The organism is Ureibacillus xyleni, from assembly GCF_900217795.1.
Classification (GTDB): domain Bacteria; phylum Bacillota; class Bacilli; order Bacillales_A; family Planococcaceae; genus Ureibacillus; species Ureibacillus xyleni.
In genome coordinates, this window is sequence record NZ_OBMQ01000017.1 from 28,233 (window position 1) to 84,336 (window position 56,104).

A 56,104-nucleotide genomic window follows, 5' to 3' on the forward strand; every position below is an offset into this window, starting at 1 on the left:
TGTATCCACCCAAAAAAGTCGTTCCAACTCCCCTTCCCCCTTAAACCTTACCAACTCTTACTCTCCCAACACTTCAAGCCATTTTCCAATATTCTCCGCCTAAAAAAGTCGTTCCTGCATTTTCCCCATATTCATCTAATTTTTGTTCAGATTTTACAACCGTTTTGGACTAAAAAAGTCGTTCCAAAGTAGAGGCGTAGTAGAGTTAAGGGATTAGGTTTTAGGGTAAAAGAAAAAGGAATAAAGGCTCGAAAACCCTTATTCCTTCTGACTTTTTTCAATTTTATTCCCGTTCTTATAATTCCTATTTCTTCCTTAATCCTTGTTTCTACTCTCCCGACTTTTTTTGTCCTGAACCGAGTTTTTTTGGTCAGGAGCGAGTTTATTGGGTGAAGACATAATAGTGTTAAGTTATTAGTGAAGTTGCTATTATACCTAATTAACAGAATAATTTTTGATACAGTAGAACAATAGTAGGAATTAACTAACTTATTCAAGTATTCCTTGTTTATTCATATATTTTTTCAATTGTGAACATAAATAGTAATATTCGTAAACAGTGTTAGAAGTAGCTTCACCCTTCGCTTGGACAGGTCCTCTAAACCCCGAAAGATTCTTAATACTATTTAACATTTCATGATACTTTGACCTTTCTATCTGATCAAGTAACTCTAATAACTCAATTTCATATTCAAAAGGCATTTTTAAGATACTATTTATGTATTCTTCAACATTCTCAACATGATAGTAGAGATATTCACCAAAATTTGCATTTCTATTTGCATCAATAAAAAATAAATCACCTTGATCATTAATTAAATCAATTCGTTCTGTTATTTCCTTAAACTCTTCTGAAGACAAAGTATTAATATTCTTACTATCTTCTCCATACCTTTTTACAATATTCACTAATGGAGCTTCCATAAATGACACAATTCGATTTAGTGGCATTTTCACTCGAAAATTCACCCTTTTCCTCTTTTGTAATCCTGGAATCCATATATCAATTATATAAAAAATAAATGCTGATAAATATCCTATACTCAAATTAAACAGAACATTACCAATTTCCGCACCATACAACCAAAACTCTGGAACGCTATTCCAAATAAACTGAGTAAAGGCAATTATTAAGATAGACGTAATCCCAAGTAGAACCAACACAACTTTCACTTTCATCACTTCCTTGAAACAATATATCTCTAATAATACAAAAATAATAAAAGGAACGGTGCAAACCATTCCTTTTCTAAAAATCTATAAAAATTTTTAAACATTTTTATCTAATACGAACCCTTTGTTGAACTTCCATACGGATTTTGTTATAAATCTCAATTTCTTCTTTATGTTCAAACATAACAGACAAACAATAATTTTGTTGATAATTCTCATCTGTAATCCATTTATTTGAATTAGTAATCATTATTGATATTGGTGATTCTGGCATATTAGGAGGTTTTTGCTTAAATTCTTTTATGCCTTTTTGATGACAACCCATTTTTCTGGCATTTACTTTTGGAAACATATCATCCCATTCAAACTTCTTGAGTTTTTCAGGTGTTTCAATTTCAATAGCATGATTTACCTCTGCAAATTCCTTCTCAAGAATTTGTGGATTTATAGAATGAAAAACTTTGAACTCCATTCTGTTACCTAAATAACTGTCCCCTCTGGTTGCTCTTGTTTCTGGAGTAAACGTGAGAACCACAGAAATCCGCTTGTATCCTTTTATCTCAAAAAACTCTTTCGGTATGTTAACTGAGTATATTTTAATTTTATTTAATCCAATCGAACCTTCATCTAATAATATTACTCTATTATCAAATGAATGTATTGCCTTGTCCACATTCGGTAATCCATAGCCCTGAACTCTGAGAGAAGAATTTTTATTAGTTGTGTCGTTTCCAGTAAACACAGGCATATCTATATTATCTGCTGATTGTAACAATAAATTTTTCAAATAATCAGCATTTTTTTGCGGGAATTTGTTTGCTATTTGCCCCAAAATATTTGCTACAATTGGTGCTGAATAGCTTGTCCCATGGTCAAATGTAAAAGGATTTTCTAATGGTTTGTTTGATAAAACAGGAATATTACCCCCTAAATTTGTCCTAACTATACCACCATAATCCTTTTTAATTATATAGTTACCACCTATATGTACTACTTCTGGCTTTATCATGCTGTTTATACCTGGACCAACTCTGGTAAATGGAGATGGCTGTCCACTATCAGCAACTGGATGCCAAATTTCCTTCTCAACTACACTAAATCCATTATCTAAGTATTTTACATCATTAGCAATGGAACCGACAGTTATTGCTAATGATGCTGTAGCTGGGTTAATTAAGCGAAAACTTTCATCATTAGTTAGATAGTCAGGATAATTTTCAATTACATCATCTGAATCATAATCTTGGAGTAGAAAATCTCGATTTCCAGCAGAAACTACAAAAACACATTCACTGTATTCAAAAGCCAACTCATCAATTAAAGCCGCCAACGGAAATTGTCTGTTGCTCTCTTCATTTAATATTTCATCTGAATTTCCAAAAGAAATGTTAACAACTTTTACTTTGTATGAAGGATTATCTAAAAAATGCTGAATTGCTTCTTTAAATTGACTTTCTAAAAGTTTCTGAGGATCATATGTGCTTCCCATTACTTGACCATCGAAACCGTATTGTCCATACATTACTTTAGCTGAAAAAAGCCAATTTGATGAATAGAATTTCTTCTCAACGATTCTTTTGTCTAATTCTCCGTATACTGCAAATCCAGATACAGCAGTTCCATGTCCAGCTATGTCTTGAGTTTCACTTTCCCCTTCCTGAAAATTCTCCTCAGCACCAACCGTAGATTCTAAAAGGGGATGACCTGCTATAATACCAGAATCAACTACTAAAATTCCAACTGCATCGTCATCTGGCGGAACCACTTCCACATCAGTAATATCTATTCCTTTGTACTCTGAAAGTTTAAAAGTGGGTATAAAAGGTCTGTCAATTTTAGCAACTTCTTTAAATTTAATTATTTCATCTAATGTTTTTTTATTTGTTCGAATCCTGTATAAAGCAAAAGATTTTGTAATCAACTTATCGTAGATTTGAAAATCACTTTGACTATAATTAGTTTCTAACCCACTTATAAATTCTCTTAACTGATCATCGTCCATTCTCCACAATTCCATATTTAGATATTCTGGATCACTATCACTCATAGGATTTCTCTTTAAACTATTACCCAGCTTTTCTTCTTCGGGAATATCCTCCACACCATCTATAGCATTAAAAAATTCATATTTATGCCCATCTGGAACAATCCCCGAATATTGCGAAAGCTTACCCTGGAAGTCCTTAAAATGTTCATCTGTTGAAAAAACTACCCAATACCCTTTCTTATCTTCCGCAAATGATAATACTTTTAACTCTCCAAGAGAAAAGAGGATTTTTTCAAATGCTTCTACTCCCACACTTTGATTTACCTTTAGGCGGTAAATCAAGTTAGGATTTATTTTCCCACTAAATTTTTGCTTTATTTGTTGAAATGATCTTGATATTTCATCAATATTTGATTTCATCCCCGAATAATAATCCTTTTTATCTCTGGGAGCTGGCATATCGTATCTTGGAAAACCATTATTTCTTTTTTTCTTATTCAAATTACCATTAAATTCAGGTAGTCTAAGATGTTCGTAATAATTCATAAGAATTCCCCCCTTCCCCTAATTCTTATTCTCCTTGTTTTCTAACAGACATTCTCTCCTTATATCTTGAAAATGAATACTCCAAATCAGCCGTAGTTATAATGTCATTTCCATTAACAATTGCATGAACCATAGCTTCTTTACACATTCCTTTTATATCTGAGGGAGAAAAACCATTTGTTTTTTTACTCCAACCATCAATATTAATTTCCTTCTCTCTCTTCATGACTTTTAAATATTTAATAAATAATTCACGACGATTTATTTCATCTGGAAGTTCAAAGTTAATAACCTCATCGAATCTACGCCATATAGCTGGATCCAAAATATGAGGATGATTCGTTGCAGAAATAATCAAACTATCACCTTGAAACTGATCAATCATCTGCAAAAAGTTATTCACTACTCTTTTTATTTCGCCACTTTCATGCTCGTCATTTCTATTTTTCCCGATAATATCAACCTCATCAAATAAAACTACCCATCTGCCATTCTTAATAAAATCAAATACCTTTCTTAAATTTGTTGCTGTTTCACCCAAATAAGATGATATAATTGCATCAAATCTAATATATACAAGAGGTAATTGTAAAACTGAGCTTATAACTTGAGCAGTAAACGTCTTTCCAGTTCCAGGCTCACCGCTAAAAAGCAATTTATTTTTTGGCTTTAAATTATAAACTGCTAAGACTTCCGAAACTTTAATTTCTCTAATAAGTTGAGTTAGTACGTACTTATTATTTTCAGATAAAATGAGGTCATCGAAGTCTAAATAAAATTCTTGGATTTCAAGTAGTGGGAAACCACTGTCATTATCTCTTGGAATCGGTAAATTAGGCTTAAATCGCTTCGAAACATTTTGGTTAGAACTGTTACTATAGCTAAACAAAGCTTCCTTTAACTCTTTTGCTACAACGTTATGCTTTTTTCTTTTTTCAAGAGCAATTAACTCTTCGCCTAACCGATAGAACTCCTCTTCATCTTTTTTAGAAAAGGCTATAAATAATTTTTTTATTATCTCTGTTGAAGTCAATCTATACACCCCCTTCTAATAAATATTACACGCCATCATTGTACTTTTATCTATTATAACCTTGATCGAAAACCTTGGAAACAAAATTATCCATTATAACGCTTAACCCGAAAAATATCCACAATTTTATCTTGCTCTAATTCAAATTTATTCCCTGAATTTCATTCTTTAAGATTTGTTCAGCCATTTCACATGCTTTTTTATCAGAATTTTTTATTCCACTTTTTCTAATCACTTTCCACAAATCCAATTCCTCTCTTCTTATATTCATTTGATGTATAACATATTTAATCCTTCTTTTCTGAAACTGCTCAATTGTTTCAATTTTTTCATAAAGATAAGCTTTTAATTTGGGGAGTTTATTCAGTTTTTTCTCCAAAAGTGCTTTTTCCCCCATTAAGCTTCCTATTCTGCTAATTGTTATACGTATTGGTTTCTCTTCAGAATTTAATATTTCCTCTACGATTTTGATTGCTTTTAGCAGTAATTCCTCATCTCGTTTTTCCCAACCAACTTTTTTAGCAGAAAACCTTTTTACTGTTCTTGGGCTATTCTCTTCTAACCATTGTTTATCATTTCTATATAACTTCATATACAGAGGCTTATTTATTTCTCTCAGTTCCGTTTTTGACTTGTCGGGATGTTTTTCTTGTAAATTAAGCCAAGCTTTCCTGTCTATATATTTGCCACGATTCTCATTTAAAATCACTCGGTCATTCTCGACCGCTGTTAAATATCGCTTTATTGTATTTGGATCTGCCCCCATTATCCGAGACAATTCTCTTAAACCAAGCCCCATTCCTGCAAATTCCTGCAACTTTTCATTCCATACATGCCCATATTGCTTTACCCTTGTTTTACGGTAACGATCCCTCTCATTATTATCTGGTCCTCTTCTTGTGTAACTAAATCTACAACGAGGACAGGTGAATGTACCAATTGGTGCTTTTGTTTTTTCGCATAATGTAATGGTAACTTCCTCTATTACGGGTTGATGGTGATATTGACACACTGTATTCAGACAATACCAGTTCGGTTTACCAAATGGTTCTTCAATCTCTCGACTAAATACATCCTCTAACGACAAGCCCAGTGCCGACATCACTAATAAATGCCGTATAGGATGAAATGATTTTCTATTCTTCTGTACAATCATTGATAACCAATCACCCTCATTACTTAATGATGAAGAAAACAACTGAAGAACTTCTTTATAATAAAAAGAGGAAAAATACTCCCGCCATATTTTTTGTTTAACTCTGCCAGTGTAATATGCCATATTCATTTCCACTAACTTGCTACGATATTTTTGATCAAACCATTGCAATCCATGCTTCTGTAACGGATCATTCGTTATCTGCTGAATATACGGTGCTAACTGTTCAGCAGTATGCAAATAGGCTGATTTCGTTTCCTTCTTAACTCCATCAAATACACATGATTCCTTTGCTTCTATGCAATTTGTAGATGTTGGTATTTGAAATCGGTGTTTATTTTCTTGAACTGTTCTAACAGCACTATTGTACAAAGGAGATAAATGTTTCAAACAACAATGAATTCCAGGCAGTTGGTGAATACGATGCCAGTAATGTTCGCCATATTTCTCTTTATCTTCTTTCATACATTCTGGACAAAAACGTAAGTATTTATTTTGAGGTACACCACTTGCATTTATCCCTGCTCTTACATAAATGGCTTTACCATCGTCACTACACATAGATTGATATATTTGCTGACTTTTTTCTTCTGAAAGAAAAGCTGTAAAAAATAAAAACATAGTATGCTTATAAATTACTTTTTGCTCATTGAATGTTTTAATGTTATTTATACTCTTTACCAATGAACTAATGCCAGATGGTAAAAAAACCGAAGCTGTTAAGCTCCGATTTTCAAAAATATCATCTAAAGTTCTCTTGTAACTTATATTTCCGCTACGCACATGGTATCTGGCACAAACGCTATACAACAATTCATCTGGATAAGGAGTCGGAAAAAATATTAGCATCTAACTTGCCCCCTTAAACTCTTTAATAACTCCTGCTCTTTTTAGCGATTCATAATTTGTTAGTCCCTGTTCTTTTCCAGTGTTCACAATATTTCGTAAATCATCTTGGTCGTTTTTCAAATTATTATTCTCTCCACCAGTATTGACCTCTATTGATGCTTGAAATGCCTTTTTAACAATCTGTTGTATATTAGTAAGTTGGTTCTCTTCCATAACTTGGTTTACAGCCTTTTTAGCATTTTCTTTTGAAAGTCCGAGCAGGTTCAAGCGAAAAATTGCTTCTTCCTTTAATTGCTTGGTATCATTGCTTCTATTTATTTGTTTCACCGATTTAACAAGGGAGTTTTTTTCTAAATTAATTTGTTCTGCTTGAATTACTTCATCAAATGGTAAATAGATATCTTCATACTGTGCAATTGATTTCATATCGCCAGTTTTCAATGCGATTATCATTGGTTTTACCAACTTTAAATTTTCATCTGCAACTCTGCTAATCAATGTTGGAGATAATGTCTCTTTGCCAGTAGAAACCGCTCTTGTTTGGGACAAAGCAAATAATTTAAGTGCTATATCAATAACTCCCTGACTTTCTTCATACATTACACTTACAAATTCATCTGTTAATTCAACAGGTTTTCTTACCCACTGGTATTTCCAAATAGCCTCCAAGAAAACTCTCCAATATTCATCCTGCCGTAGTCGGTCATAAATCATATCACCTTGTCCACTTCCTCTACGAGCTTGCCTAAATTCACGTTGTAAAACATTCATTGCTTTTGGTGTTCCAATAAGGACTAAAGGTGTACCAATCACATTACTCAAAGTAACAAAGAAATTCAGCATTAAATTAGCTCCAGCACCCCGTAGACTTATGTTTTGAATTTCATCTATTACTAAGATGCCAAGACCAATGCTCCTACAGATTTGTGTCATGATAGGAATTAGAGTATTTACTGATAACTTATTTGCACGACCATATTTATTGAAATATGCAGTTCCGAGCAAACCATCCACTGCAATAAAAAATTGGTTAACCAATCCTTTAACTGATCCATCATGTGGACATTCTAATCGAAGCCAAACCAGTTGTGTGAAATTAAATTCTCGCTTTCTATATTCTGAATGCACAATCACTTGTGGCATTAACTCTAAGATTTTTGCTACTGCTGTACTTTTTCCTACACCAGATGGTCCAATAACAGTAAAGCTCCTTGGAATAGCTTGATTGAACCAAATATTATTTTTTGATAGAATCGCTTCATGCCCTTGAACCATTGTAGATGCATACATCGGATTTAATGGATTTCTGCCAATATATCCTTGTCTTATTAGTCTTGATATACGGCTTTCCATATCAATATGGGCGGGAAGAACTTGAAAAATATTAAAAAGCCTTTGAATAAGGTGGAGCCGATGTTGTCCATCCAACTCTCTTTCTTGTTTATCGAAAAATGGGTAAAAACTTAGTAGTTCTACAACATCTGACTTAGAATAAATTTGTGGGAGTGCTTCTATCAGCGGGTGATTTTGATATTCTTTAATAACCTGTTCACGATAAACTGCCTGATGAAAACTCTTATTCATCGCTCCGTTCTAATCCTTTCTTTTGATATTTTTTAATCAACAGTAAATCGGGATCATTGGAATTTTCTTTGTTACTATTCGTGGATTTCATCAATCTTTGTTCTTCTAACAATCGTTCTTTTTCATATTGACGATTCCTTTTTATCCCCTTCACTCTACTACTTTTACTTATATCGACAACTTCTTTCTTAGACTGCTTTTCAGCCTTTTTTATTATTTCTTCTACGTCACCCATTAGTTGAATTTTCCCTGCTAATTCTTGATGCTTTTGTTCACTCTTTTGGATCTTTTCATATTGATGGAGATATTCTACATCACTAATTGATTTCGACTTGTAACGAAATTGATGCTCTAATAACGAGCATTTCTCAAAACTATTTCTATGGATTCCTCTTAAATAAATAAAATTCATTTCTCTCGGATCATAAGTGATGTCGACCTTCCAACTCCCGTTTAAGCGTGCTTTAACAAACCATTGTTCTTTTAATGCTAAAGTGGAGCCATAATAAATATTTTTAAACTTTATCCCTTGCCCTGTTACGGTTGCTGTTGCTCTTGGCAATAAATGAAGCATCATTAATTCTTTCGAAATCGTTCTTAGTTTCCCAGCTCGGTTTTGAATCCCCCAATTCCATAGTTTAATAGGTACTGCCTCTATATCAGACTCTATCAAATCTTTTTCCCGCACGTATCGTTCAATAACATGATGATTGTTATAATAGAGGACACATTTAATCACGATTTGTGTAAATTCTTTAAGTGTTAACTTACCTGCTAAACGGTAGTCTTTAGTACCCCTTTTATTAAAATCTGAATAAACAGCTCCAGGTAACAATGGCTTAACTTGTATATTTAGTAATCTAAAATGCTGTTCTACAATAGATTTGAAATCGCCCCTATACGGTGCTGAATTTTCGATTTTAATATTTAGCTCTTCGGTTAAAATATTTGATGCGTTTGATAATAACTCCGCTCTATCAGCAACAATGCAAGTTGGTAAATGGGCTGTTGGCCAGTCTGATTCCTCAATCTCTATGTCATACCTTTTGCAAAAATCCTCTTTGTTCTCTACCATGTTCATTAATGCAATTCGTGCTTGCTCAAAATTAGGACCATCCAGAGAAACATGAATACCAACAATCATTCTTGACCAGACATCTTTACAAAAATATAAAATGGGTCTCCCAATAATCCAGTTTCTATTGAATTCACTCACTAAATACACATCCGCTACGGTAGAATCAATTTGAACTTTTTCTAAAGGAAATCGAACTTCGTTTGAAGCACTACTTAAAAGCGGTCGATAATTCAAATCGAAATGGCGTTTTCCTTTTCTATGGATTATTGTTTTACTTACATCTTGCTCTTTTCGAACCCAATAAACAAATTGCTTGTATGTGGGCAGTAATTCAGGAGATTCTTCTAATTCTGTTTTATAAAATTCTTTAATCATTTGTTCATACGCAAAACGCAAACTTATATTACTATCCTTTTCATAAAACCTTTCTTTAGCAATTCTAAATATCTTCTTAGTCTCTTCATCTATATTAATCCCCTGTGAATCATCCAATTCTCTTGGTCGCCCCCGCTTTACATTACTACTGGATTTATCTTTTCCTTTACCTCCGCAGTTTCGAAAGTCGGGCAGTAGAGCAGTCTTAGTCATTCCTCTTTTCCAATATCGTTTCAAATATTTCAAAATGGTTTTTCTCGATAATTCCATTTCTGTTGATAAATTGTTTATAATTTTATTTCTCCTTACACTTACCAACAGGTTTTCCACACCATTAGACAATAGTTTATTAATTACTATCCATGCTTGATTTTGTAATGATAACGATTTTTCACTTTTTTGCGATTCTCCATCGAGACATGCCCAAGGATCATTTTGTACTAATTCAATTTGATTATTTGCAAACAACTCCTCGATATCACTTATTAATTTTTTATTTGGCAATGTATCATCAAAAATGTTTACAAGGTAACACACTTGGTATTTTTCATCTATCCAAATTACTCTTTCTATATGGTTAGGGTTGTATTTATATTGAATCAACTGATTTAAGGAAATGACCACTATGATCACCGCCTTCATTTATAAGCACTTGATTTGCTGACATAGATAAATCCAGGGGTTCTAACATATCAACTAATAACCGTTTGTGAGCTATTAGATGTTTGAAAATCAAAAGACCTGTACCTTTGTCTGCATTTACTTCCTTGTCAAAATTCGTTAAAAGTTCATTTAATGGCATTTCTCCAGCCTGAACTAATAAATGAAACAAAATATCTTGATAAAGCTCCTGCTGTGATGATGTAATCCCATATTCAACAAGAAAATAAGATGAATGAATATACTCAATGTTCTTTGCCAATATTTTAGGTATTTCTTTATTTGTAACAATCCCATAATCAATACCTTTTTCTTCCCAATAACGTCTTTGTATCTCAAACCTTTCAATAACCTGATTGTTTTCTAATTGACGATAATCTTTTATTGATCTTGCATAGTAATTTGCTTCTCCGTCTTTCCCCTTTTTAGTCACAAGAAATGTAGTTGTTAATATTAATGGTTCACCTGTTTTTTGGTTAATTAAGCGTTTGAATAACTGATCGTCAAGTTGAGGAGTGATTTTATCTAAATCCTCCATCAAAGGATAATGCTCCCTTATATCTATCACTTCATCATCAAAATCTAACAAATAAAAAAATCGAGTTTCAGAATCAGATAAAAAATGGTGTACCCTTTGACTTTTCCAACCTTTAATTCTTGTCGCTCTTCCCTTTGTAGTTACTCGAAAGACATCAATAAATGGTTTATAATCTTTCCCTTCCCCTTGTCCGTATCCTTCCTCTATTAATTTATTAAGCCTTTTTAATGATTGATTCATTTTAACTACTGGCACTACACTCACTTCCTTTTTACTAAGATCCTCGAATTTAATTTGGGTAAACTAATTAGTTGCAATATTGGGTGGGCAAAAATAAAAAAGCCATTCCTTATAGTCAATTTCAACGATTTTTTTTAATCGCAAATGACTTATAAGGATTGACTTATTAGTTCTTTACTTCTTCAATTTCTTTTACTTTTCTATAGAAAGTGGCTCTTGAGATGTTAAGCTTTTTGGATATCGCTGTAACCGTAATTTGACCTCGTTTCCATTGACGGTACAGTTTTAAGAAGTGTTCATCAATATCAATTGTCGGTCGCCCGAATCGAATTCCCTTGGCTTGTGCAATTTTGATGCCTTCTGCTTGTCGCATTCTGATGTTATCTCGCTCAAGTTCGTATAAAGCACCAAACACCACTAACATAAATTTCCCAGCAGGGGTGGCTGTATCCAAGTTTTCTTTCAGACTAACTATTTCTACCTTTTTAGCATTTAACTCTTTGACAATGGTAAGGAAGTCCAATGTATTTCTTGCTAAACGTGAAATAGACTCGATATAAACAATATCACCTTCACGAACAAAACTTAACATTTCCTTCAGTTGTGGTCTTTCCATATTTTTGCCACTTATTTTTTCAGCAAAGATTTTTTCAACGCCAACCTCTTTTAATGCAACTAATTGTCTATCCAAATTTTGCGATTCCGAGGAACATCGAGAGTACCCGATTTTCATCAGAAATCCCTCCTTTTTGGATATTCTTAAGACATTATTATCTTTATTTGTAGCAAAAAGTCAAGCCCTATTTATATTACATGTTGCAATATTAAAATAGGGTTTTGCAACACACTTTTATTATAGATTTCAATGTTTCAAAATGTTTAGATTTTGAGTCACTTCTATACTATTGTTCTAATAACTGTTCAATCTGACTCTACCATTTTTAGCTACTCCTCTAATTAGATGTTCTTTCATTTTGTCTCAAATATAACTAAAATCATGATAGAATGTGGTAGAAGAAATTATAGGGGATAATTAGTTTTATATAAGGGGAGAGAGATGTTGTATAGCATATTGGACATTGATATGGATTTTTTCATAGATGATATAGCTCATTGGGTAACTGGGGACAATCGCTTAGATGAAAATGAGTATAATCCCTGGAGCGAAAAAGATTTTAGGTTCTTTCTCGAAGAAAAATGTTTATTAAGTAAAAGTCATCCGACTAAAGGGAAAATAGTTACAAATCATCATGAAGCATTTTTCTTTTGGGATGAGCTAATTAGTTCTCAAAAAGTAAAAACACCATTCAAAGTAACCCACATAGATGCTCACTCCGACACAGGTTTGGGGGACAGTGGTTATGTATATATAATGGGCGAGTTACTTAACCATCCAATTGTCGAAAGGCGAAATAATTTAGATACAAAAAAAGTTTTCATGAGTAATTACCTGTCCTATGCTTTAGCTTGTGGGTGGATAAGTAATGTTGATTTTGTATTACATGAAAAGTGGGATAATGATATTATTTCTGCACACTTGAAAAACTTCTCTGACAAAGAACAAGCGTTTCAATTTAAGGGATATCCTAAAGGCATAGATATTGGTATGTCATACGAGAGAATTGTTCAAGGGAAAATATCGCCTATACGGATTGATAAAGAAATACCATACACTTTGATTCCTTGGAAAAACTATCGTACAGAAAAGAAATTTGATTATGTGGTTTTCTGTCAATCACCAGGATATACTCCAAAAACTGCGGATTTTATGCTCGATATAATTAAAGAATATATTATTGAGATATGAAGTTAGCATTATAATTCGATTTTCAATTAACGTATCCAATTTTATTATTTTTACATCCTCAAATATGTAATGTGCTTTTCTTGCAGTCGCAAGCTGAAGCACATTATCCTTTTAAAATTTATTATACTAAAATGTTAGTTCAAGGAAGCGATTCATAATATTCATCATAGAATTCATCCAGTGCCTCTTCAAAGTCTTCAAATTCCATTATACATGCCAACTTAAACGCATCATACATAGCAATGCTTCTCTCACAATTCGAAAGTTCACTTTCAATCCTTTTTTCAACCCGATTGTAATCTTTACTTAAATATGCCAACGGAATTTTCCCCCAAGAAAGCTGTTCTTTTTCTATTCCTCCATAAATTAACCCTGTGAATATATCAAGATAACAGACAGCTCCTTGAATGCCATATTTCTGATAGCGTAAGAGTTTTCTTGCCACCTCCTCATAAGAAATACGATCAATAATATACAACGCAAGTTCTTTTTCTATAGCATCCTCATAAGAGTCAAAATCTCTTTGGTAATTGTTGGTTAAAAAATTTACACAAATTTGATAATCCATTGCATCACTATAACTATCAAAAATTACACCATAATCTTCTTGTCCTTCTACACCATCCCAACCATCGTTTCCCAAAATATCATAAATTTTATTGTAACGACTCTCATAATCTCTATCTTCAACAAAGTACATCTTTTTTAAGATAGCCCCTTCTTTAATTGCTTCCTGTACACTCGGTAAATCCTCCGTAACACTATTTTCAAAAATATCCACAATATAATGGCGATTTGTCCAAAACCAGCCTATCTTATCATAGTCATTCCTGATACAATCAAATTGCTTAGAATAGTAATCACAATTAAATTCATACACATCCGTAAGTTTTATTACTGTAACTTCTTTCATTCTGAGTCACTCCTTGATTTTATTTTTTTGAATTCAATTCCTTTTTTCTTATACTCTCCAAAGTGGAAATTCAATAGTTTCATTACTTGATCTGCATAGCAATCAATATTGAAGCCATTGAATTCATCTATCCTCTTTTTATCGCAAAGCTTGTATATCTGCTTTAAGAGCAATTCAAGCTCCAGTTTTGCTTCATTCAAACTTTTAAACTTCATCTTGATATTTTGCTGAACGATAGCATGGGTTATTTTTTTCGTTATTCGCACTGCTCGTTTCCGTAATTGTATTGCTTCGCTTTCCCTAATATTTCTACTATCTTCCTCTACAGTTCGGTACACTTCATGAGCTACGTCAAGAGATCGCTGATACAATGCATTTTTTCGGAAATCTGGAACCCACATCATGACATCTCCTCATTTAGAATCTTTTCTATTCTATTAGCCATTGCTATAAGCATTTTGAAAATTTCTTCTGCTTCCTTATCCAAACTCTTATAAGTTTCTTTGGTGATATATTTCTGCATAACGGACATGTCCAGGAAAGCCCGACATTCAGAAATGCTTCCAATACTGGTGTTCAGCCTGTCATATTCTTTTCGATAGTAATAATTTGCATTTCCTTCTGCGATGTTGCTGTATACACTGGAACTGGCTCTACGTAACTGGTCTACCACGTTATTCCGCTCAAAAGAAGGAAAGTTCTCAACAACTTTATATATTTTTTTACTAAAGAGCAGTGATTTTTTGTATACTTCTAAATCTCTAAAATCGCCAATAAATGTTTTCTTTTCTGCCATAGTTCTTCCTCCTTGTTTAGTTTTTTCATTTAAGCATCTTGGAAATAAAAAGGTGTTGGATGATAGGTGAGATGGGTAATTTGAGTTTTATAAGGGGATGTGTTACTTCGAATTATCAGTTTAATAACATACGGGTTAAGTGTTGAGTGAAGTGTTTTATTGGGAGACACATGATTACTAAAGAGTATGATGTTATCGACATTTGTTTCGATTTCTAATGTGGTTCTATATCCTGCCGTAATTCTTTCGAAGTCACCCTTAGCCAATGTTACATTCATAAAGATTGGTACTTCGTATTCTTTTGCTATTTTATTGATGGTTCTTAAATGAATTTGGTCCCTTATTCGGTAAATAGTACGCTGATAAATTGGCGGTTCTTCCTCATCTAAAAGAATAGCAACCTTTGGATTCGTTCTTTTAAAAGATTTAATCATATCCACCAACAAATCAGTATCAACACAATTGTTAGTTTCAACGTGAATATTAGTTAAGATTGGGTACAAGTTTGTTTGATATTCCTGAAGAGTACGGGAGGATGAAGAAATTTTGCTAATAATAGCGGAGAGAGAAGGAGCTTGTTCTCGGTGTAACTTATAATCATGCCTGACAAGTATCTTTTGTAAAATGCTATTTGCTGTGTCATGACTCGTATAATATAAAACTTTATATCCATTTAAAGCAAGATGCTCAGCCATAAATGACAAGAATGCATTTCGTTCATCACCCATTCTACCAATTAAAGCATATAGCTGATGTGAAAATCCTCCGCTTAGAGCAACATCTAAGTTTGATAATCCTGCAGAAACTTTTTGCTCATACTGGGTAGTTGCTTCATCAATAAAATCAGTTTCGAAGTAATGCCATAATCCATTCAATGTTTCCTTTAATTCTCTTGATTCAATTTCAACTTCCTTATTCATTAGAATCATTTTTTCTCACCTTTCCTTTTATCTATTGACATTAATTAGCAATAACATTTTTGCGAAATACAATATGCGAGATTTGTTTGGGAGAGAATGGCTCCCCAAGTGCAGTTATCCTACTTACATAAAATCTGATAATCAATTTTATTTTGCATAGTGCAGTCACTCCTTAACATTAAATTTTACAGATAATAGGTAATTATGAACCCTATAATCTGTATGTAAAAAATAGTCGGAATTAAATATGTTAATCTAAAATTGTGGGAGTAATTTAAGAAATGAGTAAATGTGGAATAAGGAGAAGTTTATAGCTTAATTTTATAAAACTATTAAATACTTGTCAATGCTTATATGCAATAATATTTAATTTATTTAATATAAACAATAAACGTATACCCTACAGAGAGCATACTTTTAAAAAGTCGTAAAGCTCATTTACTTGAATAATAGAAAGATATCAATAAGATTTTCTCTTATTTAAAAAGTCGTATTTTCTATATCTTATATATAAGGAAGAATACTTATTTTACGACTTTTTTGTATTAATGTACTGATATCATTGTTCGTTGCTACAATATCAATTGATTTGCGATTATTAGAGAAACCTACCTCAATTGCATATTCCCCATAATGATAATGCAAGAACCAGCAACACCTTGATAATTTGAACAATCCCCCATTGGTAATTGCTACTAAAAGAAATATCCCCTTTTAATGAATAAACAACTATTGGTTTATGAATCCACCAGAGAAGCCTCGTAGCTTTAGAATAATAACCAGTAAAAAATGCAACAATCTAATGTAAGTGTAAATAATAAAGAACTTTTAATTTATGCAAAACAGATAATAGAAACTGTGCAGTTATACTAAGTACATGTTTAAATCTACTAATCTGTTTTCATAGTTCATTAAAACCTGTAAACATATTAAGAAAATGCACTACTCCTTGATATCTTAGCAAAAATGCAATGAACTGATTAAAAGTCATGCAAATAGAAGTTTTACAGCAAATTACTTAAAGGTAATAGCAGTTACTCTTCTATTTGCACATATAACTACTGATTAAACTTGATATAATTGCATTACATACAACAATGCTTGGCAATGATTAAAAGGTCATTTCCATTCCAAAAAGGAGAGAGCATTAACCTCCTATAAGATGGAGATATTTAATCTTCACAATGGATATTGTAAATAAATTCACTGTTAATATTAGCATTGTCTTTTGTTATGCAGAATATCAATGCATTTCATCACCCTTGAAATGGTTATTTACCAACTAAGATTTTATCGTATAATGTCTTTTATCGAATAATCTACTTCTTTAATTTAATCAAAATAAATGTGCTTTACGACTTTTGGATATAGAAAAACCGCAGAGATTCTCTACGGTCAAGTAAACTTATATTGCCATTTTCTCTTCTGTTTCTTCCCCTTGTTCAATATAAACATGTTGCCCCTTTGCATACATCTGATTGCTTATCAAAAATGCTTCTATTGATTTTAGTAACTTCGCAAAGTTCTTTGCATCTTGATAATCAATTACATCCCTTATTTCTCGCTTGGCGACTTTTTCTTTTCCTTCTTGCTTGCAATTGTAAAGGAATTCCATTATTTTCTTTTGTCTTTTTTCTGTTTTCGTTTCTTCTTCAGTTTTTCTTGCTGTGTAATCGACGTTTAATTCATACTGATAATAATTAATGCCTGGCATCTGTTGTCGGACTATATCAATCGCATCTTCATTTGCTGTAAAAACAATATAGTGAGCATTTTTGCTGTTATCTCGATTTATTCGTTTCATTGCTTGATAAATTTCCCCCGCTATCATTGTTTTTCGAATTTGCTCAACCGTAGTATCTTTAAAAATTGGAATGTCCTCATTTAGATGCTTTAATGGTTTGTAATAGTCATGTTGAAGGACATAATCCACATAATCGAAGTTCGGTGTTTTCATTATCACGACTGTTTCATACTCCCGATAATCATTTACCCCGATGATATTCCCGAAGTATTCAATAGTTATAGTCTCTTCTATTTTTTGAATTTCCTTATCGGTCTTCCCAGTTAACACAAGATAATTTTGAATCTCCTTTTTCAAGGTATCCTCGTTATCTTTGTCAGTTACAAATAGGATTTTTTCTTTGAAAGAGAGGGAAAGTTTCTCGAGGGCTTTTTGGTAGAAGTTAATATTACGAGATAAGGCTTCCTTACTTGTTTTAACACAATAATGAGTCAAGGTTGAATTGGAGTAATCATAGAATTTATCTTGCGGATGAACAACGAAGAGGTTAGATAATTCGTAGCGATAATCGAAACCAGCATTGGCATCGAGAATAATATTGTTTTTAAGGAGTTTAGGCTCTATTTCACTATTAAATGTGTGTAAGTCATTATTACTGTATCGACAGCCATTATTTAAAATTTGTAGGATTCTCGATAGAACTTCAGTTTCTTTCAACTGCTGGTAGTTTTCTATTATCGTTGGGAGGGATTGTTTATAAGGATCAAAGTATTTCGAAGAAAAATCGAGGTATGGGAAATTTCGAACATTATGAGGGTTAGTTATTTCTTGAGTGACAATATTTTTTAAATCGGTAACAAGTTTTTCGATGAACTCTTTCTCTTTGAAACGATAGGCATTTTCCCACAACTTGGATAGATCTTTTAATGAAATCGTTACCCTTTCCAAAAAGTCTGGAAACTCATCTATTATAAGAATATGCCTTCCGTCTAATATTTCCTGATGTTTTCCGAAACACACTCGCATATACATGTTGTGAGTAATGGCTAACACTTTTGCGTTTAATTTTCTGTTTCGAATTTCATTCTTTATTTTACTATTTCTATCTTTATTGTCCTTACTGTCAATATACTCTGCTACCGAATAAACAGCATGGGAGTTGATGGTTTTTACAGTATCTATAAGTGCATCGCCACGTTTAAACTTTTGAACATACAGAACTTTATAATCTGTCCTTACTACCAATTCTGCAATTTCAGCCAGTGTAAATTGACTTTTCCCTGTTCCCGCTTCGTGATTAAACACATGAAAAATGTTACTATCCCATCGACTCTGATCTGTAATTTGCTTCTTGAGTTGCTCAAAGTAACTTGAATTCACTACTAAACTATTATTATGCTGATGTGTTGCCTTTAACTTTTCCATGTCAAAATCATCTCCTTTTACTAATATCTAAATAGATAATAAAAGGAGCGTTGTTTTTTGTCAATGCCTATATGCAATATTATTAACATTTGTTTCATATAAACAATATTTTGAATTTTGCTGACAGAGTAAATCCTCTATAAATCAATAATCTCTTTCTTTCTTGTTATGAAAGTAACTCTTTCCCCTTGTATTTGTGCAAGCCAACTTTCTCCGTTTAAATCTACAGTAATGCTACCATCCTTAATGTCTAAAAGCTTTGTCCCTTTTTTAGATACTATATCTTGAATTGCAACTATTGCTTTCTCCCTATCAAACGATCTATTTTGAGCTGACACTGCTTTTATATCCACAGTAAATGTAGTGTTCATAAATGGTACTTCAATACATTCAGTAGATTCACGCAAATGTATTTCCCTTAGTTTTTGTATTTCTTTTAACAAAGGAGAAAGTTGACCTAAATCAAGTTCCGCTTGCGAAAGTTCAAAAACAGTGTGGATTATTTTAATCAACGTTTCTTGCTCTTCATTGTTAATAATTCGATTATCCAGTGGGTTCTTTAGCTTATGTAAACGAATAAACTCATCTATTGAAAAGACAGCTTCTTCATCATAGTTAGTAATTAAATTTTCAAAACCAAATGCACGAAAAACCTCTCTAATATCCAATTTCAATGCTGATGTTAACAAGCAAACCACTTTAAAAGAAGGATTTTTCTGTTCTTTTTCTAAACGGTTAATATAAGAAGGATCTATCTCGTTATTTAGCAAACTCGATAGCTTCGCAAGTGATAAACCCTGCTTGTTTCGTTCTCTTTGTACAATAAGACCGAACGTGTTTTCCATCATTTAAAACCTCCATTTCATTGCATATATACAATACATTTTCATTATAGCAAACTTGTGTTAGCACGTTGTCAGACATAATCAAACAATTTTTTGACTATGTTACATTATAAATCCTCCTCTGTCGCATATAAGAAAGAAAATATATTTTAAGGAGGTATTTATCTTGCACAACAAATTTTTTATTGCCGTTGATACTGGTAAAAGTTATACAAAAGGAGTAATACGCACAGAAAATAGACTCATTGAAAGAGTCAAATTCAGAACAAAAGTAATGGAGGCAAGCGGATTTGATAATGATATATTAATGAAAAATACTAATGTAATTGAATATGAAGGAAAAAAGTTCCTTATCGGCGACTTAGTGAGTGAGGATTATGTTTCCTTTGACCTTACTAAGCAAACAACTGAACATCTTATTTCGATTTATTTAGCAATCACGAAACTCTTAGAACGGTCGCAAGACTATACCGCAATGGCAAAGATATACTTGGCGGTAAATATACCAATAAACCTTTACAAGAACGAACAGAAGCGAAGAGAATATGAAGCTTTTATTCAACAGAATGGCAAAGTGATTGGAATCGAGGTAAATGGTAAACCATTTTCTTTTACACTCGAAAAAGTGATTGCACTTCCAGAGGCGTTAGGACCCATCTATTATCAGAGAAATGATTTTCGTCAAAAGCGAGCATTAATATTCGACATTGGCTCATTAAATACAAGCGTTTTAGAATGCAATAGACTCATTCCAAACTTTGATAGGATGCTTGTTAGCAATCTGGGCATTAATATATTACGGTCTTCCATTGCTGAGCAACTTTCATCACGATATGCAATTTCTTTCACAAGTGACGACGCAGAACAAATCATTCGTGATAAACGAATTATAGTTGATGGAAATGAACAGGAAGAAGGAAATGAAATCATTAAAAGTGCCTTTGAACAACATGTAAAACAGATTATTAATTATGCGAAAAGCCGAAAAATAAGTTTTGCAAATACTGAATTAATTTTTATCGGGGGCGGGTCCATTTTGTTAAAGGAACAGTTTTTGAAACACTTTCCTAATGCCACTTTCACTCCCCAAGAAGATACCCAATTCTCCACCACCCTCTCATTCTTAATAATTCTTGAGGCGAAATACAATGAACAAAGAAAGGCTTAGATTAAGTATTTCATTTCGTGAAGAATACCGCCCTATCTATGAACACCTTCTAAAACAACCCAATCGAAGTGATTATATTTGTAGGATCCTTCAGAAAGAAATCGAGCATAACAAATGTCTTGAGGAAAAAATTGATAATCTATTAAGTATCTTTAATGATAATAGAACGCTTTCAAATCCTTTCTTACTTTCAAGCTCAACCACAAAAGGGGAACAAGAATTGCAAAACGAAGATATTGATTTGCTTAACACATTGTTTTAATTGAGTTATGACAATAACTAAAAAGGGTGGGATTTCTCCCAACCCTACATAACGCTTCATTTTATCTATTGTCCACCGATAGTAATCACTTTCACTTTCCTTAGTTCACATCTAAACTCATTTGCTCTAACTCGGTTAACTCCATCCAATCATAACTGTTCGAAGTAACCACTCGGTAACTTACACCAATCTTTTCAAAATACTTCATTGCACATAGAATTTTTCGCTTTTCTTGCGGGAATCGCAAATCTTCTAACTTTACTCCACCTTTTGTTTCTCTTACTAATTCCAGTTTTAACTTCCCATCATACTTTCTAACAATAGCCCAATCGGGATTATAGTTTCCGACAATCTTCGGCAACAAAATCTTGAACTTTGGTGGGAACTTAAAGTAAAGAATTGTATTATCTTTCTCAACATCTGGTTTAATTAGATTCTCGATAAAATCACGTTCGACATCTGAATCTACTTGGACCTTATCGTATAACCCCGCTTTTCCCGCTTCAATTAATTCTTTCTGAGGTTGCTTCACCATAATTGGGAAAAGTTCATCTAATTCATATACCTCTGTATTCTCGTCAATATCAAATTCAATATTATCAACAATATGGTCACTTAGAGTAATCCGAATTTCAGAAAGGAATGTTGAAACCCAGCCCTCTGGATTGTAGAAAATCTTCTCTTTTTGTTCTGTACTCATACGTTTAAAAATCTCTACAATTGTTTGCTTTGTTAAGTTCGTTTCATTAGCAGTTCGAGTAATAAAGTCTGGAATTGGATAGGTTGATTTTTCGGCTTGCTCAACTTGCTTTTTAGGCTTCTCTGCCTTTTCCGTTTGAAATTTGAAGGGTTCAAATTTCTTTACTATTATTTCATTTGTAAACTTTACATAAGGCTCTCCATACAACTCTCCCATATGCATAACTTTAAATCCACGTAAATGGTCGTCTTTTGTTTCTTTCTTAAGATCATCATTAACCATTATTAAAGGTTCAAAAAGCTTTTTGTTTCCTCTCGAATCTTGCATTTCAATTTTGAGTTTTGCACTCTCACCTTCAACTGAAACAAGAGAGATTTTGTACTCACACATGATAAAGCGACCTTTTGTTATTTCAATTAGAGGAGATGGGAATTTTGCTTGATTGAGTCTTTCAACACATTGTTCAATTAGTTTAGTATCATTCACCGTTACCTTGTAAGACATTTTCTTATTTAACTTTTTCCAAAACTCTGTAAACTCCCCCGATTTGTAAATTTCGTCTCTTCGACGCACTTCACTTGGCTCAGGCGGTTTAGGAGTTGGTGGTGCATCCACTCCGTCTTCAATGTATTCCTGCTGTAATCGGGAAACAAAAGATTCATACTGTTCATTAGCTACGACAGTTAAAATATTAATATCATGGTTTTCTGCTCTTTTTCCTTCCTGATCCACAGCTAAACGTAAGCCTCTACCAATCTCTTGGCGTTTTTTCATGGTAGAACTTGTTTGATTCAACGTACATATTTGGAATACATTGGGGTTATCCCAACCTTCTTTTAGTGCTGAATGGGCGAAAATAAATGAAACTGGTTCATCAAAGCTTAGTAGACGTTCTTTATCTTTCATTATCAGTTCAAACGCCTGTTTTTCCATTTCACGTTGCTTTTGATTTTTACCATCCGTATCAACTGCTTCTTCTTCTGGAGAATCTACTTTTGGTTTGGAAAAATAACCTTGGCGTACTTCATCTGCTGAAAGTTCCCTAAATTCGTCATAATGACGTTTTAATCGTTCAAAACTTTCATCAAATAACCTTTTTATCATTCCATCATTGGCAGTATAATTTTTTACCCTGTCAATGAAAAACAGGGAAAGAACTTTGATTCCTTGAGCCTTTAATGCTTGCTGTCGTTGCATGTGAACACTAATGGTTCTTTCAATTTGAGATCTAAAAATACTTTCCTTTGATAACATAGAATCACTTACTGATAACGTTATTCCGTTTTCAAATATAATTAACTGATCTTCTTCATTCTTACCATAACGTATTTCCTCAACAATGAATTGCTCATAATCAGAGTTTTTTGTTTTAGTAAAGAGATTTTCACCTTGTTTTAAGCTAATATCCCTTTCAACTAATTGCCCTTTATCTAATACTAATGCTCTCAATACAGCAGTCATTGGGTTACGTTTAATTTCTAATAGACGAAGAATACCTTCATTTAGATTACCTAATTCAGAAATTCCAATCACTTCAATCTGCTTAACGAGATTGTTTCTAAAGGCATCAATTGGCGTTAGACGGTACACTAAATTTGGCGTTTCCCGATGTGTTGCTGAATATCTTAGTACAAATAATGGTTTTAATGTTCGAATAGCTTCTTTTGCTTTATTTGTTTCAAAGTTCTGGGCTTCATCCAAGATAATAATCGGTCTTGTTGCCTGTATATACTCAAAGGGTTTCCATTCACCTTGTAATTTTTCTGTATGCTTGTAGATGTTGTTACTCGCTTTGTTGAAAGAATCTATTGTCATTACCATTACAGTTAAATCGTTACTGTTTGCGAAAGTATTCAACTCACCTAATTTCGTACTATCGTATTCAATAACAGCAACATCTTGATTATCATACAACTGACGAAAATGGTTTCTCATAGTTTTAAGAGACTTAATAACCCCTTGATAAATGGCGACGCTTGGAACAACTACTATGAATTTTGTAAACCCATAATTTTTCTTCAATTCATACATTGTGCGAATATAGACATAAGTTTTTCCAGTTCCTGTCTCCATTTCAACAGTAAAGTGTGGGACACGAATCGAATCGTTCCCAGCCACTTCAAGTACCATTCCATCGTCTACATACAAGTCATCAGAAAACTCCAGTTCACTTCCACGACTTTCATCGTTATTTCTTTCTTGGACTCTTTGGAGATTGTCAAACAACAAAATCTCATCTAAGAATTCATCAGGCGGAAAGTTTGGAGTTACATCATTCATTGTCCCAACTGGTAATTCAATCTGCTCCTGATAAGGTACTCCTTCAAACAAATCAACCACACTGGAAATGGCATCTAACTGGAACTGTTGGTCAGCATTATATTGTAAAGTAAGTTTTTTAGCCAATTAGTCCACCCCCACTAAATTGTTTTCACGTTCATTGATTCACTAAGGAGAATCTTTTGTTCATTCGACAAGGCATTATCAAGGCAAATAAATGTACCTTTTCCATATTCATCATTTAAGAATCTACCTGTTTCTACCTGTAGCTTTCCGTCCAGACAGACAACTAAAGGAAACGGAACATCTTCATGTTGAGCAATCCAAAGCGAATTAGATGATTTCTCAATTACCTTTACACTGCTATCAAGTGGGAAACCTTGGGATAGCATTAATTCAGTTACAACATCTATATCATTAGCTTCCTCAATAATAGAAGTTGAAGTAAATAAATCCAAATTCTGGTTAAGTACATTCAAATTTTCTCCTTCGTACCCTTCCCATTTTCTGATATTCGTTTTATCAAGTTCATAAACTACAAAGCCTTCATCTAAAATTACCTTTTGGTCATCTTCCCTTGATAAATGCTCAATGCTTTTTTTAATTCTCTCTTTAGTAATATCTGCTATTGTATTGTACTTCTCTAAGTTGGTTTTTACAGGGAGTTGCACCAACATAAATCTTCTTTTACCTAAATCCTCACGATTAAGTTCTAAAACCGCTTGTGCAGTTGTACCTGAGCCTGCGAAGAAATCTAAAACATACTCATTGTCCTTTAAAATTAACCTCAAAAGAAATTTCATTAATGCTATAGGCTTTGGAAAGTCAAAGACATCATTCTCTCCAAACAAGTCCATTAAAGTTTGCGACCCAGATTTAGTTGACCCTACATCTTTTATGATACTCGGAGGATTTACCACACTTCTTTCCTTTTTATACTTTAAAACCCCGCTACTATTAAAGTAAAATTCCAATACTTTTTGCCCTTTTGAATCAAAAGTCTCTTTACCAGAAAACCATTGTTCCATTTGACCTTTCATAGCCCAACCCGCTTCGAGAGTTACCGATTCTTTTAGTACACCATTTTCAGCAATCATTCTTCCAGAAATAAGAAAAGTCTTTTCAGAACCTCCCCATTCACCTTTTAATTCCGTACCATCGACTGCTTCAAATCTTGTTCCCTTTGGAAACGTAAAATGACTTGAGGGATTCTTTTTACTAATTTTCTTTAAAGCACTGTGTTCAATTGTCCCCTCTCCGCCTGAGAAATTAGGTAACTTATCTTTATTTTTAGCATAAACAAGAATATATTCATGAGCCCTTACAAAATGCCCTGCCTGAGTTCCTGTACCTAAATCCCAAATTAATTCAGATAGTAAGTTTTCCTCACCAAAAATTTCATCCATTATACGTCTTAAATTAGCCATTTCATTATGGTCTATTGAAACAAAAATTACTCCATCTTCTTTAAGAAGATTTTTAGCTACTTTTAATCTGGGGTAAATCATATTTAACCAATTTGCATGAAACCTTCCGCTATCTTTGGGGTTACTTGTTAAAAGTCCCTCTTCATCCATCTGTCCAGTTTTTTGTAAGTATTTCTCCACAGGATCTTTATAATCATCCTTATAAATTAAATCTTCTCCTCTATTATATGGAGGGTCTATATAGATAACTTTTATTCTATTGGCATAACTTTTTTGGAGTATGCGGAGTATTTCTAAATTATCACCCTCAAAAAACAAGTTTTTGGTATCACTTTCATTTATACCATCACCTTTTTTATACTTTAATGTCCCTTGTGGTGGTAAGAGTGCCAACTTTCTTGCTTCTTTTTTCCCTACCCATTGTAATCCATAATATTCTTCTGTGTTATCCTCAATTAAATTTACATTTAAACCTTCAATTTCATCTTTTAGAATTTCAATATTTAACTTTCCGTCTCCAAACGCCTCTGGAAAAAGCTCTTTCAGCTTCGCAATTCTATCTTCATCAATCCGATCAGGTCTTTTTAATTCTTCTATTGGCATTCCTTACACCTCTTCTTCCTCTAAATTTGCTTCAATTACTTCAACTCTTTCATGTTCCGTTCCATAGTCATCATAGAAGGCTAAGAAATTACTTTTAGCCCGACTGGAGGAAAAGGCATAAGCCTTAAATGATTCGCACGAGAAACGGACATCACAGTTTCGGCATACGTGTACTGCAAAAGTCTTATTGTCTTGGACTTTAGAAAGTAACTTTTCAACAGGGGGTGGGCTGAATTCAAATCCTTCAATCATATCAACCACTTCACCAAAGGATTCTAAATATGCATCTACCTGTTCCATCTCTAATTCAATTGGCACTTCTGGATTCCATTCTGTAAGGGCTTCTTCTAATATTTGTTCATTATTAGCTTGTGATGCTCTTTGCTTCGCTTTCCTTAATTCTTCTGTTTCACCAATTGCAATAATAGAAGTACCATCTAAATGTTGTCCACGTACTGATTGCCAAATATGAGCATAAATATTGAGTTGTCCTTCATAGTCTTTCTTATTGCATCGAACAAAATCAACATCATGCGTTTTAATGTCATACATAACAGTTCTATCGTCTTCTTTCACAACATCTACTACACCTTGTATTGTATAATACTTTCCTGATGGTGTTTTTTGCTGTGGAAGAGTAAGGCGTACCTCAGTATCGGAAACATTCTCAGCGAGGTTTCTAAGTTTTTTCCAATAGTGTTTTACTTGTTCTAAAGCCATTTTTTTAACGTGTGGGGATAATGAATGTCCACCTTCTAATCTCAATAGCTCGTAATTTTCTTCAAAAGCTTCCTCTATGAATTTTAACATTTCATCATTATTCATTTCTGTCACCTCGCAATGAAATGATTTGATTATGAATGTCTTCTATTGTTTGATGAACAAGCGATCCAAATAACATAGTTTGCGAACGAGAAGGAACAAATCCGTATTTTTTAAACACCATGTAATTTCTTGGGCATTTTAAATACATCAAATAATCACTTGTATATGAATAAACTTTAGGGATTTCATCTTCTTTTACTTCTACTTTAGGCATATCGGTTACGACCACATTCGGTATTTGAGGGTATTTCATTTCCTCTAATAATTGCTTAAAAGCTGGTTCAACGGTTTGTCCTTGACCTCTCAAGTTGCTGATAATCAGCATTTCTTCTGCTCTTGATAACGCAACATAGAATAATCTCATTGTATCAAATTCAGGAATCCTTGCTAACGGTTCATTATCGCCCTCAACTAACGGTCTTACAATCTCTTCTTCTCGTGGAACATTCTTATTTTTCTTTCCAGGATTCCCAAGAATAACGTATGGAAATTCAAGCCCTTTAGATTGATGAATTGTTAAAAACGGAACCCTACCTTTTGGGAATGGTGTTTCATCATTTTCAACTTCCGTTTCTCCAATCCTGAAGAGACCATAGACATACCGACCAAAGAAATCATTTGCAAGATGATCCTCAATCAATCTTGCACCAGTTATCACCGAACTTGACTGCTCCATGTATCGTGATAAATACTCTGAAATCATGGATAAATTGCAAATTGGTCCTTCATCTAAACCATCTTCCGCAAGTTTGAACATTTGTGAAAAATAAGGGAATCCGCACAATCGGTAAAATAAGTCCAAAACGTTCCAGTCTACTGATGTTGCACGATTAAGAATATATTGCAAACTGAATGGTTTTCCTTCTTTATTTCTTTGCTCAATAATCTTATCTAATCTATTTGAGCCTAATCCTCGTATTGTTTGTTGGGAGATTAACGGTGTTTTCGTTAAGATTCGTTTATGTGATTGCGGGACATAGTTATCTTTTAATGTCCATCCGTTATCGCTTACTGTTTTTAACAATCGGATATAGTCCTCTTTGCACCTTTTCAGTTCTTCAGTTTTTACAGCAACAAACCGTTCCATTCTTTCATCTTTTTGTATTAATTCTTTTGCTTCTCCCTCTATCACATCTAACCAATCATGAAAATCTTTATATGCACCCGAAAAGTCTTGTCTGGCAGGTCTTCCAATGATTTTTGTAAAGATACCTAACATTGCTTTTGCTTCCTCAACTTCTAAAAAACGCCCTGCCCTTGGTGCATAAACATTAATTCCTTCTTTTTCTAAAGCCCTCTTCATTCGTTTTACATGCTGATTATTTTTCAATGCAGGGAATAAAAATGCAATTTGATTTGGATCTTCAACCTTTTTTTCGTCAATCAACTTCCTGACAAATTGAGCAATTTCCTCAGCTACATCCTCAGATTTTGATGGAGTTGTAGTAATTACAGATATATCATTGTCTTGTTTAAATGCTTGGATATTCTTATCGTGTAATCGGTAATAGCCTTCACCGCTCTCCCTCACCCAACTCACCTTATCTATAAAGTTAGTATAAGTTGTAACTATCTGTTTTTTGGAACGGTAGTTTATATTTAATTTGATTTCTCGTGGTGGTGTTTGCAGATATAACTGACTACGTTGTGGAAACTGTACAAAGTTTTCAACAGTAGCACCTCGGAATCGGTATAAAGCTTGGTCATCATCACCAACCACACAAAGATTCTTATTTCCCTTCGCTAATCGAAAGAATAGTTGTTCTTGAATTCGATTTGTGTCCTGAAATTCGTCTATGACAACATGCTCAAATTCAAATATTACATGTTCACTTTCAAGCAACTGATGTAAAGCTCTTTGCTGAAGAAGTGAGAAATCTACCATGTTATCAGAATGGAGTTTTGCTTTGTACCATTCGTATAATTTTGCAATTTTTAGTAATGTATCATCTCTTTTGCTTTTTGCGTAATCATATATTTTTTCAACTGGAAGGTTTTCTTCAGAGAATCTATTAAATATTGAAATAATTGATAATGCTGTATCGTGACGTGATTCTGAACGTTTTCCAAAATATTGTTTCATATCAGAACGCCATATATCTTCTTTTACGTGAAGTAACTCCTCAGTTAATCGCCAAAATGAACTTGAATTTATAAAATAATACTGGTCTAATTCATCCATGAGAATTGGTGGTTTAACCCTTGAACGATTTTTAATAAAACGTCTATCACCTATTATTTTTTGACAAAGGGAGTGGACTGTTCCCACATACATTCTTGAAATATCATAGGGAACACCAGTAATGTTTGTTACTGTTCCAAGTATCGTTTGCAATCCGTCTTTTAATTGCTTGGCGGCTTTTTCAGTAAATGTTGATAAAAATAGTCTTTCAGGTGGAACGTTATGAAATACTATTGCATTTACTGTTCTCCATAAAAGAACTCTTGTTTTACCAGAACCAGGACCCGCCATTAAAAATAAAGGTCCTTCTAACGACCTAATCGCATCTAATTGCCCTTCATTTGGAGTAAAGCCATGTATCTGAAATAAACTTTCTAAAGAAATAGAATTATTCATTTAGTCAAAACCTCCCCAACAGTTTCCTATAGTAATATTCTACCATTTCATACGTAGTATATGTTTAAAGGTTTCATGAAAATTAAAGAGCTTCACCCGCAAAAGGTAGAAGCTCTTTCAATAAAGTTATTTTGTTAACATTAACTCAGTTAATTCTTCCATCATAATTCGGTAACTATCTTCTGTTGGAAGTGGTTGTTCTGGTAACTCGATTGGAACTTGAACAAATCTATCGGTTGGAACTACCGAAGTTCTTTCTGGCAATTCCTTAACTTTATAAATGTAAGGAGAGAATCCATCTATCATTTTCTTAAAGATACTTGCAATCTCCTCAAAAGTTAGCTCATAACTTTCTTTCGGTTCAAAATAAACTCCGATTCGCCTTTTCTTAAAGCACAGGTCTTGGTGTATAGTATCAACAAGTTCACTTTCAATACTTTTAAATGCTTCATACCAATCCTCTTCTGCTTTGTCGAAGTATAACTCCACAAATGCAAGATTTCGAACATCTTTTGCTGAGCATCTATAAATTATCCCAGTTTTGCCCCCACCGCAACTAAGGATTCGATCATTTCGATTTGTCTTTTTATCGTAATGAAAATTAAGAAAATACGGTATCTTGCTACGCAACACTTGTAACATTGCTCGCTTTACATCTTCAGTTCGGTCAAAGTCAGGTGGCGATGGATTTGTATTAACCTGTCCGCAATGCGATGGATGCATTTGCAGATTCACTAATTCAACATTTAACAGGGGATTCAGTTCCCTTAACAGATAAAAGTTCTTATATATATCCAAACGGTACATTTCATTTAGTTTTTCCAATACAGCGATGGTATCTTCATGAAGTGCAATGGCATAAAAATCAACAAACTCTTTTTGATGCGACTCAAACCATTTTTTCAATTCTTCCATAATTCCTTCATCAAATGATTTGGCAATCCATACGATAACCGATTCATTATTTTTTTCAATCATCTCTATTACTCTGTTCAGATACTTCTTATTTGCTTTCGTGACCTGTACTTCGATAATAACAGGAATTCTTCTCTTAAAATCAACCCCACGAATATCTATGTGATTGTATGCAATACGTTGTTCAAGCGTAATATTATTGACCTGAAATCCAAGTGTATCTGAAAGCAATTGCGGGTTTTCCTTCAAGAATATAGAAAGTATATTCTCTTTCATCGAACCATTTTTACTCATGCCAATATATCCTTTCGATATTTAGTTATACCTTACTCATCAATTTTGGTAAAAAATAAATGCATGAAAAAAGCACCTACCAAATTCGTTAACAGATTCGGTAAGTGCTTTGCCTTTTATTTATATAATTATTCTTCAATGGATTCTTCAAAACCATCTTTTTCACCTCTTTTTTGCTATTTTCTGTGAATTTTAAAGAAGATGTTGGCTATAGTCAAGCATTTTAACAGGACTTTTAAACCGCTTGAAAACCATATGTATATCTTCTATATAATTTCATTATATGTTATGTAAAGTTCTATATGGCTGGTATCAGTAAAATCAATATTATATATGAAACTTATATTTATATTATATTAATATCCTATGTCTATTCTCTATGTAAACGGCAACAGAAATTCTGTTACCGCTGGAGAACTAAGTCTCCTTTAATTCGTTGATCAACTCCCCAATCTCGTACAATTCTTGCAAAAGACTTTCTTTTGACCAGTCCGCATTGAGGATTGCTTCAAGAATTTCAAGTAGTATTTCCTTGGTCTCTGCACTTAGTATTTCACCGTTATGTTGTATTTGGTGATTGAATAATAATTCTTTTAAATCCGTTGTCTCACCTTTATCCCAGCTCAAACTGGAACCAACCAGAGTCCATGGTTCTACATTTAATGCCTCTGCAAGTACCATTAGCTTGGGAAATCCTGGAGATTTCTTTTGTGACCGCTCCAATCGGCTTAGATATGAAGCTGAGATTCCTGTTAAACCTGCAAGCCTACCAAGTGACAAACCTCTTTCCTCTCTCAACTTTTTTAACATTTTTCCAAAATCATCACTCATCTGTTCCTTTTTCAATTTAGTCCTCTCCTCTTTTACATTTTCCAAAATGGAAATCCTGTTTTTTGATCGAATGATCTTTTTATCATAAGCAGGAAGAGGATTTTGATAACTTAAATTAGTAGAGAATTATTTCATTTTCTATTAAGTTATTTTGTGAACGAAATAAGGAAAGAGATTAATTGTGTTCAGGTTGTAACTGTTTCGCAATTTACACATTTAAAACAGCCAATCATTTTAAGTGTGAGTAACCGAGATGGATTAAGTAGTTTATTTTCCCTTTTGCTCATTTATAACTTTCCAGACATAATTCGTATAAGTCTTTAACTCCTTTGCAATCTCCACTTGTTTCATGCCCTTTTGATGAAGACGTAGTATTTGCTCTTTCTTCGTCATTTTCCCATGTAACATAGTAATCACCTCTCGCAAATATTTATTTGGATTATACCTTTTATCTAAAATTTCCGATAGTAAGCAGTAGCTGTGACTGAGGTATATGACTGTTGTGTACATTCTTTATGTCTTTAATCAAAATTAATAACCTTATACAATATAAATGACAAAATTCGGGATTTTTCCTATAATCTATTAAAATGATATTTTACTATATAACTTCATAATAAAATTCACTGGGGGTAAAGACTGTGAAAACCTTTGATTCCGTCACTGATTTTATTAATCACTATAACAATAGACAGACGATTTCCACTTCAGTTTCCATAACTCTTAATGGAAATGAACATACATTTCTAAGAACTTCCACTCACAGTAATGACAAGATTGCAAAACGTATGTTTGACAGCTATCAATTTGTTGAAGAGGAAAATTACGGTTTAGGAATTGAGCTTACTGTTAATTATTACCGTTACTTCGAAATGAAGATTATTTTGGAAGCCTACTTTAGCTTTTATCACGATAAAGAGACGTTTTTACTTAGTCCTTTTTATTTCTATGACAAATTTGTCAGTGATGAAGATTTTGAGCAATATAAAGATTCTATTTCAGATTCATTAGAAAAATGGACTGGATTAAAGTGGGTTAATATAAATCGGGTTCAAAACGCTTTTAATGATATTCGACTAAATACATATATGAAGGCACACAAGGATTTAGCATACGAGCTTCCATTTCATATTTACAAAGATGAGGAAAGTTCAATGGTTACCAATTTTATAGATTTAAAAAGAAAAGATAAATGGAAAATTGATGAGGAAGGTAAAAGTAGATACTTTACAGAACCACTCGTAGTCCCTGAATATTGGTAGCATAAATCACAGTCTTTCTTTAACACTTTTTAACAGGAGGAGTTTTTATGTTTATTGAAAAGATTGATCCACAATTATTGGAAGAAATTCGTGAAGCACTATATGAAGAACAGAATGAGCTTCAAGCAAATTGGGATGGAGTATTAATAGACCTTAAGAACGAAGATTTTGAAGATCTATTACGTTCGCAAATCTTTAGTGATTATCTTAATATCCCACTACATATGTTATCTGAAATGATTAGTCAGCACTTCCCGTTTATAAAAGAAAAGGATATTTTTCCTGACCCATACTCGGATGTTATTATTTCTGAAAATGGAGAAAGTAAAGTGGTTTGTTTGCGTGTATATGCAGATCATTTTGGTCTCGACAGATCAATGCTAAGCGAAATCGAATTAAAACAATTGGATAAGTTATTTGAAGAGTTAACCCAACTATATGAAGATTTGGAAGTTGACACAACATTATATATTGCTCCTGTTCCTTTAGAGGAAGTTCCGAACGACTATCTCGATGAGGAAGATGAACAAGAGTTTGTTCGGCTTGAATTTTAAATTGTATTAAAATATTTCAAGAAGTAGGATAATAACGTTAAAATTATCCTACTTCTTTTTCTTTGAAAATAATTTCCCCTTCTGATTTGGCAGTTCCTCCTTGAGCATTAAAAAGAATTACTCCAAGCCTGGCAAGAAGAGGAGTTCCTCATGATAAATAATATTATTAGGAACTGAATCATCAAAAATTGAGTTTGTGGTTAAGAAAAGTGGTTCTGGCAATTAAAATATGTAGGTTTATAGTATTATGCCTAAAACACTTTGATTTTTTTAGGATAAATTGCAAAGAGCAAATATTTACATATTTGTTATGCTGTGCTAACTGGGCAGGTTAGTGGAACAAGTGACTATTTGGTAATTAGTTAAGTTACGGGAAAGACTGATTTCTCAATTTTAACACTGAGAAATTGGTCTTTCCGTACTGAATTTTTTAATGTTGTAAATCCTTATTTTCCTGTGATTTATTTCGGCTTAATTCTAACAAAATATTTAATCCTACTTTTAATTCTTCAAATGACGCATAGGCATAGGAAAGACGAATATGATGTAAATCTCTTGTTTCATAAATATAACCTGGGTTGATCAAAACATTTTTGTTAATTAAATTTAAAAATAATGCCTTATTTACAATAGGTTCATGAAACCTGAGCCATATATAGAAACCACCCTCAGATTTTTTCCAAGTAGCGATTTCTTGGAATTGCCGTTCCAATATATCTTCTACAAGGGTAGCTCTTCTTTTCAATTGTTCACGAAGTTTAATTAAATGCCTTTCATATAGACCAGATGATATCCAGTGTGCAACGATTTCTTGAGAAAAGGCACTTGAACCATAATCTGTTTGCATTTTGATATCAGCTAATCGTCTGATTACAGGTGTAGGTGCAACAACCCAACCAATTCGTAATCCAGGACTTAGTGTTTTGGATACACTGCCGATATAAAGAACTTGCCCCAATGTATCAAAAGACTTTAAAGCAGGCGAAGAAGGTTCAAATAACAATTCGTGGTAAACATCATCCTCAATAATCGGAATTTGAAGTTCTTTACACACATTGTAAAACTTTATCCTTTCTTCTACTGACCAATTATCTCCTGTTGGATTATGTAATGTTGGTACACAGTAGAATAAAGATTGTCTTTTTCTTTTATGTGTTCGTAAGGAATCTGCTAAATGTACATCCCGTAAAACTGAAATCATTCGCATTCCAGAAGATTGAAAGGGGTGGACAGAATTCAAATACGAAGGTTGTTCTTGAAAGACGATTGAACCTTCTTCTAATAATCCAATTGCAATTAATTGAAGTGCTTGCAATGCACCTGAAACAATTAAAATATTCTCTGGATCTGTTTGAATACCTCGATTCGTTAAATAATTGCATAAAATTCTCCTTAGTTTTTCACTTCCTTGTGGCGATGAATAGCCAATTTCTTTTGAATCCAGGGATATCTCCTTCAATGACTGTTCAATTTGCTTTGTTGGTAGTAATTCTGGTGATAATTCTCCTGTTCCAAGACGGATAATATGATCCATTTGCTCATATTCATTGATGAGTTGAATTGTATGGTAGTTTGGTTTATGAATACTTGATTTAATGTGTTGTTGCCAATTCGGTTGAGCTCGGTTTAGAAGTACATTCCAAGAATTATTAGCTACAAAGACCCCTGACCCCATTTTTGATTCGAGAAAACCATCTGCCTTTAATTCATCTATAGCAAGTTGAACGGTGCTTCTATTTATATTAAACTCCATTGCGAGTTGGCGTTGCGTTGGAATCCTTGTGCCAACAGTCCAATCACCTCGTTCAATACGAGATTTTATCCAATCTACAAGTTGCTCTTGAATGGTCAAATGAGAATGACGATTTGGTTTCCACTGCATATAATCCCCCTTTAAAAAATTGGATGGATATAAAAACATCCAATTGGTTGTTTCCTTTTAGTTTTATCATAGTACGATAGTATTTGAAAGGGAGTTGACTATATGGAAGCCATTCTTCATGGAATAATCTTAGCATTCGGACTCATTTTACCTTTAGGAGTGCAGAACGTATTTATATTTTCACAGGGAGCCACACAGCCAAAACTAATTCGGGCACTTCCAGCTACTATTACAGCTTCACTTTGTGATACATTTTTAATCCTTTTAGCTATCTTCGGGCTATCTGTAATCGTCTTACAATTCGAATGGCTACGGGTTAGCCTAATGTTTGCGGGGATTTTATTTTTACTTTACATGGGTTATGCTATTTGGCGTTCTGAACCAACAACTAATACGAATAAAGCATTACCAACCCGTCAACAGATCATCTTTGCTTTATCCGTTTCTTTATTAAATCCTCATGCCATTTTAGATATAGTCGGTGTTATTGGGACAAGTGCCTTAAAATATGTAGGAACAGAACAAGTCTTATTTACAATTGCATGTATAACAGTATCTTGGATTTGGTTCTTTGGGCTAATGTTGGCGGGCTCAATTATGAAGAAATTAGACGGTACAGGAGGTTTAATGAGCATATTTAACAAATTCTCTGCCCTGTTTATCTGGGGAACTGCTATTTATCTTTTTATTGGACTAATATAACATACCATAATAGGGTGTTTGTGATAGACTGTACTTAAATTAACGAAGGCTTTACTTCAAGAAGGAAAATGCTCGTTTCTTATTGAAGTAAAGGGGCAGTTTACTTGAACAAGGATTGGTTACACTTTAAGTAGGGGGTGTAACCTACATTGCAATATTTAAAGTTTCTTTTTTACGAAATGATTTTATTTAGCCCGTTTTTTATTTTGAATTTTTATGAAAGTATTTACCCTAATTCACCATTTACTCAAGGTGGATTTTTAAATCTTACATTAACCTTGCTCATATATGCAGTTCTAATCGGTTTATTGATTAAATTATTTCTACGGTTTAATACTATTTCATTTAAAAGAAAGATTTTGCTCTCCATTCCCAACTTATTTCTTTCTGGATTAATTATAGGCATAATAATGTTTTTCGTTTTTGGTGCAGAGTGATATTTGTTATTCAACTTAAGCGGCTTGAGTTTAAGAAAGGGTTGTTGCTACAATCCTTTTTATACTGATAATTAAAGTATAAGGTGGTGAATGCTTTTCTTAACGGAATTATTCTTATCGGAATTGGTATTATCTTATTTTTCATTTCAAAATGGTTATGGAAAAAGGGAAACCCCGAAGAGACCTTTATGGAAGCATTAGGGGATTTAATATCAGATTTAGTAGGTTGGCAGTTCCCTGTGGTCTTTTCGGGAATCAAAGCGTGGTCTTTATTTATATGGTTTATCGGATTAGTGTCAGTATTATTTGGAGTATTTTTGATAATATTCTAATAGCAACTAACGGTGGAGGTTTGTATAAGAAAGATTGATTAAGAAACCCTATTTGATGGGGAGTGATAAAATGGGAAGATATATTATCGGCATTGTAATGATTATTGCAGGTATTGTACTTTTAATGATTACTCAGGATAGGGACTTTAAAGAAGTAGAAGAGTCTATTGTCATAGCATATTCATTTCTAATTTTCGGGATTATATATATCGTATATAAATTAATCCGTAAGCGAAATCAGTAGATACAATCTTGTTGAAAGAAATTAGTCTTAAAGGAAGAGTTGAATAATACCTTTGTTAATTCAATCGCTTGGTTTTGGTGTCTTATCTGGATTAGGAATGTTAATTGCAAATTATGATAAACAAAAACAGTTTCCAGTTTGATTTATCTAACTACTGCATACTATATTGAAGTCAGGGTAATTAAAGAGGCAAAAAACACTGGGGTTGGTTAGCATTGTTTGACTTTATATTTTATTTTTTAGGTTCATTCCTATACGGTAGTAATACAGGTTTAAATACAAGAAAAATTGACAAAAACATTGAACTATTAAAACAGCAAGGTTGGTTTAAAAGGATATATGAAGACGAAAAGTATCGTAGTTTGTTTTTCTCAAATAAATACGTAAGAGCTTATTTACAAAGCAATTATCGAGTAAAAAAAATTATTCGTAATGAAAGTGCTCAAAAAAGGTTATTGAATATACTTGATAAGCAATTGAATAGGTAATTACACTTCTTATTGAACTGTGAATTGTTTCACTTAAACTAACGAGGGCGTTAATGCAATATGAACAAAACTAAAGAGCCTAATATATACAAGGAACACTTCTTGTATATTTAGGCTCTTTTTTTCATAAAACATTTGACGTAAACTGCATTTTAAATTGCCGAAATAAAATATGGTTATTAAAGTCATTGTAAGAGTGATTTTTATTTAACTGCATTATATTCCTTTAATTTCTCTAAGAAATACTCATTCGAGCTAAAATCATAATCTAACTCGAAATCCAGCAATTGAAAACTTTCCTCATACTCTTGCTTTGAAGGAATGATTTCTTCAAAGTTGAGAGGATGTTCTGGAAATGCTTCCTCATACCCTTCTTTAAAGCGTGCAACATTGTCATCGTAGGTTTCAATAATCTCTTTTTTAATTTGCTCGTATTCTTTTTTATAAACCGTATTAAGTTTTTTCAAAAATTCATTACGCTGATTTGAAAGCATAAAAACATGAATAAAACTTTTCCCCGTCATCTCTTCATTCCATTCTAATTCATAACTATCCCAATCCGAGCCCCAAACAGGGCATATAGATGAATTTTTATATTCGTTGTATAATCGTTGTTCAAATTCTACCAGTATCTCTCTTTGATTTCTTGGGATAACATAAACAGTATGCTCAAAATAACCTTCCAAACCTTCAATTTCCTGTTCAACTTGAAATTCTAATGCTCTTCTTCCAATCGTCAAAGAAAATAGTATCGCCTTCGATTCCACTTTATTATCTTCCTTTCCTACTGTTTTCAAAAAAATAGAAAATTATGATTGGTTATGCCAATGTCTCCCATATTAGTTATAGTAAAGAACCATTTATACGTCAATAGCAGACTATTGAACTTACCTGCACTGAATCCTTTTTGTCCAATCTATTATTTTTATGCAATAACCATCCCCATATAACGACCATTCAGCAAATGAATCAGGGGATGGTGCTTATTTAGAATCTATCCTATGAATCTGTATAATCGTTTCCAATAGTAGTAAAATGTAGAACCTTTTTAATCATTGTAGATAAATACAATAATCGAAAGGTTCTCCCTTTTTACATACTACTAATGCTATTCAAAAATTTTTTGAAACAATAATTATATTTCTTCCATACTCAAAAGGTTCATTACAGCAAAATCCGCCTCAAAAATTGTTAACTTTTCCTTTTCATACGGAACGGCTATAGGGATACACCCTTCTGGGCTAATACTAAGCATTACAAGTGGTTGCATCTCGTTATCATAGGCAATATATTCCCCACTTACATGGTACGAAGCACCCCGATACAAGTGGATGTGTTCAACTCCATAATAAATAACTACATCTTTTAGCATAGTGACAACTTTCTTCTTAACAAATCCTTCAACTTGTCCAAAGTATTCATAATCCTCAAGCTTCCAATCCCAATGAAAAATACCTTCTTTGCAGACAATGAATTCATCTTCACCCCAAGGGTTGATCTCATCATCCTCAATCTCATCTCCATATTTATTAAATCCTTTCATTATGGCTTCCTCTTGCTCTTTTATTTCCCTTCTAAGGACCTCAATACTTGCTAACTCTTCTGTTCCAAAAAGCTTCAAAGTCCCAAACAATTCACCAGTATCATCGCCATACACGAATACTACTGGAATTATAGTTTTGATTGATTCACTTTGCATCATTAATAATTCTTCATTAGACTCTTTCCATTTTTCAAATTCAATTACATTGTTATTCATTAAAAATTACCTCCAATTTTAGTTAAGTTTCGTTTCTCTTTCAAAAAGCCAAATAATAAAAATTTTTAGTTTATCAATTACTCATGATAAATCACTCCTCTTCATTATTTCGTTGAAGTCCATCTAATTAGGGTGGAATTCAACTATGTAAAAGGACAAATAGGTAAATAGAAAGTTATTCAGTTTTCAAGGAACAAAAAAAGCTAATTTTACTTAGACATCAATGCAAACGCCTAACCTCTGTTCTGAAATGGGCATAATACCCCCCTCGGAAATAACAAAGTTAAACGTATGAAATTGAATAATCTAAGTAAAATTAGCTTTAAAAATATCAAAATATATAAAAAGTATTGCCTGTAGTCATAATATAACTGGTATATTTCAGATAGTCAATAGTTTTGAATAAAATTATCCAAAAATATCCATTGCAGTTAAAATCCTAACTCTATTGATGATGTTTTTGCACAAAAAAAGAACTACCCGAAGCCTGGTATGCGGGGTAGCTCTTACATGGATCTACTTTTGCGAACCGAACGCAAACAGTTCGGTTAGTGATAACGATACTCGCAATATCGTATCAACATAATTATAACCAAACTATTACATATGTAAAATAAACCACTTTCAAGTATTTCACTGCACAAAAACTAAATTTTTCGACCTTAAACCTTTTACCTTTAAAACCTGGAATATTCTACTTTACCGTTTATTACTCATAGTATTCCTTATTTGTTAATTTTCTTCTATATTTTTTGCTCTGTTAAAGGTAAATATTGATATTTGATAACTGTTCCAATTCTTGATATGATCAACACAAGAACAAGAGTTCGTATGAGGCTGTTAAAATTCAACGTGTAGTTCTTATTCAACAGGAGATTTGGAAGAAGAAAAATATAATGTATAATATTAGCGATATTAAAGTCGTTTATTGGAATAGGAGTTATCAAATATGAACTTGAAGATTAGGCAAGAGCAAGTAGATGATTACGATTTAACTGAAATGATTGTAAAGAATGCATTCGCCAATGCAGAACACAGCGACCAAAAAGAACATCTGTTAGTTTCCCGAATAAGAAAGTCCAAGGGGTTCATTCCAAAACTATCATTAGTGGCAACAAATGAAGATAATAACGAAATTTTGGGACATATTCTTTTGTCTAAGGTGAAAATTAGTAAAGGCGACAATGAATGGATAGAATCACTTTCCCTCGCACCTGTTTCTGTCTTACCAGAGTATCAAAACAAAGGAATAGGTGGACTTTTAATTACCGAAGCATTGAAAGAAGCAAAAGAACTTGGATACCACTCCGTTGTTGTTTTGGGACATCCAGAATATTATCCGAAGTTTGGCTTCAAAAAAGCATCCTTATGGGGAATAAAAGCACCTTTTGAAGTGCCAGATGAAACATTTATGGCAAAAGAACTAAGTGAAAATGCTCTCAATAATGCTTCAGGGGTTGTGGAATATCCAAGTGTATTTTTTGAATAAGCAATTAGAGGATGCGTTGAAATAGAGGAAACCCAAAAACTTTAATAGGGTTTCCCTTAATTTTTAATTATCAACATAGAGCCATTATTTTAATAATTAATCTCGAATTGTTATTATTTTTTATGTTAATAACCTTTTTACATCCTCCTCTATTTTCGAAGGGGAAGTTGTTGGTGCGTATCGTTTGATGACTTTTCCCTGTCTATCTATAAGAAATTTAGTAAAATTCCATTTAATATCCGCTGTTAACAAACCCTTTTTTTCCTTTGTTAAATACCTATACAGTGGATGAGCTTCTTCTCCCTTTACGTCAATCTTACTGAACAAAGGGAAGCTGACACCAAAATTTAATTGACAGCTCTCTGCAACCTCTTCATCTGATCCTGGTTCCTGACTCCCGAACTGGTTACATGGGAAGCCTAATACTATAAATTTATTATCCCTATATCTCTTATATAGTTCTTCCAATTCTCTCAGTTGAGGAGCAAATCCACATTTTGTTGCTGTGTTAACAATTAACAGTGCATGACCTTCATAGTCACTTAATGACCTCTCTTCTCCATTAATCAAACGAGCTGAAAATTCATAAATACTCATAATAATCCCTCTTCTCAATGCGATCACAATATTTTTACTAATATCCCATAAAGACATCCTTTTTTATATTTCTCTTTGAAATATCATGACCTTTTAAATAGACCGATACAGAATCAACCATTGTCTTTGTCCCTGCAATGTAATAAATTCCATTTTCTTTATGCATTGTTGTGAATCTATCTATCTCTTGATATAAGTTATCTCTTGAATCCAGATAGTTTACAATTATAGATGTATTTTTAGCTACTTCATCAAGTTCGTTCTTATAGATATATGATTTATTGCTATCTATATAGAGTAGTGTTATCGGATTTCTAATTTCACTCTTCGCTATTTCAATTTGCTTTAATATTGATCTGAATGGGGTAACTCCTATGCCCCCTGCGATTAGAAGTGATGGACTTTTATCATCTAAATAGAGAGGTCCAATTGGGCCACGCATACTGATTTTCATCCCAGGAGATAGTTCTAACATGGCTTTCTTAAACTCACTTGGTTGGTCACTAATCCCCATCGTAATTTTGAGGGTACTTTCTTCTGGAGCAGATGCAATACTAAACGGTCTTGTTGGCTTTTGAATTTTTTTGTGTATAATACTAAAAACTCCATGCTGTCCTGCGTTCCAGTTTAAACCCTTTTCTTTTTCAAAAATAAATGTATATACCCCATCAGATTCCTTATAACTTTCTAAAAATTCCAACTCCCACTTTTTGAATATTGGCGAAATATCTTGAATAAAGCCCATTCTTCCATCCCCTTTTTCCTTTATTGAAAACTATCTATATTTGCAATTGCAAACTCTTCAAAAGTACGTGGTTTCTTGCCAGTCAGCTTAATGAAATCATCTGTAACATCTTTTGCTGTCCCCATCCTTGTCATAAAATACAACGCCACAGTAACATTTACAAATGCTTTTTCCAATCCACGTTTTTTAATATAATGCCTTCTATACTTTAAAAACCCTGGTTTTGCATATTCAATTTTTCTTCCTGTAACTCTGCTCAAGATTTCTGCAACTTGAAAATAATCTAAAGCCTCTGCACCAGTAATGGTATGAGCTGTGTTTTTATATATTTCTGGATTGCGAAGTAAAGTTGCAACAGAAAGACCAATATCTTCTGCGTCTATGAAACTTGTTTTACTGTTTCCTGCTGGAATAAATATTTTATTCATTTCCCTTATTTCAGTGGAATGAACACCCGAAACGTTTTGCATAAAGAACCCTGGTCGAACGTGAGCAAATGGAATTTGTGAAGATTCGATATACTTTTCAATTTTATGATGCGGTGGGATTGTATTTTTCTCTATGCCCATTAAAGACAGGAATGAAACAAGCTTAATGTTGTAGTCTTTCATCGCATCAATAAAAGGATACAAATCCTCTGGTTTCCCAAGATGAGGTGGTCTAATTAGAAATACCCGATCCACATTTTCAAGTGCATTCTTAAAGGTCTTCTTTTTCGTAAAGTCAAAGTAAACTGGATCGACCTTATCTTGAAACAAATCTATTAATTTTTGAGTATTGGTTCCAGCAGTAACTACTCGTTCTCCCATTTTTAACAAATTCTCCGTAACATACCTGCCTACATTACCTGATGCACCTGTTACTAATACTTTCATCATAATCCTTCTCTCGAATTTTATTTATTCTCTATAATAAAAGCTGATAACAATAATTAGACCAGTCTATATATTAATTAACCAAAAGAAACCAGTCTCTACTATTTAAGAAGAACTGGTATCTGTTTTGCAACCATTCTTAATGGTTGACTATTTCCCATTGTGAAGGATAAAAGGAATGCTCCTTCAACCATTGAATTGATTGCAATGCCTAATTCTATTGCTCTATTTTCCTCTAAACCAGAGCTTATCAGCTTTTGTGTAAAAGCATCCTGAAAACTAAAATAAGCTAATTGACAAGCATTTCTTAACGGCTCACTAATTAAAGATGTTTCAAGTGCGATAGATGCAACAGGAACTCCACCTTTACATCCTTCTTTTTCAAAACGTTCAGCCATATCATTAATAAGATTCTGAATTGCCATTACAGGTTCAGATGATTTCTGTAATCCATCTACAATCTGATCTAAAACAAATTTAGCTGTCACTTGTAATGATTCCAAGGCAAGTTGTTCCTTTCCATCAGGGAAATAGTAATATAATGACCCTTTAGGCGAACCACTCTCTTTAATAATCTGATTAAGTCCTGTTGCGTGATAACCTTGCATTTGAAAGAGTCGGGATGCTGTTTTAATGATCTTATCCTTTGTACTTTCCTTCTCGTTCATTTTATTACCTCATTCCAAAAATTATAACAACTGGTCTACATACATCATAAGAAAAAGTTTTATTTGTGTCAACAATATCAATTTACTAATCAAAAAAGAACCACCCAAAGCTGTTAAGCGGGGTGATTCCTCTCGCAAAAAATAACCTTTTTGTGAACCAAACCATTAAAGTTCAGTTACTGGATACGACACTCACAATATCGCATCAACCTAATTATAGGAAAATTCAATTATCTATTCAATCAATATTGGAGGTTTTAAAAAATGGATTTTAAAATTAAAGCATTTAGTTATCACAGCACTACTAAGAATGTTTTCGCTGTCAAAGTGTGTGACTGGGGAGAGTACAGCATCATAACTAAAAATGGTTTAATCGAATTGCTAAGTGATTCAGGACACTCACTCCTTATTGGATTAGATGAAGATGAGCAAACCAATTACTGTTTAACTTTATGTCATGATGATAAAGAAGTTCGTCTGTTGTTCAAATTACAGCCTAAATCTTTTTTTACATTATTTGATATGTATAACAAAAACAAATCACAGTTTTTCAAAGAAGTTCAGCTTATCAATCATGGCAGATTATTAATTGATAGGACGAATTTTATTAGACAGTCGGATACTTTACCACAGTCAACATCAACTATATGATACCTTTTACGAGCATAAAGATACCGAAGGTTTATCCTTAAGCTTTTCATTTTACCTTCGGTATCTTGATGTCCAAAATTTTTAATACGACCGAGATGCAAAAAACTTTTCATTAAAGCCGTTAGAAGTATCTACTCCTACTCTTCAAATGATAAATTGACAGGTTCCTCTAACAAATCAGAAGAAAAATCAATGTTAGTTGTTGGTGTTTGTTTATCAACTTCCTTAAATTTAAGTTCATCAATCCATACTTGCCCATTTCCCGATAGTAAAACACCAAAAGCAATGACCGCACTATTTTCAGGCACATCTAAAACAATATGATAATGATTCCACTCATTATTCCCTACAATTGGGCGATCACTCATGTTATCAAATTGCAATACATCTCCAAGTGAATCATCTACACGCATCCAAAATCCACAGAATCCATCAACATCTTTTGATTTAATAAAACCAGAAAGTTTTATCCTTTTGCCAAGATACTTTTCTGCCTTGAATTGTTGCATCATTGTTGCGAATTCACCTTGCGATTGGACAGTAACAGCTTTTAAAAATCCAGATGCTCTTCCCTTATGAACGTTTTCTCTATCAATTCCCATCTTATAATTAAACGGATGACTACCGCTTAAATTCCAACCTTTTAGTAATTGTTCATTTTTCAAATTGATTTCCTCCTTTTGTATGGTTAATTTACCCATGATTTTACGATATTGCCCTGGTGGTAATTGATAATATTTTTTAAATGAACGTGTAAATGATTCTTGTGTTTCAAAGCGATAATAGAAAGCAATCTCTATGATTTTTTCATCTGAATAAAGTAGCATGTTAGCTGAATTGGCAATTCTTCTATACCGAATATATTCAGATGCAGTCACGCCAACCTCCTTTTGGAAAATACGAAGAAAATGGTATTTTGAGAATCCTACGAACTGAGCAACGCTTTCTAAAGATAACTCTTCATGTAAGTTCATCTCTATATACTCAATCGTTTTTTGAATGATGGGGCTATAGCTCATTTCATGAACCTCCTTACAAATAATATAACAAAAGGAATAATTGTTTTTTTGACATATATTGCTTTGTTATTCGAAGCTCTTGAGGAACGCTTTTATTGTGTAAGAAGTGGTATTATTATGTTGAGACACTTGAATGCTCTTTTTAAATTTATGTTCATTATTTTGAAAGAAGCGGTATCATAAATTTTATTCATCCCTTTAATCCCTAAACCCTTACGCTCTACTATGTATCCACCCAAAAAAGTCGTTCCAACTCCCCTTCCCCCTTAAACCTTACCAACTCTTACTCTCCCAACACTTCAAGCCATTTTCCAATATTCTCCGCCTAAAAAAGTCGTTCCTGCATTTTCCCCATATTCATCTAATTTTTGTTCAGATTTTACAACCGTTTTGGACTAAAAAAGTCGTTCCAAAGTAGAGGCGTAGTAGAGTTAAGGGATTAGGTTTTAGGGTAAAAGAAAAAGGAATAAAGGCTCGAAAACCCTTATTCCTTCTGACTTTTTTCAATTTTATTCCCGTTCTTATAATTCCTATTTCTTCCTTAATCCTTGTTTCTACTCTCCCGACTTTTTTTGTCCTGAACCGAGTTTTTTTGGTCAGGAGCGAGTTTATTGGGTGAAGACAATGGCTTTTTTCAATCCTTTGAACAATTCGTTAGGTACGACTAAGTTGCATAAGGTAAAACTAAGTTGTGTCGGGTGCAACTTAGTTGTGCAAGGTACGATTGAGTTGTGTGCAGACATTCAAATAATATCTTATAAGTTTGATTACTCCACCGTTACCGACTTTGCTAAATTACGTGGTTTATCTACGTCACAGCGGCGGTGAAGAGCAGCGTAATAACTAATTAGTTGTAACGGCACGACTGCTACTAGTGGTGTTAAAAGTGTATGCACTTTTGGAATCACTAATCGGTCGCCTTCTTCGTTTAAGCCCTCCATCGAAATGATGCATGCGTTTGCTCCGCGCGCAACAACTTCTTTCACATTTCCACGGATATTTAAAGCCACTTGCTCTTGTGTTGCAAGTGCAAATACAGGTGTGCCTTCTTCAATTAGGGCGATTGTTCCGTGTTTTAACTCTCCACCTGCAAAACCTTCCGCTTGAATATAGGAGATTTCTTTTAGTTTTAATGCACCTTCTACACTTACACAGAAGTCTAGATTACGTCCAATAAAGAAAGCATTGCGTGCAATCTTTAGATAATCTTCTGCAATTTGCTCTAATTCGTCTTTAGAATCCACAATTGTTTGAATACCATTTGCGACAATCGCTAGCTCTTGTTTTAGATCAAGAACTACACCTTTTCCAAGGGATTTGCCTGTTACATAAGCAGCAATTGCTAATACCGCAACTTGAGCAACATAAGCTTTTGTAGAAGCAACGGCAATTTCAGGACCTGCATGTAACAACAATGTGTAATCTGCTTCACGAGAAAGTGTTGAACCAGGCACATTTGTAATTGTTAGTGCTGGATAGTTAAGCTCTTTCACTTTTACCAGTACTTGGCGGCTATCTGCTGTTTCACCAGATTGAGTAATAAAAATAAATAACGGCTTTTCTGATAAAAGTGGCATATTGTATCCAAATTCGCTTGAAATATGCACTTCAACTGGAATACCAGCAAGCTTTTCAAAGTACTGCTTTCCTACTAAACCTGCGTGATAGCTAGTACCTGCAGCAATAATGTATAAACGATCTGCTGCTTTAATAGCTTCTAAAATCTGGTCATCTATTGTCAATTCGCCAGCTTCATTGCTATATTCTTGAATAATTTTACGAACAACACCAGGTTGCTCATCCATCTCTTTTAGCATGTAGTGAGGATATGTGCCTTTTTCAATATCACTAGCATCAAGTTCAGCTGTAAAAGGTTTGCGTTCAACCGCACGTCCATCTAATGTTGTAATTTCAACTTTGTCTTTATGAACTAATACAACCTCTTTATCACGTAGTTCGATAAATTGGTCAGTAACTTGCAACATCGCCATCGCGTCTGATGCTACAACGTTAAAACCTTCACCAACACCTACTAAAAGAGGTGACTTATTTTTCGCTACATAAATTGTATCTTCATCTTCTTGGTCTAATAATGCTAGGGCATATGAACCGTGTAATAAAGATAATGTTTTACGGAATGCTTCAACTGTTGATAAGCCTTCTTTGGCGAATAGATCCACTAGCTGAACAATGACTTCTGTATCTGTATCAGATTGCATTTGAATGCCTTTTAAATAGGCTTTTTGTAATAGATGATAGTTTTCAATTACCCCATTGTGTACAAGTGTAAAGCGACCAGAAGTACTTTGATGAGGGTGTGCATTTAATTTGTTTGGTACTCCGTGAGTAGCCCAACGTGTATGACCAATTCCAATATCAGCCGATACGTTTAAATTTACAGATGCACGTAAATCAGCAATACGGCCTTTTTCTTTAAAAACAGTAACACCTTCTTCGTTACGAACTGCGATACCTGCTGAGTCATATCCACGGTATTCTAGTTTTTCTAATCCTTTTAATAATATTTCCTTTGCGTCTAATCCGCCATTATATCCTACGATTCCACACATTTTGTTTTCCTCCGAGTAAGCAATATCAATAAAAAAGACAATGCAAAATACGAAGCCACTGAAAAACTAAATACCGATAAAAATTTATAGTAATTATTTGCTTCTAAATAGAAGGTGGGATTCACTTCGCTTTCCACGGGCTTGGCTTCAGCCTCCTCGTCGCAAGCTCCTGCGGGGTCTTCAGCTCAAGCTGTTCCCGTAGGAGTCTTCGTGAATCCCACTTCCTAAAAGATCTGAGCGTATTTTTATTATAAAAATTTATTAAAATCGACTTTTTCAGTGCCCTACAAAATACAGCTTATATTTTAGGTAGGATTCTGTCTACTTACATCCTTTACCTAAAATAAGCATTGATTCATTAATATTGCTTTTTTATATTTGCCTTTTCGTTTTGCTGTCCAAAAAATTGCTTCTTTGTTTTAAAAACGAAAATAACAATCGGGCATGCGATCGGGAGGTATCCGCCGAAAGTTCGATACTCCTCCACCTCGTCAACTAAGGATTATGTTTCGTCCGATTTCCTTAGCTCAGGCGCTATCATTGTTTTCCTTTTACTTGTATAGCGCGATTTTACCCTCCTTTTGTGCGCTCGCTTGAAAAATTGGAATATGTTTGAAAGCCGTTTTTTCAAGCACCTTCATCATACAGAATATGCTCGGTTCCGTCAATCATTCACTCATTTTGACCATATTGAAAAAATATCCACTAGAGTATAACGCCCTAGTGGATTCGTGTTTGTTTGTTTCTTTCTTATAATCCCTTTTCTTTCAACAGGTTGACAATTTCACGGTTAAAAGCTGGAAGGTCTTTTGGTGTGCGGCTTGATACAAGTTGCTTTTGACAAACGAATACTTCTTCGTCATGATAGTTTGCACCAGCATTTTCTAAATCAACTCGAATTGATTTATAGCCAGTAATATCGCGCCCTTCTAATGAACGAGCTGTAATTAGTAGTTGTGGTCCATGGCAAATTGCAAATACAGGTTTCATATCACTCATGAACTTTTTGGCAAATGCCACTACACGATCATCATCACGCAATAAATCTGGCGAAAAGCCACCTGGAATAAATAGTGCGTCAAATTCACCTGGATTTACATCTTCAATCCCAAAATCAATTTCAACTCGTGCTTCTCCTTGCTTCCCTCTTACCGCTTTGTTTCCTTCTTTATCAATTGTTACTACTTCATGTCCAGCTTCTTCTAACGCTTCTTTTGGACTTGTATATTCAATATCCTCAAAAAGATCTGTAATTAACGTTGCTATTCGTGCCATTTTCAACACTCCTCTATACAGTTTATCAACATTACTATGTCCTTTTTGAATGTGAAATAAACGTTAAGAGGGGAAGTGAATTTAAAAATCCAGCTCACCTTTTTGGTTGCTGGATTTTATCATTAGTCTGTTAATCCCAATTGTTCACGTACGACATTGGCAATACGGTTAACGTAGCTTTCACATTCTTCTTCTGTTGCAGCTTCCACCATTACACGGACAAGTGGCTCAGTTCCAGAAGGGCGTACTAAAACGCGGCCATTGCCACCCATTGCATCTTCTACTTCTTTAATCGCTGCTGCAACTTTTTCATTTTGTGTTACAGCATTTTTATCTGTTACACGTACATTTACCAATTTTTGAGGGAAAATCGTCATTTCTGATGCAAGCTCAGATAGTCGTTTACCCGTTGCTTTCATGATGTTTACTAACTGGATTCCCGTTAATAAGCCATCACCCGTTGTATTAAAATCAAGGAATACGATATGTCCGGATTGTTCTCCGCCAAGATTGTAGTCGTTGGCACGCATCTCTTCCACAACATAACGGTCTCCAACTGCTGTTTTGACACTTGTCATCCCGTTATCTTCTAGTGCTTTGTAGAAACCGATGTTGCTCATGACAGTAGAAACAATCGTATTTTTCTTTAAGCGACCTTTACTATTTAAATATTTACCGATGATGAACATAATTTGATCACCATCTACAATTTTTCCTTTTTCATCTACAGCAATTAGTCGATCTCCATCACCATCAAAAGCTAGTCCAACATCGGCATCACGCTCTAGAACAAACGCTGAAAGTTTTTCTGGATGTGTTGAACCTACACCTTCATTAATATTTAAACCATCTGGAGAAGAACCCATTGATGAAATATCAGCTTCTAAATCTGCAAATAGGTGTGTAGCAAGTTGTGAAGTTGCACCATGAGCACAATCCAATGCTACGTGAATTCCTAAGAAGTCTTCTTCCACAGTTTGTTTTAAGTAAGAAAGATATTTTTGACCACCTTCGAAGTAATCACTAACACTTCCTAAGTCTCCACCAATTGGACGTGGTAAAGTATCATCTTCAACATCAATTAAATTTTCGATTTCTGCTTCTTGTGCATCCGTTAGTTTAAACCCATCTGGACCGAAAAATTTAATACCATTATCTGCTACTGGATTGTGGGATGCAGAAATCATAACACCTGCATCTGCGTTCATTACTCGTGTTAAATATGCAACACCAGGTGTGCTGATGATACCTAAACGCATTACTTCAACTCCAATGGAAAGTAAGCCAGCAACTAGTGCTCCTTCTAACATATGGCCAGAAATGCGTGTATCTCGTCCAATTATTACTTTTGGACGTTCTTTAGAATGTTTTGTCAGCACATAGCCACCGATTCGTCCAAGTTTAAATGCAAACTCTGGCGTTAACTCTGAATTTGCGACACCACGGACGCCATCAGTTCCGAAATATTTTCCCATAACCTATTCTCTCCTTCAATGCTAGACAATCCATGCTTCGATTATGATTACTCTGAACAACTCAAAACTTATTTACTGAGTTGTACTCTCTTCATCATTGGCTGGATTTTCTGTATCCGTTTCTTCTACGTTTTCCTCTACAGGTTGCTCTACAGGTTCGTTCGTTTCTGTATTATTATCTTTAGTTACATTGGCATTAATTTTTATCTTCTTAGTAGAGAGCTTAGTGGTTCCATTAGGTGCTACTAAATCGACTTCGTAACTACCTGAATTCTCTATGTCAGATATGTCAAATTCTACGGGTAGTTCAGATAGCGCGTCAATAATAGATTTTGGACCATAAACTCTTATCAGTTCTGTATCGGGCCTCAAGCTGTTTATTGTAATACCTTCTGGCGGTGTACCCCTTTGGCGAATTATAACTGGGACTTCCCGACTATACTCTCGGATATCGACTTTGACATTAACCGCTTCTGGCTCAATGGTTACTTCAAGTTTATTTAGACTACTATCCAAAACTTTCACAGCAGCCTCTTGTTCAAATGAAGCGTTAATTCCTTTTTCACCAGTAACGGTTGCTTTTACATAACTAATGTCCTCAATAACACTTTTCGCACCTGTAACAAATACCGTAGATGGCTCAGGATTCATACTTATTAATTCGTATCCCTCTGCAATTAATCCGTTATTCATTTCGGGATCAATACGTAACTCTTTCGTTACCTTTTCTTCGATTACTATATCAACAATTTTAGGATCAATGGTCACATCTACCTTTTCCGAGAAATTTTCATGTTGTATTGTTACTCGATGTCGACCAATCATCAGTGAGTTTAAGTCTACAAACACTTTAAAATCTCTTTTTAATTTTGTTTGTAGGACGATTGCCATTGGTCCTTCAATTGTGACATCAACTGTTTTAGGCAATCCTGAAACAATCAGATTTTCAGAATCATAATATACTTCAAGTGGAACAGCAGTAATAATATCCATTTGTGAATTTGCACTTGTTGCTTGCTCACTTGTATCCATCTGAGCCTTTACATAAAAGAAGAGTAAAACTGCTAATATTAAAGCTGTAACCCTTAGAACCCAATAACTATCAAATAGTTTATCCATTCTTTTTCCCCCTCCAATTCCACTTAGGGGCAATTTCTGAATCTTGTTCAGGTCCAAACCACATTTTTCTTAGTTGTGCCTCAAACTCATCAATTGTAAGGTTTCGATAAAGATTGCCATTCTTTGTTAAACTCACTGCTCCAGTTTCTTCAGAGACCACAATTGTAATTGCATCGGTTACCTCACTTAATCCAACAGCAGCACGATGTCTTGTACCTAGTTCTTTGGAAATGAAAGTACTTTCAGATAGAGGCAAGTAACAAGCAGCTGCAGAAATTTTATCTTTCTGTACAATTACGGCACCGTCATGTAGTGGAGTATTCGGAATAAAAATGTTGATTAATAACTCGCTTGTAATTTCTGCATTTAATTTGATTCCAGTTTCGATATATTCATTCAAGCCTGTTTCTTTCTCAAGGGAGATTAATGCACCAATTCGTCGTTTTGCCATATAACTTACGGCTTTTTTCATTGCTTCTACTAACCTTGTTTGTTCATCCTCTAATTGACCCGTGGAGCGTTGGAATATTTTCCCCCTGCCCAACTGTTCAAGAGCACGACGAATTTCAGGAGTGAAAATAATGATGATGGCTAAAAATCCCCAATCAATTACTTCTTGGAGTAGCCAGCCGAGGGTATCAAGTCCAAAAATAACTGTCGCAAATCTTGCAAAAATGATAACAAAGAGACCTTTTAATAATTGAACAGCTTTCGTCCCTTTAATGAGGGTTAATAATTTATATATTACGTACCATACAAGCAGTACATCCAAAAAACTAAATACAACATTTACAGGTGTTAAGTCTGTAAACTGCTCAATCATTTGCACGTGGCATCCCCCACTTTTTCCTTGCTAATTCATTTATATCTAATACAACTTCATGTTATTACGTAAAGTTCCTTCTCAAGGAGAATTAATTTTATAGAACCCTAAATTACATACATTTTACTAAAATTTAAAATCTTCATTAAGTAAAATTAGTATACCATATTTTGCACAATCTAGCCTTTTCCAAGAAAAAAGTCTACTCATTTGAGTAGACTAAGATTAATTTATTAATTTTATTCAAATAGTGACATAAAATCATTTGCCATTTCCTTCATTTCGTACCATAACCATTCAAATGTTTCATCTATTTCTTCAATTTGTCCAGTTACTACTGCTGTAGAAGCCATATATTGTCCATTAATGACCGTTACATTACCGTCAACTTCTCCTTCGATAACAATATCGCCATTTTTCACTACTATGTCACCTTTTACAACTTCACCCTCAGGCACAATCACCGTTTGACCATCGACAACTAGATTTGGTTGTTTCGTAACGGAGAATTCATCATTTGGATAATTGCTTAATAATGTAGCACTCATGAAGAATAAGAACACTGCTGCTGCTACAATGATTGGATGTCTTCTTAACCATTTTTGCACGCCTAACCGTTGTTTGGCTTTCGGCAGACGCTTCATTACTTGTTCCTCAAAATTTGGAGGTGCTGTAATATGCGCTGCACTCTTAACAAAAGCAATCGTGTCACTTAATTGGTGCATATGTTGTTGACAATCCGAGCAAGCTTGTAAATGTTTCTTAAGTTGTTGTTCATGATCACGACTAATATCGCCATCTAAATATTCATGCATATAGTCAACAATGTTTTGTGGACACGTACTCATATTCTTCCCTCCTATAGATTGTTTAATTGCTTTCTTAGAGCTTCACGACCTCTATGAATTCTCGTTTTTACAGTCCCCAAAGGCATATCTAAAATTTCGCTGATTTCTTGAAGAGGTAGCTCCTCTATATATTTTAATACAATAACTGATCGATACTTATCAGGCAATCTGCTTATTTCATATTGAATACGATCTTGAAGTTCCATTTGCTCTACCGCGTCTTCTGGCAATTGGTCTGTTGCAGCAATATGTGAATACATATCTAGTCCATCTGTTCCAGCAACCTCTGCATCTAAATAAAAGTCTGGTTTCTTTTTTCTAATCCGGTCAATACATAGGTTTGTTGCAATACGGTAAAGCCAAGTTGAAAATTTTCTTTTTTGATCGTAAGAATGTAAGTTTATGTATGCTCGAACAAAGGCTTCCTGAGCAATGTCTTCAGCCTCTTGTTTATTCCCCAGCATACGAAAACAGATTTGGTAAAGCTTGTGCTGGTAGAGAGTCACAACATCTGAAAATGCGTTTTGATCACCTTTTAGCACTTGCTTTATTCTTTTATTCACTAACGCATCCATTTGTGTTTCCTCTCCTACTTGGCTTACTATCTATTTACGTAACAAGTTTTAAAAAGTTTCGTTAATTTTTTTATTATATCAAAATTTTTTTGTTACTAATAATGGCTTTTTTAGTATATTTAGCCATTTAGATCATAAGCCAAATACACTATACTAACTTCTCACCTAGTAATGAGCCCATTAATGCAACGGCTACCTCTGCTGTTTTATTACGCTCGTCCAGTATTGGATTAACTTCCACAAATTCAGCTGAAGTAATGAACCCTGCTTCCTCCAACATTTCCATTGCTAAATGACTTTCTCGATAAGTAATCCCTCCTGGCACAGGCGTCCCTACTCCTGGTGTATACAGTGGGTCAATACCATCTAAGTCTAACGATAAGTGTACACCATCTATTTGTCTCATTTTAAAGTATTCAATAGATTCCTCAATTACTTTTGTCATACCCATTCGGTCAATTTCATGCATCGAATATACTTTAATCCCGTGCTTTTTAATTAACTCTCTCTCGCCAGGATCAACGGAACGTGCGCCGATAATAATTATGTTTTCCGGCTTAACCTTTGGTCCGTATCCACCGATATTAACCAACCGCTCATCCCCAAGGCCACAACTAATTGCTAAAGGCATACCATGGATATTTCCTGATGGAGAAGTTTCAGGTGTATTCAAATCTGCGTGCGCATCATACCAAATAACACCTAAGTTTTTGTACTTTGTTCCTAATCCTGTAAGAGTTCCGATAGCAATACTGTGATCCCCACCTAAAATAAGAGGAAACCTTCCTTTTGCCATAACATCTTGTACTTTATCTGAAAGTTGCGTACTAACCTCAATAACTTCATCTAGATTTTTCAACTGAGTATTTTGTGGTTTTTTAACTTTATCATGTTTAAGTAAAATATCTCCTTCGTCTAACACTTCATATCCAAGTCCCTCTAATCGTTCTACTACATCTGCATAGCGAATGGCACTTGGACCCATATCAACTCCACGGCGATGTTGCCCGTAATCTGATGGTACCCCAATAATTGAAATTTTGTTATTTTTCATGTTAACACCCTCCCTGTGTCATCTATTTTATATATAAAATTGAAAATTAGCCAACAGTTGACCATTCATGCAGTATAAAAAAATAAAAACTAAAAATCAAAAAAATCCTCTACTCTAATGAGTAAAGGATTGAGCTATTGTATGTATTAATTTTTAGATGGCTGGGGTACTAGGATTCGAACCTAGGCATGACGGAATCAAAATCCGTTGCCTTACCGCTTGGCTATACCCCAGCAATAAAATGGTGGAGGGGGACGGATTCGAACCGCCGAACCCGAAGGAGCGGATTTACAGTCCGCCGCGTTTAGCCACTTCGCTACCCCTCCGTAATAACACTATGGTGGAGGATGACGGGCTCGAACCGCCGACCCCCTGCTTGTAAGGCAGGTGCTCTCCCAGCTGAGCTAATCCTCCATTATTATAGTAGAGTGTTATTATATTTGGTGACCCGTACGAGATTCGAACTCGTGTTACCGCCGTGAAAGGGCGGTGTCTTAACCACTTGACCAACGGGCCTAAATTGTTAATCTCTTAACCGACATGAATTATTATAACAGATTTAATAATGAAGCACAACACTTTTTTATCAAATGAAATTTTTTCGAAAAAAAATGGCTCCGAAGGTAGGATTCGAACCTACGACCAACCGGTTAACAGCCGGTTGCTCTACCACTGAGCTACTTCGGAACGTTAATAATAATTTATTTGGTTAAGTACATTTATTATTATATCCAGAATTTTTATTTTTACAAGTACTTTTTACTAAATTATTTATTTTTTTGCAATATTCCTAAGAGTTATAAAAAAAGCCACTACTGAGCTAATCAGCAACGACTTTTTGAGCCTAGCAACGTCCTACTCTCACAGGGGGAAGCCCCCAACTACCATCGGCGCTAAAGAGCTTAACTTCCGTGTTCGGTATGGGAACGGGTGTGACCTCTTTGCCATTATCACTAGACTACATATTTAGTTGAAAGAAGCTTGTTCTCTCAAAACTGGATAAAGACATTGACTTACAAACTTCAAGCTAAAATTGGTTAAGTCCTCGATCGATTAGTATTCGTCAGCTCCATGTGTCACCACACTTCCACCTCGAACCTATCTACCTC

Annotated in this window: 48 protein-coding genes, 5 tRNA genes and 1 rRNA gene; 10 read left to right on the forward strand and 44 right to left on the reverse strand. The window is 34.0% G+C overall.

From position 1 onward, the window contains the following. Positions 1 to 489: 489 nt before the first annotated feature. From CRO00_RS18000 to CRO00_RS18035, 8 genes are all read right to left on the reverse strand, one after another. The gene (locus CRO00_RS18000; protein WP_097075059.1) at positions 490 to 1,173 is read right to left on the reverse strand and encodes a hypothetical protein; all 684 of its coding nucleotides are present in this window, start codon (positions 1,171 to 1,173) and stop codon (positions 490 to 492) included. Between the two features lie 106 nt (positions 1,174 to 1,279). Further along, complete coding sequence (locus CRO00_RS18005; protein WP_097075060.1) at positions 1,280 to 3,706, reverse strand: S8 family peptidase; 2,427 nt, start codon at positions 3,704 to 3,706, stop codon at positions 1,280 to 1,282. Between the two features lie 25 nt (positions 3,707 to 3,731). Then, positions 3,732 to 4,748, reverse strand: a complete 1,017-nt coding sequence (locus tag CRO00_RS18010; protein ID WP_097075061.1) for an AAA family ATPase — start codon at positions 4,746 to 4,748, stop codon at positions 3,732 to 3,734. A 127-nt stretch (positions 4,749 to 4,875) separates the two neighbouring features. Next, positions 4,876 to 6,744 (reverse strand): TnsD family Tn7-like transposition protein, encoded by a 1,869-nt coding sequence (locus tag CRO00_RS18015; RefSeq protein WP_097075062.1) that lies wholly within the window; start codon positions 6,742 to 6,744, stop codon positions 4,876 to 4,878. Then, on the reverse strand, positions 6,745 to 8,328 hold the full coding sequence (locus CRO00_RS18020; protein WP_097075063.1) for an ATP-binding protein: 1,584 nt from the start codon (positions 8,326 to 8,328) through the stop codon (positions 6,745 to 6,747). It abuts the gene before it with no gap. Then, a complete protein-coding gene (locus CRO00_RS18025; RefSeq protein WP_161946734.1) occupies positions 8,321 to 10,405 on the reverse strand; it encodes a Mu transposase C-terminal domain-containing protein in 2,085 nt (694 codons plus the stop codon). Before CRO00_RS18025 ends, CRO00_RS18020 begins: the two co-directional genes overlap by 8 nt. After that, positions 10,371 to 11,234: a TnsA endonuclease C-terminal domain-containing protein gene (locus tag CRO00_RS18030; protein WP_097075065.1), complete on the reverse strand. Its 864-nt coding sequence runs from the start codon at positions 11,232 to 11,234 to the stop codon at positions 10,371 to 10,373. The genes CRO00_RS18025 and CRO00_RS18030 overlap by 35 nt, the downstream gene beginning before the upstream one ends. Positions 11,235 to 11,385: 151 nt before the next feature. Then, positions 11,386 to 11,952, reverse strand: a complete 567-nt coding sequence (locus tag CRO00_RS18035; protein ID WP_097075066.1) for a recombinase family protein — start codon at positions 11,950 to 11,952, stop codon at positions 11,386 to 11,388. A gap of 327 nt (positions 11,953 to 12,279) precedes the next feature. Here CRO00_RS18035 and CRO00_RS18040 point away from each other — a divergent pair, with 327 nt between their 5' ends. Continuing rightward, a complete protein-coding gene (locus CRO00_RS18040) occupies positions 12,280 to 13,026 on the forward strand; it encodes a peptide arginase family protein (RefSeq protein WP_161946735.1) in 747 nt (248 codons plus the stop codon). Positions 13,027 to 13,165: 139 nt separating this feature from the next. Here the strand turns inward: CRO00_RS18040 and CRO00_RS18045 are convergent, their stop codons facing one another. The 7 genes from CRO00_RS18045 to CRO00_RS18070 all read right to left on the reverse strand — a co-directional run bounded on the left by CRO00_RS18045 (position 13,166) and on the right by CRO00_RS18070 (position 19,672). Further along, entirely contained in the window at positions 13,166 to 13,939 is a 774-nt protein-coding gene (locus CRO00_RS18045) for a hypothetical protein (RefSeq protein ID WP_097075068.1), read from the reverse strand. After that, entirely contained in the window at positions 13,936 to 14,340 is a 405-nt protein-coding gene (locus CRO00_RS18050; RefSeq protein ID WP_097075069.1) for a four helix bundle protein, read from the reverse strand. Before CRO00_RS18050 ends, CRO00_RS18045 begins: the two co-directional genes overlap by 4 nt. Then, entirely contained in the window at positions 14,340 to 14,735 is a 396-nt protein-coding gene (locus CRO00_RS18055; RefSeq protein WP_097075070.1) for a four helix bundle protein, read from the reverse strand. The genes CRO00_RS18050 and CRO00_RS18055 overlap by 1 nt, the downstream gene beginning before the upstream one ends. A gap of 29 nt (positions 14,736 to 14,764) precedes the next feature. Beyond that, the gene (locus CRO00_RS18060) at positions 14,765 to 15,664 is read right to left on the reverse strand and encodes a hypothetical protein (protein ID WP_097075071.1); all 900 of its coding nucleotides are present in this window, start codon (positions 15,662 to 15,664) and stop codon (positions 14,765 to 14,767) included. A gap of 495 nt (positions 15,665 to 16,159) precedes the next feature. Beyond that, the gene (locus tag CRO00_RS20215) at positions 16,160 to 16,300 is read right to left on the reverse strand and encodes a hypothetical protein (RefSeq protein ID WP_161946736.1); all 141 of its coding nucleotides are present in this window, start codon (positions 16,298 to 16,300) and stop codon (positions 16,160 to 16,162) included. 760 nt (positions 16,301 to 17,060) lie between these two features. Then, positions 17,061 to 18,824, reverse strand: coding sequence for a hypothetical protein (locus CRO00_RS18065; RefSeq protein ID WP_097075072.1), 1,764 nt, complete (start codon positions 18,822 to 18,824; stop codon positions 17,061 to 17,063). 137 nt (positions 18,825 to 18,961) lie between these two features. Next, positions 18,962 to 19,672 carry a helix-turn-helix domain-containing protein gene (locus CRO00_RS18070; protein ID WP_097075073.1) on the reverse strand — a complete coding sequence of 237 codons (711 nt, stop codon included), beginning with the start codon at positions 19,670 to 19,672 and terminating at the stop codon, positions 18,962 to 18,964. 163 nt (positions 19,673 to 19,835) lie between these two features. Between CRO00_RS18070 and CRO00_RS18075 the strand changes: the two genes are divergently transcribed. Both CRO00_RS18075 and CRO00_RS18080 read left to right on the forward strand, forming a co-directional pair. Then, entirely contained in the window at positions 19,836 to 20,837 is a 1,002-nt protein-coding gene (locus tag CRO00_RS18075; protein ID WP_097075074.1) for a ParM/StbA family protein, read from the forward strand. Beyond that, positions 20,818 to 21,099 (forward strand): hypothetical protein, encoded by a 282-nt coding sequence (locus tag CRO00_RS18080; protein ID WP_097075075.1) that lies wholly within the window; start codon positions 20,818 to 20,820, stop codon positions 21,097 to 21,099. Before CRO00_RS18075 ends, CRO00_RS18080 begins: the two co-directional genes overlap by 20 nt. Positions 21,100 to 21,199: 100 nt before the next feature. On the opposite strand, the gene CRO00_RS18085 is transcribed toward CRO00_RS18080, so the two are convergent. The 7 genes from CRO00_RS18085 to CRO00_RS20220 all read right to left on the reverse strand — a co-directional run bounded on the left by CRO00_RS18085 (position 21,200) and on the right by CRO00_RS20220 (position 31,960). Continuing rightward, positions 21,200 to 24,205, reverse strand: a complete 3,006-nt coding sequence (locus CRO00_RS18085; protein ID WP_097075076.1) for a restriction endonuclease — start codon at positions 24,203 to 24,205, stop codon at positions 21,200 to 21,202. A 14-nt stretch (positions 24,206 to 24,219) separates the two neighbouring features. Continuing rightward, the gene (locus CRO00_RS18090) at positions 24,220 to 26,109 is read right to left on the reverse strand and encodes a site-specific DNA-methyltransferase (protein WP_097075077.1); all 1,890 of its coding nucleotides are present in this window, start codon (positions 26,107 to 26,109) and stop codon (positions 24,220 to 24,222) included. Between the two features lie 3 nt (positions 26,110 to 26,112). Continuing rightward, positions 26,113 to 26,934 (reverse strand): PD-(D/E)XK nuclease family protein, encoded by an 822-nt coding sequence (locus CRO00_RS18095; RefSeq protein WP_097075078.1) that lies wholly within the window; start codon positions 26,932 to 26,934, stop codon positions 26,113 to 26,115. Next, positions 26,927 to 29,512, reverse strand: coding sequence for an ATP-dependent helicase (locus CRO00_RS18100; RefSeq protein WP_097075079.1), 2,586 nt, complete (start codon positions 29,510 to 29,512; stop codon positions 26,927 to 26,929). Before CRO00_RS18100 ends, CRO00_RS18095 begins: the two co-directional genes overlap by 8 nt. A 126-nt stretch (positions 29,513 to 29,638) precedes the next feature. Next, complete coding sequence (locus CRO00_RS18105; RefSeq protein WP_097075080.1) at positions 29,639 to 30,721, reverse strand: PDDEXK family nuclease; 1,083 nt, start codon at positions 30,719 to 30,721, stop codon at positions 29,639 to 29,641. 417 nt (positions 30,722 to 31,138) lie between these two features. After that, positions 31,139 to 31,567 (reverse strand): helix-turn-helix domain-containing protein, encoded by a 429-nt coding sequence (locus CRO00_RS18110; RefSeq protein ID WP_097075081.1) that lies wholly within the window; start codon positions 31,565 to 31,567, stop codon positions 31,139 to 31,141. A 252-nt stretch (positions 31,568 to 31,819) separates the two neighbouring features. After that, a complete protein-coding gene (locus CRO00_RS20220; protein ID WP_161946737.1) occupies positions 31,820 to 31,960 on the reverse strand; it encodes a hypothetical protein in 141 nt (46 codons plus the stop codon). Between the two features lie 233 nt (positions 31,961 to 32,193). Between CRO00_RS20220 and CRO00_RS18115 the strand changes: the two genes are divergently transcribed. Continuing rightward, positions 32,194 to 32,814 (forward strand): hypothetical protein, encoded by a 621-nt coding sequence (locus tag CRO00_RS18115; protein ID WP_097075082.1) that lies wholly within the window; start codon positions 32,194 to 32,196, stop codon positions 32,812 to 32,814. Positions 32,815 to 32,861: 47 nt separating this feature from the next. Beyond that, positions 32,862 to 33,368, forward strand: coding sequence for a hypothetical protein (locus tag CRO00_RS18120; protein WP_097075083.1), 507 nt, complete (start codon positions 32,862 to 32,864; stop codon positions 33,366 to 33,368). 430 nt (positions 33,369 to 33,798) lie between these two features. Here CRO00_RS18120 and CRO00_RS18125 read toward each other — a convergent pair whose 3' ends face one another. Further along, the gene (locus tag CRO00_RS18125; RefSeq protein WP_097075084.1) at positions 33,799 to 35,250 is read right to left on the reverse strand and encodes an aminotransferase-like domain-containing protein; all 1,452 of its coding nucleotides are present in this window, start codon (positions 35,248 to 35,250) and stop codon (positions 33,799 to 33,801) included. A gap of 102 nt (positions 35,251 to 35,352) precedes the next feature. Here CRO00_RS18125 and CRO00_RS18130 point away from each other — a divergent pair, with 102 nt between their 5' ends. The 3 genes from CRO00_RS18130 to CRO00_RS18145 all read left to right on the forward strand — a co-directional run bounded on the left by CRO00_RS18130 (position 35,353) and on the right by CRO00_RS18145 (position 37,453). After that, on the forward strand, positions 35,353 to 35,952 hold the full coding sequence (locus tag CRO00_RS18130; RefSeq protein ID WP_097075085.1) for a LysE/ArgO family amino acid transporter: 600 nt from the start codon (positions 35,353 to 35,355) through the stop codon (positions 35,950 to 35,952). A gap of 839 nt (positions 35,953 to 36,791) precedes the next feature. Beyond that, positions 36,792 to 36,965, forward strand: a complete 174-nt coding sequence (locus CRO00_RS20225) for a hypothetical protein (RefSeq protein ID WP_161946738.1) — start codon at positions 36,792 to 36,794, stop codon at positions 36,963 to 36,965. 215 nt (positions 36,966 to 37,180) lie between these two features. Continuing rightward, entirely contained in the window at positions 37,181 to 37,453 is a 273-nt protein-coding gene (locus tag CRO00_RS18145; protein WP_237658474.1) for a hypothetical protein, read from the forward strand. Between the two features lie 203 nt (positions 37,454 to 37,656). On the opposite strand, the gene CRO00_RS18150 is transcribed toward CRO00_RS18145, so the two are convergent. Together CRO00_RS18150 and CRO00_RS18155 are read right to left on the reverse strand one after the other, a co-directional pair. Next, positions 37,657 to 38,250, reverse strand: a complete 594-nt coding sequence (locus tag CRO00_RS18150; RefSeq protein WP_097075088.1) for a hypothetical protein — start codon at positions 38,248 to 38,250, stop codon at positions 37,657 to 37,659. 338 nt (positions 38,251 to 38,588) lie between these two features. Further along, a complete protein-coding gene (locus tag CRO00_RS18155; protein ID WP_097075089.1) occupies positions 38,589 to 39,212 on the reverse strand; it encodes a hypothetical protein in 624 nt (207 codons plus the stop codon). A 949-nt stretch (positions 39,213 to 40,161) separates the two neighbouring features. On the opposite strand from CRO00_RS18155, the gene CRO00_RS18160 reads away from it, so the two are divergent. Further along, positions 40,162 to 40,701, forward strand: a complete 540-nt coding sequence (locus CRO00_RS18160; RefSeq protein ID WP_097075090.1) for a GNAT family N-acetyltransferase — start codon at positions 40,162 to 40,164, stop codon at positions 40,699 to 40,701. 120 nt (positions 40,702 to 40,821) lie between these two features. On the opposite strand, the gene CRO00_RS18165 is transcribed toward CRO00_RS18160, so the two are convergent. From CRO00_RS18165 to CRO00_RS18180, 4 genes are all read right to left on the reverse strand, one after another. Next, the gene (locus CRO00_RS18165) at positions 40,822 to 41,298 is read right to left on the reverse strand and encodes a glutathione peroxidase (protein ID WP_097075091.1); all 477 of its coding nucleotides are present in this window, start codon (positions 41,296 to 41,298) and stop codon (positions 40,822 to 40,824) included. A 37-nt stretch (positions 41,299 to 41,335) separates the two neighbouring features. Beyond that, on the reverse strand, positions 41,336 to 42,043 hold the full coding sequence (locus CRO00_RS18170; RefSeq protein ID WP_097075092.1) for an FAD-dependent oxidoreductase: 708 nt from the start codon (positions 42,041 to 42,043) through the stop codon (positions 41,336 to 41,338). Positions 42,044 to 42,063: 20 nt separating this feature from the next. Beyond that, positions 42,064 to 42,921, reverse strand: a complete 858-nt coding sequence (locus tag CRO00_RS18175) for an SDR family oxidoreductase (RefSeq protein ID WP_097075093.1) — start codon at positions 42,919 to 42,921, stop codon at positions 42,064 to 42,066. A gap of 98 nt (positions 42,922 to 43,019) precedes the next feature. After that, positions 43,020 to 43,586, reverse strand: coding sequence for a TetR/AcrR family transcriptional regulator (locus tag CRO00_RS18180; protein ID WP_097075094.1), 567 nt, complete (start codon positions 43,584 to 43,586; stop codon positions 43,020 to 43,022). 264 nt (positions 43,587 to 43,850) lie between these two features. Between CRO00_RS18180 and CRO00_RS18185 the strand changes: the two genes are divergently transcribed. Next, positions 43,851 to 44,237: a hypothetical protein gene (locus tag CRO00_RS18185; protein ID WP_097075095.1), complete on the forward strand. Its 387-nt coding sequence runs from the start codon at positions 43,851 to 43,853 to the stop codon at positions 44,235 to 44,237. 137 nt (positions 44,238 to 44,374) lie between these two features. On the opposite strand, the gene CRO00_RS18190 is transcribed toward CRO00_RS18185, so the two are convergent. The 15 genes from CRO00_RS18190 to rrf form a co-directional block, all read right to left on the reverse strand. Further along, positions 44,375 to 45,256 carry a helix-turn-helix transcriptional regulator gene (locus CRO00_RS18190; protein ID WP_097075096.1) on the reverse strand — a complete coding sequence of 294 codons (882 nt, stop codon included), beginning with the start codon at positions 45,254 to 45,256 and terminating at the stop codon, positions 44,375 to 44,377. Positions 45,257 to 46,023: 767 nt separating this feature from the next. Then, positions 46,024 to 47,826 carry a glutamine--fructose-6-phosphate transaminase (isomerizing) gene (gene glmS / locus CRO00_RS18195; RefSeq protein WP_097075097.1) on the reverse strand — a complete coding sequence of 601 codons (1,803 nt, stop codon included), beginning with the start codon at positions 47,824 to 47,826 and terminating at the stop codon, positions 46,024 to 46,026. 750 nt (positions 47,827 to 48,576) lie between these two features. Beyond that, positions 48,577 to 49,101, reverse strand: coding sequence for a type 1 glutamine amidotransferase domain-containing protein (locus CRO00_RS18200; RefSeq protein WP_097075098.1), 525 nt, complete (start codon positions 49,099 to 49,101; stop codon positions 48,577 to 48,579). Positions 49,102 to 49,223: 122 nt separating this feature from the next. Then, positions 49,224 to 50,576 (reverse strand): phosphoglucosamine mutase, encoded by a 1,353-nt coding sequence (gene glmM / locus CRO00_RS18205; RefSeq protein ID WP_097075099.1) that lies wholly within the window; start codon positions 50,574 to 50,576, stop codon positions 49,224 to 49,226. Positions 50,577 to 50,648: 72 nt separating this feature from the next. Next, positions 50,649 to 51,695, reverse strand: a complete 1,047-nt coding sequence (locus CRO00_RS18210; RefSeq protein WP_097075100.1) for a CdaR family protein — start codon at positions 51,693 to 51,695, stop codon at positions 50,649 to 50,651. Next, entirely contained in the window at positions 51,688 to 52,524 is an 837-nt protein-coding gene (gene cdaA / locus CRO00_RS18215; RefSeq protein ID WP_097075101.1) for a diadenylate cyclase CdaA, read from the reverse strand. The genes CRO00_RS18210 and cdaA overlap by 8 nt, the downstream gene beginning before the upstream one ends. Before the next feature lie 233 nt (positions 52,525 to 52,757). Beyond that, positions 52,758 to 53,366 carry an anti-sigma factor family protein gene (locus tag CRO00_RS18220; RefSeq protein WP_097075102.1) on the reverse strand — a complete coding sequence of 203 codons (609 nt, stop codon included), beginning with the start codon at positions 53,364 to 53,366 and terminating at the stop codon, positions 52,758 to 52,760. Between the two features lie 11 nt (positions 53,367 to 53,377). Beyond that, positions 53,378 to 53,941, reverse strand: coding sequence for an RNA polymerase sigma factor SigW (gene sigW / locus CRO00_RS18225; RefSeq protein WP_097075103.1), 564 nt, complete (start codon positions 53,939 to 53,941; stop codon positions 53,378 to 53,380). Between the two features lie 148 nt (positions 53,942 to 54,089). Beyond that, on the reverse strand, positions 54,090 to 54,995 hold the full coding sequence (rocF, locus tag CRO00_RS18230; protein ID WP_097075104.1) for an arginase: 906 nt from the start codon (positions 54,993 to 54,995) through the stop codon (positions 54,090 to 54,092). A gap of 158 nt (positions 54,996 to 55,153) precedes the next feature. After that, positions 55,154 to 55,228 (reverse strand) — tRNA-Gln (locus tag CRO00_RS18235). A 9-nt stretch (positions 55,229 to 55,237) separates the two neighbouring features. After that, positions 55,238 to 55,321: transfer RNA gene (locus CRO00_RS18240), tRNA-Tyr, on the reverse strand. Positions 55,322 to 55,333: 12 nt separating this feature from the next. Further along, positions 55,334 to 55,409: transfer RNA gene (locus CRO00_RS18245), tRNA-Val, on the reverse strand. Between the two features lie 27 nt (positions 55,410 to 55,436). Then, a tRNA-Glu gene (locus tag CRO00_RS18250) sits at positions 55,437 to 55,511 on the reverse strand. A 96-nt stretch (positions 55,512 to 55,607) separates the two neighbouring features. After that, positions 55,608 to 55,682, reverse strand: a tRNA-Asn gene (locus CRO00_RS18255). 155 nt (positions 55,683 to 55,837) lie between these two features. After that, positions 55,838 to 55,953 (reverse strand): 5S ribosomal RNA (rrf, locus tag CRO00_RS18260). Positions 55,954 to 56,104 lie beyond the last annotated feature (151 nt).

Coding starts and splice junctions, on each gene's coding strand:
- CRO00_RS18005 (WP_097075060.1), bottom strand. CDS start 3,706: ATGAATTATTACGAACATCTTAGACTACCTGAATTTAATGGTAATTTG.
- CRO00_RS18015 (WP_097075062.1), bottom strand. CDS start 6,744: ATGCTAATATTTTTTCCGACTCCTTATCCAGATGAATTGTTGTATAGC.
- CRO00_RS18020 (WP_097075063.1), bottom strand. CDS start 8,328: ATGAATAAGAGTTTTCATCAGGCAGTTTATCGTGAACAGGTTATTAAA.
- CRO00_RS18035 (WP_097075066.1), bottom strand. CDS start 11,952: ATGAAAATCGGGTACTCTCGATGTTCCTCGGAATCGCAAAATTTGGAT.
- CRO00_RS18045 (WP_097075068.1), bottom strand. CDS start 13,939: ATGAAAGAAGTTACAGTAATAAAACTTACGGATGTGTATGAATTTAAT.
- CRO00_RS18050 (WP_097075069.1), bottom strand. CDS start 14,340: ATGTGGGTTCCAGATTTCCGAAAAAATGCATTGTATCAGCGATCTCTT.
- CRO00_RS18055 (WP_097075070.1), bottom strand. CDS start 14,735: ATGGCAGAAAAGAAAACATTTATTGGCGATTTTAGAGATTTAGAAGTA.
- CRO00_RS18060 (WP_097075071.1), bottom strand. CDS start 15,664: ATGATTCTAATGAATAAGGAAGTTGAAATTGAATCAAGAGAATTAAAG.
- CRO00_RS18065 (WP_097075072.1), bottom strand. CDS start 18,824: ATGGAAAAGTTAAAGGCAACACATCAGCATAATAATAGTTTAGTAGTG.
- CRO00_RS18070 (WP_097075073.1), bottom strand. CDS start 19,672: ATGATGGAAAACACGTTCGGTCTTATTGTACAAAGAGAACGAAACAAG.
- CRO00_RS18080 (WP_097075075.1), top strand. CDS start 20,818: ATGAACAAAGAAAGGCTTAGATTAAGTATTTCATTTCGTGAAGAATAC.
- CRO00_RS18090 (WP_097075077.1), bottom strand. CDS start 26,109: ATGCCAATAGAAGAATTAAAAAGACCTGATCGGATTGATGAAGATAGA.
- CRO00_RS18095 (WP_097075078.1), bottom strand. CDS start 26,934: ATGAATAATGATGAAATGTTAAAATTCATAGAGGAAGCTTTTGAAGAA.
- CRO00_RS18100 (WP_097075079.1), bottom strand. CDS start 29,512: ATGAATAATTCTATTTCTTTAGAAAGTTTATTTCAGATACATGGCTTT.
- CRO00_RS18105 (WP_097075080.1), bottom strand. CDS start 30,721: ATGAGTAAAAATGGTTCGATGAAAGAGAATATACTTTCTATATTCTTG.
- CRO00_RS20220 (WP_161946737.1), bottom strand. CDS start 31,960: ATGTTACATGGGAAAATGACGAAGAAAGAGCAAATACTACGTCTTCAT.
- CRO00_RS18120 (WP_097075083.1), top strand. CDS start 32,862: ATGTTTATTGAAAAGATTGATCCACAATTATTGGAAGAAATTCGTGAA.
- CRO00_RS18125 (WP_097075084.1), bottom strand. CDS start 35,250: ATGCAGTGGAAACCAAATCGTCATTCTCATTTGACCATTCAAGAGCAA.
- CRO00_RS18130 (WP_097075085.1), top strand. CDS start 35,353: ATGGAAGCCATTCTTCATGGAATAATCTTAGCATTCGGACTCATTTTA.
- CRO00_RS20225 (WP_161946738.1), top strand. CDS start 36,792: ATGGGAAGATATATTATCGGCATTGTAATGATTATTGCAGGTATTGTA.
- CRO00_RS18155 (WP_097075089.1), bottom strand. CDS start 39,212: ATGAATAACAATGTAATTGAATTTGAAAAATGGAAAGAGTCTAATGAA.
- CRO00_RS18160 (WP_097075090.1), top strand. CDS start 40,162: ATGAACTTGAAGATTAGGCAAGAGCAAGTAGATGATTACGATTTAACT.
- CRO00_RS18165 (WP_097075091.1), bottom strand. CDS start 41,298: ATGAGTATTTATGAATTTTCAGCTCGTTTGATTAATGGAGAAGAGAGG.
- CRO00_RS18170 (WP_097075092.1), bottom strand. CDS start 42,043: ATGGGCTTTATTCAAGATATTTCGCCAATATTCAAAAAGTGGGAGTTG.
- CRO00_RS18175 (WP_097075093.1), bottom strand. CDS start 42,921: ATGATGAAAGTATTAGTAACAGGTGCATCAGGTAATGTAGGCAGGTAT.
- CRO00_RS18180 (WP_097075094.1), bottom strand. CDS start 43,586: ATGAACGAGAAGGAAAGTACAAAGGATAAGATCATTAAAACAGCATCC.
- CRO00_RS18185 (WP_097075095.1), top strand. CDS start 43,851: ATGGATTTTAAAATTAAAGCATTTAGTTATCACAGCACTACTAAGAAT.
- CRO00_RS18190 (WP_097075096.1), bottom strand. CDS start 45,256: ATGAGCTATAGCCCCATCATTCAAAAAACGATTGAGTATATAGAGATG.
- glmS (WP_097075097.1), bottom strand. CDS start 47,826: ATGTGTGGAATCGTAGGATATAATGGCGGATTAGACGCAAAGGAAATA.
- CRO00_RS18200 (WP_097075098.1), bottom strand. CDS start 49,101: ATGGCACGAATAGCAACGTTAATTACAGATCTTTTTGAGGATATTGAA.
- glmM (WP_097075099.1), bottom strand. CDS start 50,576: ATGGGAAAATATTTCGGAACTGATGGCGTCCGTGGTGTCGCAAATTCA.
- CRO00_RS18210 (WP_097075100.1), bottom strand. CDS start 51,695: ATGGATAAACTATTTGATAGTTATTGGGTTCTAAGGGTTACAGCTTTA.
- CRO00_RS18220 (WP_097075102.1), bottom strand. CDS start 53,366: ATGAGTACGTGTCCACAAAACATTGTTGACTATATGCATGAATATTTA.
- sigW (WP_097075103.1), bottom strand. CDS start 53,941: ATGGATGCGTTAGTGAATAAAAGAATAAAGCAAGTGCTAAAAGGTGAT.
- rocF (WP_097075104.1), bottom strand. CDS start 54,995: ATGAAAAATAACAAAATTTCAATTATTGGGGTACCATCAGATTACGGG.